The sequence below is a fragment of the Roseibium sp. SCP14 genome (assembly GCF_040329475.1).
Lineage (GTDB): Bacteria > Pseudomonadota > Alphaproteobacteria > Rhizobiales > Stappiaceae > Roseibium.
The window spans coordinates 169792-225754 of record NZ_JBDZYH010000004.1; the positions used below are offsets into that span (position 1 = coordinate 169792).

The 55963-nt window shown below is 56.1% G+C and carries 54 protein-coding genes and 1 pseudogene (2 of these 55 running past the window's edge); 28 read left to right on the plus strand and 27 right to left on the minus strand.

The window, feature by feature from the left end; genetic code table 11:
* From ABLQ08_RS17780 to ABLQ08_RS17795, 4 genes are all read right to left on the minus strand, one after another.
* On the minus strand, nt 1–677 hold the 5' portion of the coding sequence (locus ABLQ08_RS17780) for a LacI family DNA-binding transcriptional regulator (protein WP_352944712.1). It extends 349 nt beyond the left edge of the window; only the first 677 of its 1026 coding nucleotides appear in the window; its start codon is at nt 675–677; its stop codon lies beyond the left edge, outside the window.
* A gap of 171 nt (nt 678–848) precedes the next feature.
* Nucleotides 849–2099, minus strand: a complete 1251-nt coding sequence (locus tag ABLQ08_RS17785; RefSeq protein ID WP_352944714.1) for an ABC transporter substrate-binding protein — start codon at nt 2097–2099, stop codon at nt 849–851.
* Between the two features lie 171 nt (nt 2100–2270).
* The gene (locus tag ABLQ08_RS17790) at nt 2271–4562 is read right to left on the minus strand and encodes a glycoside hydrolase family 2 protein (protein ID WP_352944716.1); all 2292 of its coding nucleotides are present in this window, start codon (nt 4560–4562) and stop codon (nt 2271–2273) included.
* 148 nt (nt 4563–4710) lie between these two features.
* Nucleotides 4711–6135: an aldehyde dehydrogenase family protein gene (locus tag ABLQ08_RS17795; RefSeq protein ID WP_352944718.1), complete on the minus strand. Its 1425-nt coding sequence runs from the start codon at nt 6133–6135 to the stop codon at nt 4711–4713.
* 353 nt (nt 6136–6488) lie between these two features.
* Here ABLQ08_RS17795 and ABLQ08_RS17800 point away from each other — a divergent pair, with 353 nt between their 5' ends.
* Nucleotides 6489–7313 (plus strand): sulfurtransferase, encoded by an 825-nt coding sequence (locus tag ABLQ08_RS17800; RefSeq protein WP_352944720.1) that lies wholly within the window; start codon nt 6489–6491, stop codon nt 7311–7313.
* Between the two features lie 36 nt (nt 7314–7349).
* Here the strand turns inward: ABLQ08_RS17800 and ABLQ08_RS17805 are convergent, their stop codons facing one another.
* Nucleotides 7350–7652, minus strand: a complete 303-nt coding sequence (locus tag ABLQ08_RS17805; protein ID WP_352944722.1) for a hypothetical protein — start codon at nt 7650–7652, stop codon at nt 7350–7352.
* Between the two features lie 632 nt (nt 7653–8284).
* Between ABLQ08_RS17805 and ABLQ08_RS17810 the strand changes: the two genes are divergently transcribed.
* Nucleotides 8285–9898 (plus strand): peptidoglycan-binding protein, encoded by a 1614-nt coding sequence (locus tag ABLQ08_RS17810; protein WP_352944724.1) that lies wholly within the window; start codon nt 8285–8287, stop codon nt 9896–9898.
* Nucleotides 9899–9936: 38 nt separating this feature from the next.
* Here ABLQ08_RS17810 and ABLQ08_RS17815 read toward each other — a convergent pair whose 3' ends face one another.
* The 5 genes from ABLQ08_RS17815 to ABLQ08_RS17835 all read right to left on the minus strand — a co-directional run bounded on the left by ABLQ08_RS17815 (nt 9937) and on the right by ABLQ08_RS17835 (nt 16810).
* The gene (locus ABLQ08_RS17815) at nt 9937–11625 is read right to left on the minus strand and encodes an aspartate:alanine exchanger family transporter (RefSeq protein WP_352944725.1); all 1689 of its coding nucleotides are present in this window, start codon (nt 11623–11625) and stop codon (nt 9937–9939) included.
* 269 nt (nt 11626–11894) lie between these two features.
* Nucleotides 11895–14270 carry a ferrous iron transport protein B gene (gene feoB, locus ABLQ08_RS17820; RefSeq protein WP_352944727.1) on the minus strand — a complete coding sequence of 792 codons (2376 nt, stop codon included), beginning with the start codon at nt 14268–14270 and terminating at the stop codon, nt 11895–11897.
* Nucleotides 14270–14593, minus strand: coding sequence for a ferrous iron transport protein A (locus ABLQ08_RS17825; protein ID WP_352944728.1), 324 nt, complete (start codon nt 14591–14593; stop codon nt 14270–14272). Before ABLQ08_RS17825 ends, feoB begins: the two co-directional genes overlap by 1 nt.
* A gap of 127 nt (nt 14594–14720) precedes the next feature.
* Complete coding sequence (locus tag ABLQ08_RS17830; protein ID WP_352944729.1) at nt 14721–15302, minus strand: UbiX family flavin prenyltransferase; 582 nt, start codon at nt 15300–15302, stop codon at nt 14721–14723.
* Nucleotides 15299–16810, minus strand: coding sequence for a UbiD family decarboxylase (locus ABLQ08_RS17835; RefSeq protein WP_352944731.1), 1512 nt, complete (start codon nt 16808–16810; stop codon nt 15299–15301). The genes ABLQ08_RS17830 and ABLQ08_RS17835 overlap by 4 nt, the downstream gene beginning before the upstream one ends.
* Nucleotides 16811–16970: 160 nt before the next feature.
* Here ABLQ08_RS17835 and ubiT point away from each other — a divergent pair, with 160 nt between their 5' ends.
* The 4 genes from ubiT to ABLQ08_RS17855 are packed head-to-tail and all read left to right on the plus strand — an operon-like array spanning nt 16971 to nt 19812.
* The gene (gene ubiT / locus ABLQ08_RS17840) at nt 16971–17528 is read left to right on the plus strand and encodes a ubiquinone anaerobic biosynthesis accessory factor UbiT (protein WP_352944733.1); all 558 of its coding nucleotides are present in this window, start codon (nt 16971–16973) and stop codon (nt 17526–17528) included.
* 23 nt (nt 17529–17551) lie between these two features.
* Entirely contained in the window at nt 17552–18538 is a 987-nt protein-coding gene (gene ubiU, locus ABLQ08_RS17845) for a ubiquinone anaerobic biosynthesis protein UbiU (RefSeq protein ID WP_352944735.1), read from the plus strand.
* 3 nt (nt 18539–18541) lie between these two features.
* Nucleotides 18542–19453, plus strand: coding sequence for a ubiquinone anaerobic biosynthesis protein UbiV (gene ubiV, locus ABLQ08_RS17850; RefSeq protein WP_352944737.1), 912 nt, complete (start codon nt 18542–18544; stop codon nt 19451–19453).
* Entirely contained in the window at nt 19426–19812 is a 387-nt protein-coding gene (locus tag ABLQ08_RS17855; RefSeq protein ID WP_352944739.1) for a hypothetical protein, read from the plus strand. The genes ubiV and ABLQ08_RS17855 overlap by 28 nt, the downstream gene beginning before the upstream one ends.
* Nucleotides 19813–19894: 82 nt before the next feature.
* On the opposite strand, the gene ABLQ08_RS17860 is transcribed toward ABLQ08_RS17855, so the two are convergent.
* The 4 genes from ABLQ08_RS17860 to ABLQ08_RS17875 form a co-directional block, all read right to left on the minus strand.
* A complete protein-coding gene (locus tag ABLQ08_RS17860; RefSeq protein WP_352944741.1) occupies nt 19895–20953 on the minus strand; it encodes an MBL fold metallo-hydrolase in 1059 nt (352 codons plus the stop codon).
* Nucleotides 20954–21342: 389 nt separating this feature from the next.
* A complete protein-coding gene (locus ABLQ08_RS17865; protein WP_352944743.1) occupies nt 21343–22860 on the minus strand; it encodes a malonate--CoA ligase in 1518 nt (505 codons plus the stop codon).
* Complete coding sequence (locus tag ABLQ08_RS17870) at nt 22841–24118, minus strand: malonyl-CoA decarboxylase (protein WP_352944745.1); 1278 nt, start codon at nt 24116–24118, stop codon at nt 22841–22843. Before ABLQ08_RS17870 ends, ABLQ08_RS17865 begins: the two co-directional genes overlap by 20 nt.
* Before the next feature lie 108 nt (nt 24119–24226).
* On the minus strand, nt 24227–24613 hold the full coding sequence (locus ABLQ08_RS17875; RefSeq protein WP_352944747.1) for a YciI family protein: 387 nt from the start codon (nt 24611–24613) through the stop codon (nt 24227–24229).
* Between the two features lie 103 nt (nt 24614–24716).
* On the opposite strand from ABLQ08_RS17875, the gene ABLQ08_RS17880 reads away from it, so the two are divergent.
* The 7 genes from ABLQ08_RS17880 to ABLQ08_RS17910 are packed head-to-tail and all read left to right on the plus strand — an operon-like array spanning nt 24717 to nt 30645.
* Complete coding sequence (locus ABLQ08_RS17880; protein WP_352944749.1) at nt 24717–25598, plus strand: fumarylacetoacetate hydrolase family protein; 882 nt, start codon at nt 24717–24719, stop codon at nt 25596–25598.
* Entirely contained in the window at nt 25595–26275 is a 681-nt protein-coding gene (locus tag ABLQ08_RS17885; protein WP_352944751.1) for a malonic semialdehyde reductase, read from the plus strand. The genes ABLQ08_RS17880 and ABLQ08_RS17885 overlap by 4 nt, the downstream gene beginning before the upstream one ends.
* A gap of 6 nt (nt 26276–26281) precedes the next feature.
* Complete coding sequence (locus tag ABLQ08_RS17890; RefSeq protein WP_352944752.1) at nt 26282–26740, plus strand: OsmC family protein; 459 nt, start codon at nt 26282–26284, stop codon at nt 26738–26740.
* Between the two features lie 31 nt (nt 26741–26771).
* Nucleotides 26772–27857 carry a C4-dicarboxylate TRAP transporter substrate-binding protein gene (locus ABLQ08_RS17895; RefSeq protein ID WP_352944753.1) on the plus strand — a complete coding sequence of 362 codons (1086 nt, stop codon included), beginning with the start codon at nt 26772–26774 and terminating at the stop codon, nt 27855–27857.
* Between the two features lie 29 nt (nt 27858–27886).
* The gene (locus ABLQ08_RS17900) at nt 27887–28447 is read left to right on the plus strand and encodes a TRAP transporter small permease subunit (protein WP_352944755.1); all 561 of its coding nucleotides are present in this window, start codon (nt 27887–27889) and stop codon (nt 28445–28447) included.
* Nucleotides 28444–29751 (plus strand): TRAP transporter large permease, encoded by a 1308-nt coding sequence (locus ABLQ08_RS17905; RefSeq protein ID WP_352944757.1) that lies wholly within the window; start codon nt 28444–28446, stop codon nt 29749–29751. The genes ABLQ08_RS17900 and ABLQ08_RS17905 overlap by 4 nt, the downstream gene beginning before the upstream one ends.
* An 18-nt stretch (nt 29752–29769) precedes the next feature.
* Nucleotides 29770–30645 (plus strand): dioxygenase, encoded by an 876-nt coding sequence (locus ABLQ08_RS17910; protein WP_352944759.1) that lies wholly within the window; start codon nt 29770–29772, stop codon nt 30643–30645.
* Between the two features lie 61 nt (nt 30646–30706).
* On the opposite strand, the gene ABLQ08_RS17915 is transcribed toward ABLQ08_RS17910, so the two are convergent.
* Both ABLQ08_RS17915 and ABLQ08_RS17920 read right to left on the minus strand, forming a co-directional pair.
* Entirely contained in the window at nt 30707–31387 is a 681-nt protein-coding gene (locus ABLQ08_RS17915) for a GntR family transcriptional regulator (protein ID WP_352944761.1), read from the minus strand.
* A gap of 150 nt (nt 31388–31537) precedes the next feature.
* Complete coding sequence (locus ABLQ08_RS17920; protein ID WP_352944763.1) at nt 31538–32212, minus strand: NnrU family protein; 675 nt, start codon at nt 32210–32212, stop codon at nt 31538–31540.
* Nucleotides 32213–32418: 206 nt separating this feature from the next.
* Between ABLQ08_RS17920 and ABLQ08_RS17925 the strand changes: the two genes are divergently transcribed.
* The 3 genes from ABLQ08_RS17925 (at nt 32419) to ABLQ08_RS17935 (ending at nt 35561) form a co-directional block, all read left to right on the plus strand.
* Entirely contained in the window at nt 32419–33639 is a 1221-nt protein-coding gene (locus ABLQ08_RS17925) for an NnrS family protein (RefSeq protein WP_352944764.1), read from the plus strand.
* 266 nt (nt 33640–33905) lie between these two features.
* Nucleotides 33906–34289, plus strand: a complete 384-nt coding sequence (locus tag ABLQ08_RS17930) for a c-type cytochrome (RefSeq protein WP_352944766.1) — start codon at nt 33906–33908, stop codon at nt 34287–34289.
* Nucleotides 34290–34445: 156 nt separating this feature from the next.
* Nucleotides 34446–35561 (plus strand): mannitol dehydrogenase family protein, encoded by a 1116-nt coding sequence (locus ABLQ08_RS17935; protein WP_352944768.1) that lies wholly within the window; start codon nt 34446–34448, stop codon nt 35559–35561.
* A 132-nt stretch (nt 35562–35693) separates the two neighbouring features.
* Here the strand turns inward: ABLQ08_RS17935 and ABLQ08_RS17940 are convergent, their stop codons facing one another.
* A complete protein-coding gene (locus tag ABLQ08_RS17940; protein ID WP_352944770.1) occupies nt 35694–36596 on the minus strand; it encodes a GntR family transcriptional regulator in 903 nt (300 codons plus the stop codon).
* Between the two features lie 141 nt (nt 36597–36737).
* Here ABLQ08_RS17940 and ABLQ08_RS17945 point away from each other — a divergent pair, with 141 nt between their 5' ends.
* The 4 genes from ABLQ08_RS17945 to ABLQ08_RS17960 all read left to right on the plus strand — a co-directional run bounded on the left by ABLQ08_RS17945 (nt 36738) and on the right by ABLQ08_RS17960 (nt 40648).
* The gene (locus tag ABLQ08_RS17945) at nt 36738–37760 is read left to right on the plus strand and encodes an ABC transporter permease (RefSeq protein WP_352944772.1); all 1023 of its coding nucleotides are present in this window, start codon (nt 36738–36740) and stop codon (nt 37758–37760) included.
* Nucleotides 37761–37806: 46 nt separating this feature from the next.
* Complete coding sequence (locus ABLQ08_RS17950; RefSeq protein WP_352944773.1) at nt 37807–38748, plus strand: ABC transporter substrate-binding protein; 942 nt, start codon at nt 37807–37809, stop codon at nt 38746–38748.
* 75 nt (nt 38749–38823) lie between these two features.
* Entirely contained in the window at nt 38824–39621 is a 798-nt protein-coding gene (locus ABLQ08_RS17955; protein WP_352944775.1) for an ATP-binding cassette domain-containing protein, read from the plus strand.
* A 31-nt stretch (nt 39622–39652) separates the two neighbouring features.
* On the plus strand, nt 39653–40648 hold the full coding sequence (locus ABLQ08_RS17960) for a zinc-binding alcohol dehydrogenase family protein (RefSeq protein ID WP_417714933.1): 996 nt from the start codon (nt 39653–39655) through the stop codon (nt 40646–40648).
* A gap of 55 nt (nt 40649–40703) precedes the next feature.
* Here ABLQ08_RS17960 and ABLQ08_RS17965 read toward each other — a convergent pair whose 3' ends face one another.
* From ABLQ08_RS17965 to ABLQ08_RS17980, 4 genes are read right to left on the minus strand one after another with little or no spacing between them, the layout of a single operon-like run.
* Nucleotides 40704–41876 carry a pyridoxal phosphate-dependent aminotransferase gene (locus ABLQ08_RS17965; protein WP_352944779.1) on the minus strand — a complete coding sequence of 391 codons (1173 nt, stop codon included), beginning with the start codon at nt 41874–41876 and terminating at the stop codon, nt 40704–40706.
* Nucleotides 41877–41885: 9 nt separating this feature from the next.
* Entirely contained in the window at nt 41886–42620 is a 735-nt protein-coding gene (locus ABLQ08_RS17970) for an SDR family NAD(P)-dependent oxidoreductase (protein WP_352944781.1), read from the minus strand.
* A gap of 5 nt (nt 42621–42625) precedes the next feature.
* Nucleotides 42626–43156, minus strand: a complete 531-nt coding sequence (locus tag ABLQ08_RS17975; RefSeq protein ID WP_352944783.1) for a 2,4'-dihydroxyacetophenone dioxygenase family protein — start codon at nt 43154–43156, stop codon at nt 42626–42628.
* 32 nt (nt 43157–43188) lie between these two features.
* Nucleotides 43189–43890, minus strand: a complete 702-nt coding sequence (locus tag ABLQ08_RS17980) for an SDR family NAD(P)-dependent oxidoreductase (RefSeq protein ID WP_352944784.1) — start codon at nt 43888–43890, stop codon at nt 43189–43191.
* A 110-nt stretch (nt 43891–44000) separates the two neighbouring features.
* On the opposite strand from ABLQ08_RS17980, the gene ABLQ08_RS17985 reads away from it, so the two are divergent.
* From ABLQ08_RS17985 to ABLQ08_RS17995, 3 genes are all read left to right on the plus strand, one after another.
* On the plus strand, nt 44001–44765 hold the full coding sequence (locus ABLQ08_RS17985; protein ID WP_352944786.1) for an IclR family transcriptional regulator: 765 nt from the start codon (nt 44001–44003) through the stop codon (nt 44763–44765).
* A gap of 143 nt (nt 44766–44908) precedes the next feature.
* A complete protein-coding gene (locus ABLQ08_RS17990) occupies nt 44909–45739 on the plus strand; it encodes a rhodanese-related sulfurtransferase (protein WP_352944788.1) in 831 nt (276 codons plus the stop codon).
* A 91-nt stretch (nt 45740–45830) separates the two neighbouring features.
* Nucleotides 45831–46418, plus strand: a complete 588-nt coding sequence (locus tag ABLQ08_RS17995; protein ID WP_352944790.1) for a hypothetical protein — start codon at nt 45831–45833, stop codon at nt 46416–46418.
* A gap of 168 nt (nt 46419–46586) precedes the next feature.
* On the opposite strand, the gene ABLQ08_RS18000 is transcribed toward ABLQ08_RS17995, so the two are convergent.
* Entirely contained in the window at nt 46587–47585 is a 999-nt protein-coding gene (locus tag ABLQ08_RS18000; protein WP_352944792.1) for an AEC family transporter, read from the minus strand.
* 567 nt (nt 47586–48152) lie between these two features.
* On the opposite strand from ABLQ08_RS18000, the pseudogene ABLQ08_RS18005 reads away from it, so the two are divergent.
* Nucleotides 48153–48489: pseudogene (locus ABLQ08_RS18005) on the plus strand (transposase); the annotation flags it as partial.
* A 175-nt stretch (nt 48490–48664) separates the two neighbouring features.
* Complete coding sequence (locus ABLQ08_RS18010; RefSeq protein WP_352944793.1) at nt 48665–49180, plus strand: hypothetical protein; 516 nt, start codon at nt 48665–48667, stop codon at nt 49178–49180.
* Between the two features lie 79 nt (nt 49181–49259).
* Here the strand turns inward: ABLQ08_RS18010 and ABLQ08_RS18015 are convergent, their stop codons facing one another.
* Nucleotides 49260–50159, minus strand: a complete 900-nt coding sequence (locus ABLQ08_RS18015; protein ID WP_352944795.1) for a LysR family transcriptional regulator — start codon at nt 50157–50159, stop codon at nt 49260–49262.
* A 106-nt stretch (nt 50160–50265) separates the two neighbouring features.
* Here ABLQ08_RS18015 and ABLQ08_RS18020 point away from each other — a divergent pair, with 106 nt between their 5' ends.
* Nucleotides 50266–50685 (plus strand): DoxX family protein, encoded by a 420-nt coding sequence (locus tag ABLQ08_RS18020; RefSeq protein WP_352944797.1) that lies wholly within the window; start codon nt 50266–50268, stop codon nt 50683–50685.
* Between the two features lie 53 nt (nt 50686–50738).
* Nucleotides 50739–51707, plus strand: a complete 969-nt coding sequence (locus ABLQ08_RS18025) for a glutathione S-transferase family protein (RefSeq protein WP_352944799.1) — start codon at nt 50739–50741, stop codon at nt 51705–51707.
* Between the two features lie 21 nt (nt 51708–51728).
* Here the strand turns inward: ABLQ08_RS18025 and ABLQ08_RS18030 are convergent, their stop codons facing one another.
* On the minus strand, nt 51729–52619 hold the full coding sequence (locus ABLQ08_RS18030; RefSeq protein ID WP_352944801.1) for an SMP-30/gluconolactonase/LRE family protein: 891 nt from the start codon (nt 52617–52619) through the stop codon (nt 51729–51731).
* Between the two features lie 160 nt (nt 52620–52779).
* A complete protein-coding gene (locus ABLQ08_RS18035) occupies nt 52780–53250 on the minus strand; it encodes an Lrp/AsnC family transcriptional regulator (RefSeq protein ID WP_352944803.1) in 471 nt (156 codons plus the stop codon).
* Nucleotides 53251–53432: 182 nt separating this feature from the next.
* Between ABLQ08_RS18035 and ald the strand changes: the two genes are divergently transcribed.
* On the plus strand, nt 53433–54572 hold the full coding sequence (ald, locus tag ABLQ08_RS18040; protein ID WP_352944805.1) for an alanine dehydrogenase: 1140 nt from the start codon (nt 53433–53435) through the stop codon (nt 54570–54572).
* A gap of 103 nt (nt 54573–54675) precedes the next feature.
* Here the strand turns inward: ald and ABLQ08_RS18045 are convergent, their stop codons facing one another.
* On the minus strand, nt 54676–55623 hold the full coding sequence (locus ABLQ08_RS18045; protein WP_352944807.1) for a hypothetical protein: 948 nt from the start codon (nt 55621–55623) through the stop codon (nt 54676–54678).
* A gap of 28 nt (nt 55624–55651) precedes the next feature.
* Nucleotides 55652–55963, minus strand: partial view of an ABC transporter permease gene (locus tag ABLQ08_RS18050; protein ID WP_352944809.1) — the 3' portion only. Its footprint extends 1383 nt past the window's final position; only the last 312 of its 1695 coding nucleotides appear in the window; its start codon lies beyond the right edge, outside the window — the gene reads right to left on this strand; the stop codon is at nt 55652–55654.

Genomic DNA, 55963 nt, shown 5'->3' on the forward strand with positions numbered 1-55963 from the left:
CCTTCCTGGCGCACCAGTTCCTTGTCGAAAAGGTCATGGGCGGTCAGCCACTCCTTGAAAGCGCTGAGGCGTTCACCGGTCTCAATCGCTTCCGGATCGTTAGCATCGTAGCGTCCACCAATAAAGCCGAATTGTTCGTATCCCGCATTTGCCAGACCGGTCAGAAGCTTCCGCATGGAGTTTGAAAGATCATGACAGACGACATCGAGGTCGTATTTTTCATATTCCGCACCGACGAAGACGAGATTGGGGGCCTGATTCAAAATCTTCTGCAGTGAGGTTTCGTCATGATGCCCAACCACCACGACGCCAGTCCGTGCGTTGGGTTTCAGATCTCTGTCCTCGTTGGAATAATGAACATGGGCGGTCAGCCCAACGGCCCGGCAGGCTCTTTCTATTCCGAGGCGCAAGCCGACATAATAAGGATCGGCCAGTTCCTGTTCATCGGTCAGGCCCTGTAAAATGACAATTTCATCAAGGTGGGGGTAGGCGGCCTCCGCTTTTCCGGCTGTCCTGTGTTTAACGCCGCGGATCTCGTAGTTCAGTTCAGCCGCTGTTTCGGTAACCTGGGTTCGGACCTTCTTTGATACGGACAGTGTCGGATCTGCGTTCAGTACCCTGGAAACCGTTGTCGGTGAAACGCCAACCTTTTCCGCAATGTCCTTGATCGTCGCCACGTATCTTGTCCGATTCCTGTTCTGCTTCTTCTGAACTCTATCCGATGCTTGATGGCGCATCCGGGTTTGTCAGTCAAATGTCGACAGCCGATCCGTGCACACTGTCATGCCGATTTCTGCTATGAGGTGGAGAAGAGGCGCGCACGCGCGCCCCTTGCGATGGTCGCTGCATCAATAGACCCGCTTACGAGTGCGCTCCAGGCGCTTCAGGATGGCATCGAGGTTGTCGGGCTTTGCCATGAACTCCTGAAATCCTTCCATGCCAACCTTTGCCATCTGGGCCGGGGCGTCACGGTCGAAGAACTGGGCCAGCGCGTAGGCGTTGCTCAACATTTCGAAGCCCTGGCGCATGAACTTGTCATCGGGCACCTCGCTTCTGGAGTTCACCGCAAGCTGGCCAAGCTGCTTGCTGATGATCGACTGGTTTTCGACATCCGCCACATATTTCAGGAAAGCGCGCGCGTTTTCCTTGTTCGCTGCATTTGCCGGAATGTGAAATGTGTTGGCGGGGGCGTCTTCGGCGAGTGGTATGCCGTCGACGATGGCCGGAAACTGGTAAAAGCCGAGCTGCTCATCCGTCAATCCCGCGTCCCGCAAGGGCGGGACGATGAAGTTGCCAAGCAGGTATCCGGCAGCTTCTCCCTGAACCAGGAAGGGCAGCGCCTCCTGCCAGCTGTAGGATGTGTGATTGTCAATAAAGGCTCCCATGTCGATCAACTCGCGCCAACGCGCAAAAACGTCGCGGATCCGGGGATCTTCCCAGCTGACCTTTCCGGCCGTGACGTCCATGTGAAACTCGTAGCCATTCTGACGCAGGTTCAGGTAGTCGAACCAGCCGGCCGCGGTCCACAGGAACTTGGTGCCGATGGAAAAGCACTTCCGGCCGGAATCGAGGATCTTCTGGCAATTGTCCTTGAACTCCTGCCAGTTGCTCGGCGGTTCCAGGCCCAGTTCGGAGTAGATGTCTTCCCGGTAGTAAACGCCCCACTGATAATAGGTGTAGGGGATACCCCACTGTTTGCCGTCAATTGTCATGGACTTTTTCGTTGAGGCAAGGTCTTCGGCCAGCGCTCCGGTCCAGATATCCGACACATCCTCAAAAAGACCGGTTTCGACATATGGCAGCATGCGGTTGCCCGCGAACCAGGTCGTCACGTCAGGCGGATTGGCGCTCAGGAAGTTCCGGATCTGCGTCTTGTAGGCTTCGCTGTCGATGATGGTGGTCGAGATGTTCAGATCCGGGTGCATCTTCTGGAAACGATCAATCATACCTTCCATGGCAGCCCGTGGCGCAGGATTGGACGTATCCAGAAAGATTTTCAAATCTCCGGAAAGCTTGTCTGCGGCGAGGGTGACCAAGCTGCTGGCAAACAAAAGGCCGGCGGCTGAAATGGTGGTGCTCAGTCTTCGCATTATGTTCATTCTCTTTCCTCCCTTGAATGAACAGGTTGAAACCCGATCGCATCCGCGTAAGCGGCCTTGGCGACCATTTCGTCGGACAGCACAATCCGTTCCCGGCAGAGCGCAGCCCGCGGGGGCAGGGAAAGTCATTGACCCTTCCCTGGTGCCTGAAGTCAGAATTGCCGGGCGTTGCTAGGCGAGTGCCCGGATGTGGTGAGCGCCCTGGCGCTCCGGCGGCCGTTCACCGCTCATCGCCTCAAGGACAATTCGCTGCGTATCAAAACGGCCCGAGGATACGATCACCCGAACATCTCCGCTTTCCCCGGTTGCCCGGAGCCAGAAGCCGGTTGTGCCACCTGAAAGGGGTGAATGTGGTGGGCCGAGGCACTCGGCGGGGCCCTCTACCGCGATGGAGATCTGGTCTGAAAGAAACGGCAGAACCTGACCTGCCTGATCCAGTGCGCGGACAATGATGCGCACTTCCTCGCGTTCTCCTGCGTCAAGCATCGTATTGTCCGGAGCAATCTCGAGCCTGAAGGCGACGGGATCGGCGACGAATTCAACGGTTTCGACCACGGCTCCTGCGACGTATCCGTTGATCGTCACCCCTTGCCACTTCAATCCCCATTTCCCCAGGGCTTCTTCGGGGACATCTGCTTTGCTGAAGATCACCGGCGGGTGTGGCAGATGCGGGAAACGCTCGCGGTCACCGCCTTTACGCAATCTTGTGCCATCGAAAAACTGCAGTTCAACCTCTTCGCAATTGGTCAGGATCATCAGCGGCAGCACACCGCCAATATCCCTCTCGCCACGCGACCAGTAGGTCACCGGTTTCATGATGGTGCGGATGTCTGGAGACATCTGGCTGGCATAGGCATAGGCGCCGAATTTGGGTTCGCGGAACATTGTCAGCACACCGTGATGGCACACCCTGTCGCCGGAGCCGAAATCCTTGTGGGTGTTGTAGTCGAACATGCACCAGCCGATGCAGCCGGCAATGTTCGGATTGGCGAAGGCGGCATCAATGACTTCCAGATGGCGGGTGACATGTTCAATCTGCCGAAGTTCGTTGTCGCCCGCCTTGGTGGGGAACATGTGGCCATTGAACTCGGTCACCAGATATGGAACGTCCTTCTCCAGTCCGGTCACTGCTCTGGGTGCAGTCAAGGGTGTGCGTTCGGGCAGGAGATCGCTGCATAGAGAGAAGTCGTTCATCGTGTAGATGTCTTCGAGCAACTCACTGCCGGCATGCTTGCGGATGCCGCAGGTCTGGCGCGTCGGGTCAAGCTCGCGCGCAACAGAGTTGGTCACAGTGTAAAAGTCGTGATCGTCCTCCGACTCGTTGATCCTCACACCCCAGGAAACAATCGACGGGTGGTTCCAGTCGCGTTCGATCATTCGGGCGACATTGCGAACGGCTTCTTCTTTCCAGACCTTGCCGCCGATGTGCTGCCAGCCGGGAGTTTCTTCCAGCACAAGAAGGCCGATGCGGTCACAGTGGTCCAGGAACCATTTCGATTGCGGATAGTGCGAGGTCCGTACCAGATTGCAGCCAAGCTCATACTTCAGGATTTCCGCGTCCTTCTCCTGAGACGCGCGGCCCTGCGCATATCCGGTATATGGGAAGGACTGATGCCGGTTGAGGCCCATGATCTTGAGTGGTCTGCCGTTTAGCCTGAAGCCGTCCGGTGTGAACTGAGCGTCGCGGAAGCCGAAGCGCTCCTCATAGGTGTCAGTGCCATGTTCCGTTTGCAGGGTGACTTTGAGTGTGTGGAGGGTGGGGGCTTCGATGTCCCACAGCGTAATGTTCTCCAGATCGGTAAAACTGATCAGGAAACTGTTTTCAGTTTGGAGAAATTGGCTGTCTTCGGCGATGGCATGGCCATCCGGGTCAATCAGAGTAACCCTGACCTTGCCTTCAAAGCGCAAACCTTGCGGATTTTCCACGCTGCCTTTGACGGTCACCGTTTTCCGTTCCGCAAGCACGTCCGGCGTTTCGATCTTGACCGATTTCACAAACACGGGTGCGAATGACATCAGCCAGACATCCCGGTAAATCCCGGCATAAGTCAGGTAGTCGATCCTGCCGCCAAAGGGTGGGATATCTGGATTTTCCGAACCGTCGATGGAAACGGTCAGCCGGTTGGTCCCACGCGTCAAATGCTCGCTGAGCCGGACGCTGAACGGCGTATAACCATCGCCATGATGGACCAATTCGGTTCCGTTGAGTGAAACGCGGCTGTCTGCCATCACGCCTTCAAAGTGCAGGTAGACTTCCCTGTCGGCGAAGTCTTCCTGCCAGGGGATTTGGCGCTCGTATTCAAAGGCGCGCTGGTAGGTTGTTTCGTCAAAATAGTTGAAGGGAAGCTCAACCGCGGAGTGCGGGATCGAGACCTCCATCTCATCGCTTTCGGTGTTGTCTTTTGCCGTAGCAAGTGGGTCGTGAAAGAGCCACCCCTCGTTCAAACCTGTAATGCGCCGCATAACTCACTCAAGTGCCGTTGATACCTGTTGAGTGCCGACATTAGTAACGTTACTAATCAGAGTCAAATTATTTACTAAACTTTACTAAAAGAGAAAACCCGGCCAACCGGCCGGGCTTCTTGTTCAATGCGTTGAAAGGAGTGCTTAGTCAGGCGACGAGTTTTGCATCGAGGAACTCTTCAATTCCCATCACGCCGCCTTCCTTGCCGATACCCGACATCTTGACACCCCCGAACGGGCTGCCCGCTGACAGGTAGTTCCCGTTCTTGAACACCATGCCCGCCTGCATACGTCGGACCACGCGGGCAAGTTTCTCCGGGTCATCGGTGTGAACATAGGCCGCCAGGCCGAAGTCGCTGTCATTGGCTATGGCGATTGCATCTTCTTCCGTGTCGAAGGGAATGAGCACTGCGACTGGGCCAAAAACCTCTTCCCGGGCAATGGTCATGTTGTTGTCGACGTCGGCAAAGACGGTTGGTCGCACATAGTGGCCTCGTTCAATGCCTTCCGGCTTGCCAAGGCCTCCAGCCAGGAGCTCGGCGCCGTCGTCGAGGGTAGACTGAATGAGCCTCTGGATGTGATCGAATTGACTTTTGTTGGCAACCGGGCCGATGTGATCTCCAGCCGCGCGCGGATCACCAACAGCAGTCCCGTTGGTCACTTCGGTGGCGGCCAGCTTCGCGGTCTCATAGGCAGAGCGTTCGACAAGCAGGCGTGTCGGCCCGTTGCAGTTCTGGCCGCTGTTGCAATAAAGCCCCCTTAACGTCTGTTTGATCCGCGTCTCGACATCACAGTCTGCAAAAAGGATGCAGGGTGATTTTCCGCCCAATTCCAGAGAGATAGGTTTTATGCGCTCAGCGCTTGCGGCGTAGATGAGACGGCCGGCCCTGGTTGATCCGGTGAAGGAGACACAGTCGACATGCGGGTGGGAAACAAGAGCTGCACCAACATCGCTGCCAAGGCCGTTGACAAGGTTGAAGACACCTTTCGGGCATCCGGCTTCATCCAGGATTTCGGCAAAGATCATGGCGTTGAACGGTGTCACTTCGCTTGGCTTCAGAACCATCGTGCTGCCTGCGGCCAGAGCCGCGAATACCTTCAGTCCAATCTGGTTGAGCGGCCAGTTCCAGGGCGTGATCAAACCAGCGACGCCTTTGCTTTGGCGGTGGATCTCGTCACCGTTTGTCAGCCGTTCAATCCATCGGATTTCTTCCATGGCCTTCAGGAAGGCATCGATCTGCTCAGCGCCGCTTCCCGCCTGAACCGCGCAAGAAAGATCCGTCGGACATCCAAGTTCGAGGGTTATGGCATCGGCTAGATCCTTGCGGCGGCGAACATAAACATTCCGGACCTTTTCCAGAAGGCGCTTGCGCTCGCTGATGTCAGAAGACGACCACGTTGGAAGGGCCGCGCGTGCGGCCTTTACAGCCAACTCGACATCTTCTGCTCCGCCCAGAGCGATTGACCCGAGCGTTTCTTCCGTTGCCGGATTTTCTACTGCAAGCCGCTTCGATCCCGAGGGCATTACCCAGTTCCCGTCGATATAGAAGCTTTCCGGATGTTTGACGATCATGCGTTTCTTTCCCTTCTGAAGGTGAACAGAAGGCGATAGGAAAAGCTTGCATCTTTTTCAACACTGAAATTTACTAAAAGTCAGTTGCCTTTTTGGCAACAATCGACGCTGAGTGGAGGCACTTTCAGGTTTATCAGGATTGCAGGCCGACGCGTTCACTTGTCTGGCTGTGCAGCAGGCGTCGCAGACATTCGAGGCACAAGTTGATGTGAGAGCTGCCTATGAAGGGTGGGTACGGAAGTGCAATCATGTGCGTTTCGTACGTAAGCAGGCTGTACCCTGACATCGGCGGGTGTGGCATAGTTTCGGGGACTGTTGCTTTTTGATTGAAAATTTTGCGCGGAGCCGAGCCCATGACTTCCCTTGTCAATTGCGATTGGGTTGCGAAACACTCATCCGATCCGAATGTCAGGTTGATTGAAATCGACTGGGACGGCCTTCAGGACTATGAAGCCGGCCATATTCCAGGCGCGCTGGGCTGGAACTGGAAGGCGGCTCTATGGGATCCGCTGGAGCGAAACTTTCCGAGTGACGAAGACTTCGCAGCACGTCTTGGGGCAGCAGGCATATCAGCAGATACAACGGTGGTGTTTTACGGTGCCCCTGTGCAATTCGGGACCTATGCCTGGTGGGTCTTCAAGCTGTTCGGGCATGCGGATGTCAGGCTACTCGATGGAGGCAAGGTGAGGTGGCGGCTGGAAGGTCGTCCGATCACGCAGGACATTCCAAAGGTTGATGTTAGCAGCTACACCCTCGGGCAACGCGCTGGACATATCAGGGCCGGGCGGGACGACGTCATGAAAGCGATCGGCGAAACGGGTACGGTCATCCTCGATCACAGATCTCTCGAGGAGTATTCCGGCGAAAGAGTGGGACTTCCTGGAAAGCCCGATGTTGGAGCAGAACGTTATGGGCGTATTCCCGGCGCCAGGCATGTGCCTTTCGATAGTCTTCTGAACGGTGATACGACGTTCAGATCGCCGAACGAGATTCGGGAGATTGCCGGAAGGTTTGTCACCTCTCCACAGCAGCCGGTGATTTCATATTGCAGGCTTGCTCACCGGGCGACCCTGGCGAGCTTTGCCATGACCGAGCTGCTCGATTTTGAAAATGTCCGCGTCTATGACGGGTCCTGGACGGAGTGGGGCAGCATGGTCGGGATGCCTATCGAGCGCTAACCGGGCACTCCGCCTGAACGCGGAATAGGTCAGGAGCTAGCCGAGCGCCGCCACAATCTCTTCCCAAACCGCTACTGGATCACGGTTGTCAAAGAGTTTGCCGGCGCGGGCGAACCAATAGGCCGCGTTCTCCTGGTCTCCCTCAATCAGATGGCAGAGGCCGTGAACCCAGTCGTGCGATGCCTCGCCTTCTGCGTTTTGGCAGATGGCGTGCGCCTTGTCCCATTCCGGACCAAGTTGCCAATCGCCTTTCTTGAGCCACCACAGGGCTTTCATTGGAGGTGTGAAGTCTGCAGGTGGGGTTGCGGACGAACAGTCCATATGAGTCTGTTCAGACATGTGATCCATTTCCTCTGAATTGCAAAAAATCGAATTTGGGTTTCATCGCTGATTTGATGCGCAAGATCCAATCTGGTCTTTTGCCGGATGTGGCTCCTCTCTCAGAAATCCCAAGAGTGCATCGACAAGGCACCCAAAGATCTCGGAACAATAAGTGAAGACCGCTTAACTGGCAGAACGGAACTCTACGCAACCGAACGTAGGTTCGAATTGCCGCAGGGTCCAGATTTTTTCAGGTACGGGCGGCAGCTCAGCGCGAGTGGCTAAGTGAGCTGATCATGAGCACACGTCACCCTCTCAACATTGGAAACACCTCTTCAGCTACAGGACCTGATTGGTGAGTGTCATGATGTTGACGCATGAAAACGCAGCAGGATTATTCGCTCCGGCCGGTTAGCCTGAAAACTTCTGTGCTTGGCACTTGCCTGATTTCCCCGCTAGCATCCGATCGCACCAACCGCGCGTATAGTGTGCATGAGTCAATCCGAAGTTTTCAGAAGCGAGGATCTGGTATGAATGCAGGGGACGGGACAAATGCGGCGATAGGGCTGCACCAGCGAACTGATCATGCAGAAGGCTCGGAATTTCGTACGTTTCTAAAGAGCAACATCAAAACAGGGTGCAGCCGGTCCATGTACGCTCTTTTGGCTTTCGGTTTTCTCACCGTCGGCTCTTTGCTTCAGTCCGCAGAAGGGAATGCATATTCTTCGTTGGAAGAGGTTCGTCGTATACTCAACGATCCGGAACGGCTCCCTTTGATCGTTGAAAAGCGCCGAAACGCGATATCGGAGTACTACGGATCGGACGAAGCCGAACTCCTGTGGCTGGATCAGGCGCGCGGCGAGGAGCTCACGCAGCTGATGGAAGCAGCCGGGCAGGAAGGTTTGCGACCGGAAGACTATCCGCATGAAGTGCTTGTTGAGGCATCCAGCTCCCGGTCAGGTCAGCTAACGCCGTCTGAAACCGCATGGGTCGAGCTCCTTTATACCGGGCATTTTCTGGACTTCGCCAATGATCTGCGAGCGGGCAGGGTGTCTCCGCGTGTGCTCTATCCCGATGCTTATATGCCCTATAACTCGATCGACGGGCATGATGCCCTGCAGCGTCTTGCGGCATCCGATGACCTTGATGGTTTCGTTGAAAGCTGGCAGCCGCAAGACGATACCTATAGGCGGCTCAAGGGGCACTTGCAGCATCTGCAGAGCATCAGGGAAAACGGAGGCTTTACCTACCTGGAGCCTGGCGAGAACCTGATCGCAGGACAATCGGATCCCCGGATTCCGGCGCTGCGGCAACGTCTTCATGAAGGCGGGCTACTGGCCGAGGCCACGCCAAACGAAATCTTCGACAAGCGCCTCGCCTTCGCGGTCGCACAGGCACAGCATCGGTATGGATTGCCCCCGTCCGCAGAAGTCGATGCGGCCCTGATCAAGGCTTTGAACATTCCGGTCGACAGACGGATTGAGCAGGTTGCCAATGCGATGGAGCGTATTCGCTGGATTCCCAACGAATATGCCCGGCTGCAGCTATTCATCAACAAGGGCGAAAACCGGTTTGTCTTTCTGGAAGATGGGCGGGTAATCCGAGAAGGGGCTGCCTACGCCAATTGTCCTGACCGGAATTATGCAACGACGGCAACAACCATCGAAGCGGTTACTTTTCATCCAACCTGGCGGGTCTCCTGGGAGTTCTTCGGCAAGGAGTTGCTGCCTCGCCTTCAGAAAGACCCCAGGGAAGTCGAGGAGGCAGGGTACTATCTCAGGCGCAGCGGCGCCGAAGTGCCGCTGGACGCCTTGCCTTGGAACCAGGCGACCCTCAGGGATTTGCAAAAAGCTCCCAATCGGGAGCAATACGCGCTCTTTCTCCCGTCTTCCGATGAGAATCCGCTTGGCGATTATGCCTATCGCCTGAGGCAGGAGCAGCGCCTGTCACTATTCGATCTGGCCGAAGCGCCGGAAGGAAATACCTATTGCAATCCGTATCTTCCGAAGACGGCTTTCGGCATCGTCGATGGGTTGGATATTCTGGAGCACATCATTGAGCCGAGGGTCTTTCCCGAAGAAGGATTGTCCAACCGGATCTCGCGTCGTGACACGATCACGTTTCCGGCCCGGGGCGGATTGATGGCTGTTGTTTCGCACCAGTCGGTCTGGGTCCAGCGGCAAGGTATTATCCGCTTTGGCAACGACCCCTACCTGGAAGATGCGAGACTGACAGCCGCCTTGTCGGGGCGGCCGAAGCCCTGAGGACGGCGAGGGGGCGGACATTGCGGCGTGCATCTTGACTACATGATCATGATCAGCGTCCCGGCCAACGTCAGCAGGACGTTGGCCAGGGCATAGGTGCCCGCATAACCGAGCGCCGGGACGGTGCTTTTGGCCGCCTGCTGGACAATGCCGAGCGCCGGGGTACTGGTCATGGCGCCGGTCAACGCACCAAGCAACAGGGCCGGGTTCATTTTCAACGCAAGACGGCCGAATACGTAACCGGCCAGCAGCGGCAGGCAGGTGACGACAATTCCGCACAGGAACAGGACCGGTCCGACAGAGCCGACCGCTTCGACGATGCCGCCACCGGCGTTGAGCCCGACGCCGACCATGAACAAAAGCAGGCCGAGCTCCATCAGGATAAAACGGGCAGCAGCAGGCATTCGGCCGAAGGTCGGGCGATTGGCACGCAGGAAGCCGACGCAGATACCGGAAATCAGCAATCCACCGGCCGTCCCCATGCCGACATCGACATTGCCGATCTTGACGGTGATCTGGCCTATGACCAGGCCGAAGACGATGCCGGCGGCAAAGGTCAGAAGATCGGTTTCAACCGCCTTGCGGTCTTCGGCTCCCACCGCTGCCACCATGCGATCCAGCGCGTTTCTTTCACCGGCGACCACCATGACGTCACCACGCTGTACCACCGTGCCGGGGCTCAGCGGCATCGCGATCTGGGAGCGGGTCATCTCCGTCAGGTAACAGCCGAATTTGGTGTAGAGGCCGACTTCGCTGAGAGACTTGCCAACCACTTCCGGATTGGTCACCACGACCTCGGCTACATCAACCACCGCATCCGTCAGATCCCTGTCCAGGACTTCCCCGCTCAGGCCGTAAAGTTCTCTTGCCTTTGCGTGCTCTTCCGGCGTTGCAAAGACGGCGATCTTGTCGCCCAGCTCAATGATTGTTTCGAATTGGGGCGTGATGATCTCGTTGCCGCGTTTGATGCGGTAGATCGATTTCAGACTGACATCGGGGCCTGCCGTTGCATTCAAGACTTCTGCAATGGTCTTGCCTTGATGGGCTTCGTTATTGACCAGATAGGCACGCAGGATCGGCCGGGCCACGTGTCTTTCATTGGCCTTGGTGCTGAAACCACGCTCTCTCGCGAAGGTTTCAGCGGCTGCCACCAGGTCGATCCGAAGCAGGTTCGGCAGCATTTTCACAACCAGCAGCAGGCCCACGGTACCGAAAATATAGGTGATGGCATAGGCGACACTGATGCTTTCGATCAGGCTGTCTGCAGACGAACCCAGAGGCGGTGTGACGAGGCCGGATGAGACGGCATTTTGAGCACCGACGAGCGTCGGCGTGCTGGTCAGACTGCCGGCCATCAGCCCGGCAGCAAATGTGTTGGGCAGTTCGACCAGTCCGGCCAGTGCCAGAACCAGCAGGAAAGAACCGGCCGCCATGAAAACAGTCAGGACAAGGTATCGCGGCCCATCCTGGCGAAGAACGTTCAGGATCTGCGGTCCGGCCTGCCAGCCGACCGAGTAGATGAACAGTGTGAAGCCGATCGATTGGACGATCGGGTCAATCTTGTAGCCGTAATGCCCGAACAGAAGTGCGCATAGAAGAACGCCGCCGGTTACGCCGATCTCAAAACGTGCGATCCTGATATTGCCGAGCAAGTACCCGATCGCAATTATCGTGAAAATCACCAGAACGGAGTCCTGGTGGAAAATCTGCGCAAAATCGATTGTCATCGCAGCTGAAAACTCATTGGTAGTATTATCAGTGGCCGGGTGATCGCATTCGGACCTGCTCCGGCTCAAGCGCACTGGATGGGCTGTGAATGCGCCGATTTGGTGGCCAAATACTATTCTTTTTCAAATAGAAAAGGAGATTGGCTCGAGCGTTTGATCGTCAATCGAGAATTGTTCAACGAGCACGAAGCGATTGATGCCCTTTCGCTGGTTGCTCGAGCATTGTCGCCCGGGACAGCGTGTGGAATGTCCTCGCCAAGCAGGTGCCGTTAGACCGGTGTCGCTGTGGGGGAATGTATGATCGGAGACCTGCCCAACTTTCTGGCGCCGATGAAAGCGATTGCGATCAGTCCGCACATTCCGGCAATCCAGTATAGCGAAGAGAGCGGATGGGTTGCGAAAGTTCCGGCCTGATAGGCAATCACCGAGCCTGAATAGGCGATCAGGGAGGTCCAGGCAGCGGCAAAGACTGCCCAGTTTGCTCCAATCTCCCTCGCAATCGCTGAAAGAGCGGCAACGCAAGGGATATACAGGAGCACAGCCAGCATGTAGGCGAACGCTGCGGCTTGCCCGCCGAAGTGCTTCGACATCTTGGCAAAGACCGAGGAGGGGACATCCTGTTCTTCGGCGGCAGCTTCGAAGCTGGAAATATCTCCGACATCCAGACCGAGTGGGTCAAGGAGCGCATCAGCCAGACTGAGGAACGAGCCAGCAAGTGCGGAAAGTGCGTCCGCTGCCGTATGAAGCGGTTGGGGAGCTTCCTGCGAACCTTCACTGTCGGAGGCATAAAGGGCCTGGAGGGTCCCAACCACAGTTTCCTTGGCAAATATTCCGGTGACGAGCCCAACCGCAGCCGGCCAATTGTCTTCGCGCACACCCATTGGCGCGAGCACAGGCGTGACGTGCCGGGCGGTCATCGCCAGAACGGATGTTCCGCTGTCTTCATTGCCGATTGAGCCATCCGGACCAATCGAATTGAGAAAAGACAGCGCTGCAACAACGATGACAATGACCTTGCCTGCTTCTGAAATGAACTGACGGACTCGGACCCAGCACAAACGCAGCAGTCTGCCGGTCTGCGGCATCTGGTAGATTGGCAGCTCGATTGCCAGCGGTCGCGGCTTGTTGAGGGTCAATCGCGGCGCAAGCATCCAACCGGTAAAGAGCGCCGCTGCGATGCCGATGAGATAAAGGGCAAAAACCACATTCTGGCCGCCAACGGGAAAGAAGGCGGCAGCAAAAAGGGCATAGACGGGCAGGCGGGCTCCACAAGACATGAAGGGAGCCATCATTGCAGTCAGCACCCGTTCGGCACGTGTGTCCAGCGCCCGGGTTGCGAGGACTGCGGGAATGGTGCAGCCAAATCCGAGGACCAAGGGCAAAAACGCACGCCCTGACAGTCCCAGGCGACGCATAAGACGGTCTGCGACGACTGCGGCACGGGTCATATACCCGCTTTCCTCGAGAAATATCTGGCAAAGGAACAGAAAGCCGACGACCGGAACAAAGGTCCCGACGGTCTGGATACCGGTACCGATCGAAGTGATGATGACATCCACGAAGCTTTCTGACAGTCCTGCATGATAAAGACCCAGTGCAGGCAGTTCGACGAATGCGGCTTGTCCCAAGCCGTCAAAGAGATCGATAAAGACGCCTGCGACATTGATGGTCAGGAAAAACAGGAGATACATCACGCCCAGAAAGATGGGCGGGCCGAAGAGCGGCGAAAGAACCAGGTGGTCTACCCGGTCTGAAACAAACCGGCGTCCGACCGGTGGAGGCATATCGATCAACCTGACAAGTCGGGCAGCGTTCCGGATAGGTGCTTCGGAAAGAAACTGGTCGAGCGCTTGACCGTCGACCTTTGCAGCATCTGAAATAATCTTGTCCCTGACACCCAGCAACTCGGGGCTTGCGCGTCTTTCTGTCAGCCAGTCACGTTCAAGCAGACGTCTTGCAGCAGCACACCTGTTGGCGTTTGGAAACGCTTGGTGTTCTGCAAGGGCTTCGCTCATTCTTGCAAGCGCGTCTGAGACCGCAGCAGGAAAATCACTCGATGATGGTTCTTTTGAAGCTTTTGCTGACTGCAACAAGGTTGCGAGCTCGCGATGAAGCCGATCCATCCCGGTCGATGTCCGGCCGGATACCGGTACAACGGGAATGTCCAGCTCCCCGGAAAGCGTGGCTGCGGCTGCCTCTACCGCTCCGGAGGGCCAACAGTCAGCCTTGGTCAGAGCTGCAATGAACGGCAGGCCGCTGTCTTTGGCTTGCAGGAGCATCGACAATCCGCGATGAGGTGCGGAGAGGTCAACGGTGACTATGAGCGCATCGTGAGGATGGTTGATCAGGGCGTCGCGGGCAACGCGCTCGTCGATCCGCTCGGCCCGGGGCGCCGACAGGCTGGAGATTCCGGGAAGGTCGACAACCTCGACAGTCAGTCCCTTGAAACTTGCAACGCCGCTTTTCCGGTCCACGGTAACTCCCGGCCAATTGCCGATTGTCTGCCGTGCTCCGGTGAGCATGTTGAAAAGAGTGGATTTGCCGGAGTTCGCCGGGCCGAGAAGAAAGACGCGGTATTCGGCCGGGGCACAGGGCAGCAAATCCCGTCTGACGCAGCCGGGAGCTGCACAGCTTGAACAGCCCATCAGGTGTTATCCCGTTCGTTGTTGCATCCACATCCGCAACCGCACTGAAGAAGCTTTACTCCTCTCGCCAAGTCTTCACCGATTGCGGCGCGGATTTCCCCACAGGCCACTATCCGGGGACGCGTTCCACTGCTGCGCAAGACATCGATTACCGCATCCGGCGCAAGCCCGGCAGTCAACACTTCAAGCCGCGCTGTACGGGTCTTGCCGAGAGAGGTTACGTGATAACGGCTGCCGGCCTTCGCCGTGGCAAGATTGACGGGCTCAGCAGCCTGATCGGTCGTTTGTGCGGAGGCCGAAGATTGAAAGAGACTGTCGAACACGGTGGCGTACCTTCTTTCGTGGAAGGCTTACCATCGGGCGCGCTTGTCAAATTTGACTATTGTCAAAAGGTCAGCACCGATACCCCATGATCCGAGGCGATATTTCGGTTGCGGGTGCGATCCAAATCTAGAGCTCTGCTCCCTGCCATCGACGAAGAACGTCTCCGGGATCGATGCCAGCCGACGACAATGCCCGGGCGGCGATCTGATGCGTCATGTCTTCCAGGCTCTCGAGCCCGGAATAAAATGGGGGAACGGGCGGCGAGACGATTGCGCCCATGCGGGTAACCTTGAGCATCGCCTCCAGATGGCCTTCATGCAATGGTGCCTCGCGGGCGAGCAGCACAAGGGGGCGGCGTTCTTTCAGGGTGACATCCGCCGCGCGTACCAGCAGACCTTCTCCTGTTCCATAGGCAATGGCGGCAAGACTGCGCATGGAACAAGGGGCAACCAGCATCGCATCCACCTTGAACGATCCGCTGGCAATCGGGGCGGCAATATCAGACGGTGGCAGGTCACGGGTGGCGAGCGCTCTGATTTCGTCTCTGGCCTTTGGCCCGAGTTCGTGTCGGATGGTCTGCTCCGCTCCAGCCGTAACCGTGACATAACTCTCGACTTCAAGCTTTGTCAGTATGCGGAGGGTTTCAACCGCAAGCGCTGCCCCCGATGCCCCCGATATGCCGACAATCACGCGTCTGACAGACGTCATTGGGTCGTGGCCTCCAGTGGATTGTTGCTGGTCAGGAGAGCAAACAGTTTCTCCGCACGCGCTTCGACGTCGGACGGCATCGTCAGTTTTTCGGCAAAGACACGCGAGGTTTCGGTGCCGAACTTGACGGTCGCGTCAATGCCCAGTTTGCCGCCGAGACCTTCGAGCGGACTGGCAAAGTCCAATTGGTCGACCGGAGTTCGCTCGAGGACCAGCAGGTCCCGTTCGGGATCGGATCGCGTGGCGATAGCCCACATCACGTCGTCCCAGTTGCGGATGTCGATATCCCTGTCGACCACGATGACATATTTGGTCATGGAGAATTGCGGCAAAAGGGACCAGAATCCCATCATCGCCCGACGGGCCTGACCCGGATAGGACTTGTCGATCTGCAGAACCGCAAAGCGGTAAGAGCAAGTTGCCGGCGGCAAATACACATCTACAATTTCGGGAATCGCCTGACGCAGGATCGGGCGGAAAATGTCGGTCATCGCCTCGCCGATCACCGATGGTTCGTCAGGGGCACGGCCGGTGAACGTAGAGAGATAGACGGGATCCCTGCGCATGCTCATGGCGCTCAGGCGGAAGACCGGATAGGGAGCGGCGTCATTGTAGTAGCCGGTATGATCGCCGAACGGACCTTCAAGGGCCGTTTCACCAGGCTGAATTACACCCTCCAGCACGATCTCCGAACTTGTCGGCACATGCATTGCAATAGTCCGGCAGGGTGACAACCGCGACGAAGCTTCATTGAAAATACCGGCCAAGGCGAGCTCACTCATGCCGCCAGGCGCCGGAATGACGGCGGACAGAAGTGTCGCCGGATCACAGCCGATCACGACTGCCACCGGCATGGCTTCGCCACTCTGCTGCCATTGACGATAGTGCTGAGCACCGCCGCGAAACGGGAGCCATCGGATGATTGCTTTGTCCGGTCCCAAAACCTGAATGCGGTAAATGCCCAGATTGTATGTTCTCGGATCGTCCGCGCCAGGCGCCCTGGTGATGACAATGCCCCAGGTGATGAGCGGTCCGGCATCTTCTGGCCAGCAGGTCTGGATGGGTAGTTGCGAAAGATCGGGATCTACGCTTTCCAGACACTTGTTCGATCCGACTTTCTTCGGCCGTGTGTTCAGCCCTGCCTTCGCAACGGGAAAGAGTTTGTAGGCTTCGCGCAGCGATGCAGGCGGTTGAGGAGAACGAAGGAAAGCCAGAAAATCACCGAGCTCTGGTAAACTCTCCGGATTGAGCCCAAGACCGTTGGCGACCCTTTTGCGAGTCCCGAACAGATTGACCAGAAGCGATGCCGCAAAACGGGAACTCTTGTTGGATCTGGGTGCGGTCAATTGAAGCGCCGGGCCGCCTTGTGAGATCACTTTCCGATGCAATGCAGTCGCTTCCAGATGAACGTCCACGGGGGCATTCAGCCGCTGGTGTTCGTTTTCGACTGTCAGGAAAGCCAGAAATTCTCGCAAGTTTCGGAAAGGAGGAAGGTCACGGCCGCTCATGGCACTTTCGGGGCACTTTCAGATCAGGCAGGGCTGGCAAGGGCTAATTTGCCTTTGTAATGCGCCGATATCGGTGAAAGTTTCGAGACACACCTTGATAATTGTCAAGTCTCGCAAGGAGACACCTGAATTACGGTCTGGCTCCGAAAGTGAGATTCATATGCCCAGACCTACTTCTGCCCTTAGTCTCCCGCCTGTTGTTTCGACGTTGATTGCGCCTCTGCCGCGAACTCCGATGGAGATGCTGCTTTCGAAATTGACCAAGCAACTGGTCGCGCGACGTCCGGAACTGCTGCGGCGCCTGGGTGAAGTGGTCAAAGTTCCGATTGCTATCGTGCCCGATGACATGCCGCATGCATTTCTGCTCTCGCTGGATGACACCAGATCGAGCGTCACGATCTGCGACAAGAACAAGATTTCAGAGGCCGAGGCTGTGGTGCGGGCGCCTTTTCTCGTTCTGTTGGGACTGCTTGACGGAACTTATGACGGCGACGCTCTGTTTTTCACGAGGGACTTGAGGATCGAGGGCAAGACGGAATATGTGCTGGCTCTTCGAAACACGCTTGAAGATGCCGAGCTGAGCCCGGGCGAGTTCTTCGGGCTGACCGGTCAGTCCGCAGATTGGGTGAACAAGGTCAGCGGCCAGATACTCGACAAGGCAAGATGGCTGGCGGCGCGGTCTGCCGGAGCTTCCGGTTCTCTGGAGCCTAAACACTGATGTCAGTTGAGGAAAGAAATCGGATGGAACTCGTTTGTCCGGCGGGAACTCCGGCAGCTTTGCGGGCCGCTGCCGACGCAGGGGCGGACGCCATCTATTGTGGATTTGCCAATGAAACCAATGCACGCAACTTTCCCGGTCTGAATTTTTCTCCGGAGGAGTTGATGGAAGGGGTGGCCTATGCGCATCAGCGCGGGGCCAAGGTTCTGGTCGCGATCAACACATTTGCCAGGGCGGGCAGTGTCGATATCTGGCAAAAGGCGGTCGACGACGCTGCGGCGAGCGGGGCCGATGCCGTGATTGCTGCCGATATCGCCGTATTGGAACATGCAGCGACCCGGCACCCGGATGTGCGGCTTCACCTGTCGGTTCAGGCTGCGGCCAACTCTCCCGAGGCCATTCGTTTTTACGCGGAAACATTCGGTGTAAAGCGGGTTGTGTTGCCGCGGGTGTTTTCCGTTCCGGAGATCGCCGCGCTGAACAAGGAAATCGACGTCGAAACCGAAGTGTTTGTCTTCGGCGGACTTTGCGTGATGACCGAAGGACGGTGTTCGCTTTCCTCCTATGCGACGGGAAAATCTCCCAATCTGACGGGGGTCTGTTCACCGCCCGATCACGTGGATTACAAGGAAGACAAGACGGGGCGTCTTCAGGCCAGGCTCGGTGGCTTCACGATCGACAGTTTCGAGGCAGGTCAGCCGGCCGGGTATCCGACCCTTTGCAAGGGGCAGTTTTCAGCGCTGGGCAAGAGCGGATACCTGTTTGAGGATCCTGTCAGTCTCAATGCCTTCGAATTGCTCGAAGAGCTGTCGAAAGCGGGTGTGACGGCGCTCAAGATCGAAGGGCGGCAGCGGGGCAAGGCCTATATCGCAGGCGTCGTCAGTGCGTTCCGTCAGGCCGTTGACGGACTAAGCAGCGGCATGGATGCCAGCGCTGCAATCGCAACACTCAAATCTTTCTCCGAAGGCGGTCAGCAAACGGCCGGTTCCTACAAGAAGACCTGGCGGTAAAGAATGGCGAATTCGTCTCAAATCGAACTTGCACTTGGCCCGTGCCTGTTCAACTGGTCCGCGGAACAATTGCTCGATTTCTACAAGCGGATTGCCGATGAAGCGGAGATCGAGCGGGTTTACCTGGGCGAGGTCGTGTGCGGCAAACGCATGCCCTTTACCGACAAGGTGTGGCCGGAGGCAATCGAGTTTCTGACAGATGCTGGCAAGGATGTCATTCTGTCGACGCTCGCGCAGCCGGTCAACAAGCGGGAGCGGGATATCCTGAGCCAGCAGGCCGCGTATGACATGGCGATCGAAATCAACGACATGTCCATGGTTCCGGCGCGGGGCGGGCAGGACTTCGCTGTGGGCCCCTTTCTGAATGTCTATAACGAATCCAGCCTGGCGTTTCTTGCCGGACGTGGCGCGGTTACCTGGTGTCCGCCGGTTGAGCTGCCGCTGTCGGCGATCAGCAAGATGTCCGCCCTGGTGCCGGATGTCGAGGTTGAGCTGTTTGCGTTCGGGCGGTTACCGCTGGCGCTGTCATCGCGTTGCTATCACGCAAGGGCACATGGCCTGCGAAAGGACTCCTGCCAGTTTATTTGCGATCAGGACCCTGACGGCATGGATGTGGCGACACTGGATGGCCAACGCTTTCTGGCCGCAAACGGCATTCAGACCATGTCCGACGCCTGCCACTTTTCCGGATTGACCAGCGGGCATCTGAGTGCGCTCGGGATCAAACGGTTGCGCCTGTCACCTCACACGCTGGACATGGTTGATGTGAGCCGGGTGTTCCGTCGGTATCTCGATAACGAGATCGGTCTGGAGGAATTCGAAGCGCGGCTGGGCGAAATGAATTTGCCCGGACCGCTCTGCAACGCTTACTTGTCGGGTGAAGCGGGATGGAAGAAAACAGCGATACCGGCCTAGAAGCTGAAGGTGGTCTGTTAAGCCGGGCGGACCGGGATCTTATCGAACAGATCCACCGTGAACTTGCGAGACTGGACATGCCTTGCGACTGCAAGGAAGAACTGGACCGGACGATCGTCGCCATAGAAGCGTGGCAGATGCTCAAGCGGCGCAAGGAGCTGATCAAGATTGTCCAGGAGGACTATCAGCATCTTGTTTCCGGTGTAACCTTCCTGACCGACCTGGAGAACATCGGACAACGGAAACTTTCTGATCAGGATATGCGCGATCATGCGGAAAGCTTGAAGTTTCTGGCTGATCTGGCAGACCGCTGCGCGAGACGGTTGAACGAGCTGGCGACCATCACCGTATCTGACTGACGATTTCAGAGCCCATCATGACGAAGGCTGGCTCCGCCAAGGCGAAAGCCAGCCTGTCTGCTCATGCGTGTGTCAGGCCTTGTTAGTTTTCCTGGGTAAGCGTTACCGACGCCAGATCCGACCCGACGGTGATTTCCCCTTCAAAACCGCTGTCGATGACTGATGAGCGATAGTCGTCCTCGGTCAATGCACCGTTCGGCAGTTTGTATGGGCCCTGGCGCGGTGCGCCTACGGGAGGAATGAGGTGCGTCAACATCAGGTGGCTGACACCGGCCCGCTTCGCCAAACCGCCAAGATCGGTCGCGTTGCTTTGCCGGTAGTAGATCGGCGGCGGGAAGCCCGTTCCACCGTCAGGCCCCATCACCGGATGGATGGTGGAATGAACGACAATATCCGCGCCCTTTGCCAACTTCTCCACTTGATCGGAGGTTGAGGTCTCACGCGGCGGTTTACGCGTGTCATTGCCGGCATCGCCGCCGATGACCACGCTGCCGGCGGGTGTATCCACGCGATAGGAGGCGTGACCGGCAATGTGGGTTGAACGGATCGCGCTGACCTTGACGTCTCCCTTCGACCAGACTTCCTGGGCCTCATCCGTCGGCTTGAAGTCCTTCACTTCGATCAGATCTGCGGGGCCACCGGGAAGGCGTTTCTTGTTCTCCGCCAGACGCTGCGAGATTTCACCCGATTGAATCAGCGGATCTCCGATGTGTTTGGCAAAACGATCGCAACTTAAGGAAAACCCGAGAGGCGACTTTGTTTCTTCACTGCAGACCAGATCTACCTTTGGTCCGCCGGAGTTGAAATGCCAGCGCAGCTGCATCATGTCGCCGAGGCCTTCGGTGTGATCGGAGTGAAGATGCGTCAGGAAAATAGCGTCCAGCCGCCCCACGGGAACACCTGCCTGACTGAGGCGCTGTGTTGTGCCACGCCCGGTATCGAACTGCAGCCGGACATCATTGCATTTGCTTTCAACCGTTCCGTACTGCACGAGCGTACCGGCACCCGCCTGTCCCTGAAAGACAGGTGGCCCGCCCTGGGTGCCGGTCAATGTGACTTTCAGACAGTTTTCCGCCATAGCGCTACCGCCTGCGAACACGCCTGCTCCGAAAAGAATTGCAGAAACCAGATTTCGCGACATTTTCTCCCTCCATCGATTTATGTTTTTTTCTTTTAATAATATCGATTTTTATACATTGCGCAATAATACATCGATTGGAAGTCAGGCGAAAAGGCTGGCTGAATGACGCAAGGTTGTGAAAGACCTGACCGGCGTTGAAGTTGAGTTCGATGAATGGCAGCTATCAGTTTGAGAACGAGCAGGGGTGTGGCAGGACAGTCAAATTGTCTTGTCGAACCGACGGCTCGCGTCGATGAATGACGGGCGTGCACAATTGTGCCGCTCATCATTCAGGTCGGTCGCCCTGGATGTCTGTTGATCAGAGTACATTTGATCACGAAGCGTGTTGCGGCGGGACAGATCGGTTGGCGCTGGTCAACCTGCATCCAGTCCAGGCCGTCTCAACGCCTTCAAGCCGAGGCAAACATATCCTTGTAAGCCTCTCTCAGAACGTTCTTCTGCACCTTGCCCATGGTGTTGCGCGGCAGTTCATTGACCAGCACCAGTCTGCGCGGCTGCTTGAAGCGGGCGAGGGACTGGCCGACGGATTTTTCAATGCCTGCCAGGTCGATGGCATCCTTCCTGTCGGCGACAAGGATACCGAGAACCGTTTCACCGAAATCCGGATGCGGCACTCCAACAACCGCGCTTTCCAGGACACCGGGCTGCTCGTCGAGCAGCAGTTCAATTTCCTTCGGGTAAATGTTGTATCCGCCGGAGATGATCAGATCCTTGTTGCGGCCAACGATCTGCACATAGCCGTCTTCATCGATCCGGCCAAGGTCGCCGGTGATGAAAAATCCATTGTCACGCAGTTCCGCGGCGGTTTTTTCCGGCATCTGCCAATATCCTTTGAAGACGTTTGGGCCACGGACTTCAATCTGCCCGATTTCGCCTTGCTCAAGTTCCTTGCCGGTTTCCGGGTCGGTGATTATCAGATCGACGCCCGGCAACGGGACCCCGACTGTTCCGGCCTTGCGCGCGCCGTCATAGGGATTGGACGTGTTCATGTTGGTTTCGGTCATGCCATAGCGCTCGAGGATGCGATGACCGGTACGTGCTTCGAACTCCCTGTGCGTTTCCGCCAGAAGCGGAGCACTGCCTGATACGAACAGGCGCATATGCCGAGCGCGCGCTCCTGTGAACCTGTCATCACCGAGCAGGCGGGTGTAGAACGTGGGAACACCCATCATGGACGTCGCCTGAGGCAGATGCTTCAGGACCAGGTTCAGATCAAACTTGGGCAGGAAGATCATCGAGCTTCCGGCCATGAGCGTCACGTTGGTCGCAACGAAGAGGCCGTGGGTGTGAAAGATCGGCAAGGCATGCAGCAGGCAGTCGCTTTCGCTGAAGCGCCACTCTTCGACCAATGCCCTTGCATTGGACACAAGGTTTTCCTGCGTCAGCATGGCGCCTTTTGAACGCCCGGTTGTTCCGGACGTGTAGAGGAAGGCCGCAAGGTCGCCGCCGACCCTGGAAACAGTGTCGAAGGAAGTTGCCTTGTCCTCTGACTGAGCCCCAAAGCTGCCGGTCCCGTCAGCATTCATTGTCTCCAGCCTTGCTCCCAGAACACTGCAGATCGGTCTCAGGCCTTCCAGCATCCGATCGTCGCAGATGACCAGTGCCGCGCCGCTGTTTTCAACGAAGTAGCTCAATTCCTCGACGGTGTAGGCGGTGTTGAGTGGAAGAAAAACGATGCCTGCCTGGGCGCACGCAGCATAAAGCGCCAGTGCCTCGGGAGACTTTTCCACTTGGACGGCAACCCGGTCGCCGGTCGTTAGACCGAAGGATATCAGGGCATGAGCAAACTGGGTGGCTTGCTCCAAAAACGCCTGATAAGTGATTTCCTTTCCGTCCGGCAGATACAGAAAAGGTCTTGAACTGCCCGCGTGCCGTCCGAAAAGAGTGTCATAAAGCAGGTTGCTCATTCACCTGTCTCCCGAGGTCTTGTTTTTGTGCAGCAGCATCCAGGGACCGGATCTCCGAAGAGGCTGCTATTTCCATTGTTGTGGCGAACCGCTCGTGGTTCTGCGAGACCTTGTTGAGGTCGTAGAGATAATTGACCATCGCGCCGGCAGACTGGGCTTGCCCCTTGTCGGAAAGATCCGCCTCGGCGTGGACAGCGTGGATCTGGGCACCGTTACCAAGGTGGAACCGGGCGACCGGATCAAGCGGTTGCCCGTCCTTGCGTTTGGCGGACATGAGATAATGGGCCGCAAGCGTCCTGATCTGTTTGGCATCGGTGTCTTCGTATGGAATATTTTCCGAGTTCAGCCATTTTGTCAGACCCGGGATGGGCGAGAGTGTCACAAAGGTCTTCAATCCGGGAAGTTCGGTCGACAGGTCTGCCGCGACCTGCTTGATGAGCGAGTTGCCGAATGAAATCCCCGCAAGTCCGGACTGGCAGTTGGAGATCGAATAAAAGACAGCCGTTTTGGCTTTCTCTGCCGTGATCGGTTCGCGGTCTTCGGCCAGAAGGTCCTGAACGGATCCCGGAATGCCGGCGGTCAGCGCAACTTCCACGAAGATCAAGGGTTCGTCGGGCATCGCCGGATGGAAAAATGCGAAACAGCGGCGGTCGTCGGGAACGAGCCTGCGGCGAAGATCGTCCCAATTGGCGATTTCATGCACCGCTTCATAGGCGATGATCTTTTCAAGAATGTGTGCAGGGCTTTCCCAGTTGATCGGACGCAGGACAAGAAAACCCCTGTTGAACCAGGAAACGAAGAGGTGACGGAAATCCTGGTCCAGCGCCTGCAGTTCGTGGTCGGAACCGCCCAGTCGCAGCAGGTCGGATCGCATGCGGACCAGCGTTTGTGTTGCCCCGGGTATCTGGTTCAGACGCCGGATCAGCTCCTGCCGGTCCGGCTCGACGGCTGCCATGAAAGCGCGGTAAGTTTGCTTGCTTGGGTCGGTCTCATAGGCGTCCAGCGTCGCGCGTACAGTTTCCGGGTCGATGTTCATGTCACCGGCAAGGTGGTGGAAAAAGGCAAGCTTGCCGTCGTCGTCCATGTCCTGGAAACGCTTCAGAATGTGCTTGGCGATGGATCTTCCGGAGATTTCACCGGTGGCGCTGACAAGCGCGGTGATCAGTTCCTCCATGGACCGGGAATCGTGCCGGTCCGGCGCCAGAGTGAGGTAGCGGCGCTCAAAGATGGTCGAAAGCAAATCGCCTAGAATCGTCATGTGTGTCTCCAGGGCGTCAGATAGGATCAGACAGTCGTCCCCGTGAAGATATTAAGTCGCGCCTTTCCCCCCAATTCCCCAAAAGAGTGAATGAGGGCAGGGCGCGCTTCAGGAGAGATCCACTTTTCCTGTCGACAGTCCTATGTTGAGTGTGAAGCTGCCTTCATTGATCATCCAGCGTCTGATCGTGAAACTCCTGACGCCTTTCTTGTGCATCGGATCTTCCGCAGCAAGCGCCCGGGCGTCTTCAAGAGAGGCCGCACGGTAAACAATCATGCCTTCACCGTTCATGTCCTCACCCGAGAAATCGGAAACAGGACCGGCAAAGACAAGCTTTCCTTCCTGTTCGAGCCGCGCCTGATAGGCGAGGTGGTCCGGCAAGGTGCCCGGCAGATCCACATCCGGTCCGGCGGGAACCGAGTTCACCACGTAGAGTTCCAGAGCAAGCGCGCCGCGCTCCTTGGCGATGCGTTTGTAATCAGTCCATTTCGGCATGTCTCTTCTCCTATTTTTCAGTATTCTAAAAAAATCGATATTATTTGACAATTGGAAAAATAGTCGTCAAAGTAACAAAAAACAGAGAAACACCGAGGCTAAAATGCGATTCATAGTGGGAACGGGTGTGTCAGGGCAGGGTGTCTATCTCGTCGATGGCGAGTGGGCCTGGAGCCTGACGGCGATCAACGGCGCAGTCGGGATGGATCTAACGGCCTTGATAAATAGAGCCGTGGATCTTGAGGATGTGCTTGCCAAAAAGGATCAGGTCGATGCGGAGCCGGTTTCTTCGATCACACCGGGCCTGCCGGTCGAGCGGCCGGGCAAGATCGTCTGCCTGGGATTGAATTACGTCGATCACATCAAGGAGGGAGGCTATGACGTCCCCACCTATCCGGCACTCTTCATGCGGTGCTCGACATCGATGATCCCGGCTGGCGCGCCAATGGTAAGGCCTTCCTGTTCAGAGCAGCTCGATTATGAAGCCGAACTGATGGTGATCATCGGAAAAGGAGGCAAGCATATCAGCGAGAGCGACGCGCTGGATCATGTCTTCGGTTACACGCTCTTCAATGATGGCTCCGTGAGAGAATATCAGCGCAAGACCCACCAATGGACACCGGGCAAGAATTTCGATGCGACGGGACCCATCGGTCCGATTGTCGTGACGCCGGACGAGTTGCCGGAAGGCGCGGAGGGGCTGAAGATCGAATCCCGTGTCGGCTCCGAAATCCTGCAAAGCGCAACGACTTCAGACATGCTCTGGAGTGTCGCTCGCACCATTTCAACCATTTCCGAATTCACGACACTGGAACCTGGCGACCTGCTGGCTATGGGAACGCCTCCGGGGGTCGGGCATGCAAAGACGCCGCAGCGCTGGCTTCGCCCGGGTGAAACGGTTGAGGTGGAGATCGAGGGAATCGGCATTTGCGCCAGTCCGATTGTCGCTGAAGAGGATATTGTTGCGACGGAGGCTGCTGAATGAGCATGCGTGCGCCCAAGGTGCCGACCGGTGAGGCGCTGGAAAAACTCCGGTCCGAAGCCCATGCGGCCATCCGAGAGCTCCGTCAGAAGATCGGCAGGCTTGAGGATGACAGCATCGATCTGATCCTGCGCGGCGCGCGCTCACACTATGCGTGGCAGGACAAGCCCGTGCCGCATGAGCTTCTGAAGAAGATCTACGAAATCACAGCGGCCGGTCCGACGAGCATGAATTCCTGTCCGGCCAGATTTTTCTTCATCGAAACGCCAGAAGCCAAGCAGCGGTTGGCCAAGGCGCTCAAGGACAAGAATGTCGACAAGATGATGTCCGCTCCGGCAACGGTGATCGTCGCGCATGACGTCGAATTCTGGAAAGAGCTTCCCTTTCTCTTTCCTCATGAGGATCGGCGGCCCTTTTTTGAAGGAAAGCCTGAGCATTCCGAGGTGACGGCATTCCGCAACGGGACACTGCAAGGGGCTTATTTCATGATCGCCGCCCGCGCACTCGGTCTCGATGTCGGGGCGATGTCAGGCTTTTCGAACAAGATCGTCGATGAAGAGTTTTTCTCCGGGACGACGCTGAAATCCAATTTTCTCTGCAATCTGGGCTATGCCGACGAAACGGCGCTTTTTCAAAAGCTTCCGCGCTTGCCGTTCGACACGGCCTGCCAGTTTTTGTGAGGTCACATGCCGGCCCTGAGAGAAAAAACAGTCGTCAAGCTTCGTGCCAAGGGCCAAGGAATTTCGCATTCCAGAACGGATATCGGCATCAGGGATCTGAACTTTGCGATTGACGAACCGGAGGCGCGAGGCGGGACCAATCTGGGACCGGCTCCGACAGAAGCAGCTCTGGCGGCTCTTGCGGGCTGCACCAATGTGATCGGGCACAAATGTGCCGGCAGGATGGGTGTCGATATCGGGCGCCTGTCCATCGAGATTTCCTGCGAATTCGATCGCAGGGGCGTGACTCTGGAAGAAGAGGTCGACGTTCCCTTTGTCGAACTTCGTCAGGTGGTGACCTGTGACGGAACCCTTACCGGGGAAGAACTTCAATCCGTCGCAACTGAAGTTGCCAAATTCTGTCCCCTTTCAAAACTGTTCGAGCAGTCGGGGACCGCAATGGAGACGATCTGGCAGAAAGCCTGACCGGTCTCGCTTTCTTTGGGAGGAGAATGCCATGATTGGAAAAATGACAAGGCGAAGTGCGCTGGCAATGGCGCTCTTGAGTGCGACTGCGATGCCGGGCTTTGCGACCGAAACCATCAAGGCCGTTGTGATCGACGGGTATCCGTCCAGGGCACTTTGGGTCAAGGAATTCACCAACTTCTTCATACCGGAAGTCGACAAGCGCCTGGCTGAAACCGGCAACTACAAGATGGACTGGCAGGAAAGCTATGGCGGATCCATCGTCAAGCCCAAGGGCGTTCTGGAAGGCGTCAAGCTGGGACTTGGAGACATCGGTATCGTCACGACGATCTTCCATTCCTCCAAGCTTCCAAGCCAGGCGATTGCAGCGGTTACACCCTTTATCGCTCCCGATTCCCGGGCGGTCGCCAAGGCTGTTGACGAGATCGCCAAGGAATTCCCGACCATGCAGAAGGAATTCGAGGCTCAGAACCAGGTCTACCTGGCGACCGGTGTGGTTCTCGACACCTACCAGGTTTTCTCCAAGGAGCCGATCGCATCGATCTCCGATGTCGAAGGCAGCAAGGTTGCCGGAGCCGGCATGAACCTGCGCTATCTGGAAGGGATTGAAGGTGCTGCTGGCGTTCGCGGTGGTTTGACGGATTTCTACAACATGCTGCAGACCGGGCTGGTGGACAATGCAATGTTGTGGCCGGAAGCTGCCAAGACCTTCAAGATCGCGGAAGTCGCGCCTTACATGCTCAAGGCCGATCTCGGGGCAGTGAACTCGAAGACGATCACGGTCAACAAGGACTACTGGGACAAGCTGCCGGATGAAGTGAAGCAGGTCTTGCAGGATGTTGCCGTGGAATATCGCGATCATGTTGCCGGACTTGCAATGGACCGCGCCGACACCAGCCGGGCCGCTTTCGTCGAGTCCGGCGGAACGGTTGTCGAGATGGATCCTGCAGAGCGGGCGCAATGGGCGGAAGCCATGCCGAATATCGCGGTCGAATGGGCTGCGGATCTGGATGCCAAGGGCGAACCGGGCAGTGACATGCTCAAGGCGTATATGGCCAAGCTGCAGGAAGCCGGCTTTACTCCGGTCCGTGACTGGTCAGCTGAACTGACACAGTAATCGCAGCGAGAATAAGCGGGAGCGCCGGGATGCTGCGTCCACTTGAAAATGGCGTTCGCGCCTTATCACAACTTGCCAACTGGGTTGCTATTGCCGCCAACGCAGTTGGCACCCTTATCGTGCTCGGTCTGGTTCTGATCGTGAACTATGACGTTGTTGCACGCGGGTTCTTCAACGCGCCTTTCCGGGGTGCAGTGGAAGTTGTCCAGTTCTCCATGGTTCTGATTGTTTTCCTGCAGTTGCCGGATGTCGTGAGGACCAACAGGTTGACCCGGTCAGACGGGTTCTTGACCATTCTGCAGACAACAAAGCCGAGGCTGGCCGAAACGCTTCGGCGTGCGATCAACTTTGCTTCGGCAGTCTTCATGGCACTTGTCGCCTATGCCATCTGGCCGGAATTTGTCGAAATGTATGAAACCAGGGACTTTTTTGGCGTGCCGGGAGTGTTCACAGCGCCCTGGTGGCCGGTGAAACTGGCCATCTACCTGAGTGCAACGCTTTGCACGGTCCTGTTTGCAATGAAAGTGCTCAGTCCGGACAAGAAAGTCGATCCGGTCCGCCTGAATGAACAGCCAGAGGATAAGTCGTGACACCTATCGAAATTGGTATGCTGTCTGTCGTCGCGATCGTTGTTCTGGTCTATCTCGGCGTTTACATCCCGATAGCGCTCGGCCTGGTCTCTTTCGTCTCGATTATCCTGATGCGGGACAATTTCGATCTGGCGATCAACCTCCTGAAAATCGCGATCGGCGACAGCGTGATGGAATACACGTTCGCGACCGTGCCGCTCTTTACCTTTATGGGGCTGATCGTTTCTAAAGCCGGGCTCGGTGCAGACATCTACACCGTGATGAATTCCGGGTTCCGCAAGGTCAAGGGCGGGATCGGCATGGCCACCGTCGGTGCCAATGCGGTGTTTGCGGCCGTCACCGGTTCCTCGATCGCCTCGGCATCGGTCTTCTCAAAGGTTTCCGTGCCGCAGATGCTCGCCTTTGACTACAATCCGCGCTTCGCCGTTGGCGTGGTGGCCGGGTCGTCCGTTCTCGGCATGATCATTCCGCCTTCCGCAATGCTGATCATCTATTCCTTTGTTGCCGAGCAGAGCGTCGGCGACATGTTCCTGGCCGGTGTCGTTCCTGGCATTCTGCTTGCGATTGCCTATGTGGTTGCCATCTTCCTCATGGGGCGGTTGACACCTGACTATGTCGGAGGGCGTGCCGCCAAGGACACGGAGTGGATGTCTGCTCTGGAGATCGCGGACAAGACCGTTCCGACCCTTTTGCTGATAACAGCGGTGCTTGGCGGGATCTACACCGGTTGGCTGACACCGGTTGAAGCAGGGGCAGCCGGCTCCTTGCTCGGATTGCTGATCGCAGCCGTCAGGAAAAAGCTGACGCTCAAGTCCCTGTGGAATGCGCTTCTGGAGACCGGGCACATCACCGCCTCGATCCTGTTCCTGATTACGGCAGCGTCCATCTACAGCAGGATGCTGGGTCTGGCGGGCCTGCCGAATGAGCTTGGGGACCTGTTGACCGAAACCCAGATGAGCTTTTTCTGGATCATGGTCATCTATGTGCTGATGATGATCTTCCTGGGAACGCTGTTGGACACCGCATCGATCATCCTGATCGTCGTGCCCCTGTTTCTGCCGCTTGTGGAGCCGATGGGTCTTTCGCTCATATGGTTCGGGATTGTCACCGTCGTCGGGGCAGAAATCGGTCTTCTGACACCCCCGCTCGGCATATCCTGTTTCGTCATCAAGGCCACGTTGAACGATCCGCGGATCTCGCTGAAGGACGTTTTTGTCGGAGCATTCCCGTTTGCTCTGGTGATGCTGATCGTCCTTATCGCCCTTATCCGCTGGCCATCGCTCAGCCTGGCAATTCTGAATTAGGTCTTGGAGAGGAATTTTATGCGTCACGTCACCAAGGACAACATAACGGACGTCTTCATGGGCTATTTCGGGTCGGACACAGACCCGAGGTTGAGGAAGATCTTGCAGAGCCTGGTCTCGCATCTGCATGCCTTTGCCCGCGAAACCAACCTGACCCACGATGAATGGCGCAAGGGGATCGAGTTCCTGGAATGGGCGGGCAGGATATCGGATGATGAACGGCATGAGTTCGTGCTTCTGTCCGATGTTCTCGGGCTCTCTTCCCTGGTCGACATGTTGCATTCCAGCCCGAACGGTACTTCTTCAAGTGTTCTCGGTCCCTTTCACATCACCGGTGCGCCGCCGTTGCCGATCGGCGGAGACTTGAGAAAGGATTTCAAGGAACAGGTGCTGCTGGCCGAAGGAACGATCCGGGACACGGGCGGCAACCCGATAGAAGGTGCCGAACTGGATATCTGGCAGACCGCGCCAAACGGCCTGTATTCAAGTCAGGATCCGAATCAGGACACTTATTCCTTCCACGGCATGCAGACGACCGGGAAGGACGGGCGCTATGCCTTCACCACGGTAAAACCGGTGAGCTACACGGTTCCCGGAGATGGTCCTGTCGGCGACATATTGCGTGCAAGCGGACGGCACCCGTGGCGACCGTCGCATCTGCATTACATCGTCAAGGCGCCGGGGTTCCGTCCCCTGGTGACAGAGATCTTTCCCGATGATGATCCCTATCTCGACGAGGACACGGTTTTCGGCGTTCGCGAAGATCTGGTCATGACTTATGTGGAGCAGCCGGCCGGATCGTTCCCGGGAGAAGGGTTTGAGCTATCCGGGCAGGTCGAGGGACCGTACCTGCTCGCTTCGTTCGATCTGGTTCTGGTGCCTGAGGGCACCTGAAAAGGGCGGGGGGCCGAATCCCGAAGTCCGGCCCCCCTGCCTTATTTTTTCGCAAGATTTCCTATTCTGCCGCTACCGAGGTGAAGTGCTTTTCAAGAAAAGCACCGGTCGTCCGGTAGTGGTCGAGCAGCAGGTGGCAGGCCTTGTCCGCATCCCGGTCAACCGCCGCATTCATGATGTCCGTGTGTTCCTTGCTGATATCGCGCTTGGAGTAATTCAGCGCCTTTCCCGCAAGGTAGCGGTAGCGGATGTTGAGGTCGTAAAGCTGATTGCAGAACTTCAGAAGAACCGGGGACTGGCAGGCACTCAAGAGGTTCAGATGGAAGGCCTTGTGAAGCTCCTCAAAGCGCTCCACGTTGGTCCGCGGTTCGCGCATCATTCGATGATGAGCGAGCACCAGCCGGTCTTCCCAGGCATGATCCGCGTTGGCCAGACTTTCACGCAAAGCCATCTCTTCAAGCTGGCAGCGGAGCTTCAGAATTTCTGTGAAGTTGTGCGGACTGATTTCGGCTGTGCGAAATCCTCTTTGATCCAGGCGTTCCACAAGCAGGTCGGAAACCAGGAGGGTGAGGGCTTCGCGAATGGGAGATCCGCCCATATCCAGAATGGTACGAAGCTTTTCGATCTTGAGCTTTTCACCCGGTGGCAATTCGCCAATCAGGATCATACGCCGGATCGCAAGATATGCGCGTTGTGTCGCCGAGGGCTCCTGCGCCGGATCAGTTTGAGTTTGAATTGACATATCCAATAATATCGATTTTCTGCCCTGTTATCCAGTTTTAACTAGAAATTTGATGGTCAGGTCAAGTGTTTTTCAGCGTGAGATCGATGATAGGCCAGATATGTCGATCAACACTTTGTCAGGAGCACCCTTTCAGGTCAGATAATCCAGTCAGGCAAAGGGATTCACGCCCGCAAAATAGGGGTGGGAATGGGCCAGTGCCATATAAACGATGAGGGCGACCGCGAACCGGACAAGCGCGTTCAGCGTCGGCAAAACTCTTGGCGGTGGAGCGTTTCGTGTCGCTTTCAGAAGTCTGTCCCAGTCATTTCCCATTTCTCTTTGGCGTCGTTTGTCGATGATTTTCATGCCGAGCAGCGAAAACAGTGAGAACGCTCCAAAGAGAATGACGTGCGCGAGATTGCCATTGGGGATCAAATGTGCGGTGGACCAAAGTAACAACGCCACAAGAACGGGATGCCTCATCCAGCGAACCAGGCCGGGATGATCGGGATCGAACCGGTCATTGTGCAGACCGCCAAACGAAAACGGGTTCGGCACTCCAACGCCAAAGGCCACGATCACGCAAACCGGTATCATTGCGAGGATCGGCATCCAGTTCTGCCACGGTTCCCATGACCAGAGCTCGACGTAAGGAGCCGATTGAGCCGCTTCGATCATCCACCACAGGATCAGAACGGAGAGCGCCGAATAGGCCACCGAGAAACCGCGTTGCCCCAATAGGCGGACCAGTACCGGACGGACAGGCGGGCGGATCAGTATCATGTGGGAGGCGAAAAAGACTGCGAATGATGCCGCAAAATTTATCCAACCGTTTTCAAGCATAGAAGTTCCAAGTTCCTCGTCGGACAGTCGACTGAAATCTCCCGGAAAGGGAGGGTATATATGAGATTTACACTCAGGATTTATTAATGACTTGACGATGGTCAAGTCTTTTTGGCGCCGGTACTGCGACCATCGCCAGACTTTACCTTGTTGAATAGCAAGTCCTGAGTTCAATCCACCCCGGAATTCCCCTTAAGGGCAGACATATGGCCGCAACTACCCATCCGCAAACGACAAAGATGGCAAATCGATTTCCCACGGTTCTGTCCGCCGGATTTCGCTTCTACTTTCTTGCTGCCGGCATTTTTTCCGTCATTGCGATGCTGGCCTGGAACATCTGGCTTGGTGTTCATGCTGCCGGAGGTGCGTTCGTTTCCCTCCCAATGAGTATGGCACCTCATCTGTGGCACGCCCATGAAATGGTCTTCGGCTACACAGTCGCGGTCATGGCCGGGTTCTTTATTACGGCCGTGCCGAACTGGACGGGGTCCAGGGAATCCGGTGCCCTGTTTGTGACCTGCAGCGGAGCGGTCTGGCTGTTGGGACGATTTGCGGTCTGGTTCTCCGGATTGCTCGACCCGGTCCTGGTTGCGCTTGTGGATCTGGCGTTTGTTCCGATCCTTGCGACCAGCATAATCGGAAGGCTGGCCAAGAAGTCTCAGGTCCGAAATGCGGTGTTCCTTTTTCTCCTGAGCGCGCTCTTTACCGGCAATCTTCTGATGCACCTTGAATGGATCGGATGGACGGAAGGGTCTGCTGAAACCGGTGTTCGACTGGGGCTCTTCGTCAGCGCTGCAATGATCGTGATTATCGGGGGACGTGTCGTTCCCGCCTTTACCCGAAATGCTCTTAACCGGGTTGGCTATGCCGGGACGATGCCTGTATCGAGAACCTGGCTCGACAGGGCTGGCATTTTGCTTGCGGTCCTGTCCGCAGTGGCCAGTGCACTGCCGGTTCCCGCAACGGTCTTCGGGCTCCTTTGTCTCGGAGCGGGCGCCGCCAATCTCGGCCGGGTGTCCGGTTGGAGAGGCTGGGTTACACTGGACAGTCCGATCCTCTGGATCCTTCATGCCGCCTTCCTGCTGCTGTCGGTCGGTTACCTCGTTTATGGGTTCAGCCTGACTTTCGGTGCGTTCAGCGAAACCGCTGCCCTTCATCTTCTTGCTGCAGGTGCCGTTGGCGGGATGACGCTTGCCATGATGACAAGGGCCTCCCTTGGTCACAGCGGGCGTCCGTTGAAAGTTTCGACGCCGATCATGCTGGCCTATCTCGCAGTCATTGCGGCTGCGCTGCTGCGAACCTTCGGAACGCAGTTCTGGGACTATTTCCCGGTCATGCTGACCTCAGGCGCGCTCTGGATCACCGCGTTCGGGCTGTTCACCTGGGTGTATTTCCCGATTTTGACCAAACCCAGGACCCGGACCTGATTGCTCAATGCTTGAGCAGCCACGTCTTGAACGCGGCTAACCTGCTTATGCCATTGGGAAATGGAGATCAGAACAGAAAGAGGGTTTCGGTCAGGCGGTTCCACACACCTTGCGATGGCGGAATTAACCGATGACCGCTTGATGAAAATCAAAGAGAAAACGGGCCAAAACCCGTTTCTTGTGGCGATGAATCTCAGAAGCGTCATTCGACCGAGCTGTTCCGAAAAAGCCGGTTTCGAATTCGGCGTACACGGAAAGGATTGGATATGAAATACGCAATCTCATGCCTGGTGGCAGCGGTCGGACTTGCGCTGGCGTCTCCGGCGCTTGCCGAAGGGGATGCAGCTGCCGGTGAAAAGGTGTTCAAGAAATGCAAGGCCTGCCACGCTGTTGGCGATGGCGCAAAGAACAAGGTCGGACCTGCTCTGAACGGCATCATCGATGCCCCGGCCGGTCAGGTCGAGGGCTTCAAATACTCCAAGAGCATGGTTGAACTTGCCGGTGGCGGTCTAGTGTGGGACGAGGAAACCCTGACCGCCTTCCTGACCAAGCCGAAAAAGGTTGTTCCGAAAACCAAGATGTCCTTCGCCGGTCTTCGCAAGGAAGCCGACATCGACAATGTCATTGCATATCTGCAGTCTTTTCAGTGATTGAAAAGCACGAGATCTGATTTCGGGAAATCAGTGCCGGGCGCAATTCGAAAGGATTGCGCCCGTTTTCGTTTGGCCGGAAATTGCCTGGTCAGGAAACTCGGTTGACCAGTTATGTCTTAAATAATAAAAAACAAAATATCTAAAGGAGACACCATGCCGACAACGCCGATTGTCCAGTTCGGGACCAGCCGCTTTCTGCAAGCCCATGCAGATCTCTTCATATCTGAAGCGCTGCGGGAGGGGCGGGCGTTGGGTCGGATTACCGTCGTCCAAAGCAGTGGCGACGCTTCCCGCGCGAGTCGGTTGCAAGCACTGGCGGATCCGGAGGGATACAGTGTCCAAATCAAAGGGGTGGACCAAGGAGAGTTGGTCGACACGGTCAGAACAGTTCAGAGCGTTGCCCGAGGACTGTCTCTTCCTTTCGACCTTGCAGAAATTGCTGCTATCATCAAGGGGAAGGCCAGGATCATCATATCCAACACCGCCGATGCCGGTTTCCGACCGCAGGACGCCGACAAGACAGCGGAATTCTCCGCACAAATGTCCTATCCGGCCAAGCTCACCTGGTTTCTGTTTCAACGTTTCAGAGCAGGTGGAGAACCTATTCAGGTAATGCCTGCGGAACTCATTCCACAAAATGGCACGGTCCTGCGGGGTCTTGTTCTGTCCATTGCACAGATTTACCCGGAAGAATTCCGCGCCTGGCTTCAGTCGGAAGTCCTGTGGGTCAATTCGCTGGTGGACCGGATCGTGTCCGAGCCGCTGGAACCGGCCGGTGCGGTTGCCGAACCTTATGCGCTTTGGGCGATTGAGAACCAGCCCGGCCTCATCGTGCCGTGTGAGCACCCCGACGTGCGTGTTGTGGATGATCTTGAGCAGGTCGAAACGCTTAAGCTCTACATCCTCAACCTCGGACACACCTACATGGTGTCTCGCTGGCTGGCTGCTGGTTCGTTGTCTCGGCAGTTTGTCAGGGAAGCCATCGAAGATGACGTGGAACTGGCGGACCTGAAGGACTTGTATGCACGTGAAGTCGTTCCCGCTTTTGCTGCCCAGGGCAGAGCCGAGGAAGCGGAAGCCTATGTGAAGACGACCATCGACCGGTTTCAGAATCCCTTTCTTGACCACAAACTTTCGGACATTGCGCAGAACCATGCGGAAAAAGTCGACAGGCGTATCGGCAGCTTTCTGAAGTGGGCCAAGGCGAGCGATCCAGACATGCAAATGCCGCGACTTGAGGCGGTTGTGGGTTCCACGATTTCAGGCTGACTGACCTGAGCCAGGCCCGGTTCGTGAGGAATATTCTGACGGACCGGTTCCTGCTGCGCGACCGTTTACATGGGAACAATCTTATCCAAGAACCACAGCCAGTTTGGCGGGATTTATGCTTTTTGGATATAGCTAGACCAATTGATGTCCCTTGAGGGAGTTCAGCAACGTCTCCTTAGACCGGCGCAAGTGTTTGAGGGCAGCTGCCTCGGATTTCTCGACGTCCCTTTCCAACATGGCGTTGATCCAGTCGAGATGTTCCTCGATTGCCGCTGCGTTGCGCTCCAGCTCGTCCCGCTTGTCCCACATGTAGTGATAGTGAAAAATCAGCGAGATGAGCTTCTGGGCTTCAACAACAAACCTGTTTTTGACGACGCTGTTGACGGTCGCGTGGAACTTTCCATCCAGCATTGAGAAGTCGTGATATCGGCTTGCCAGGTCTGTTCTGAGTTCTTCGTGTTCCCGCTTCAGATCCTGGAGCTTGTTCCAGATTTCATGATCGTCCGGCAAGGCAAGAAGATGCCTGACGGCATTCATTTCCAACACAAGGCGGAAATCTGAAAGCTCGATCGCGAAACCTGCTGTGAAGCCTGACAGGATCCATCCGCCCTTGGGACGGCGTTCAACGAGGCCGAAGCGGCTGAGGCCGGAAAGAAACTCTTGCAGACTGTGCGCCGATACACTGAATTGACGTGAAAGCTGTGCAACGTTGAGTGAAGTTCCGGCAGGAATGTCGAAGCGCAGAATCCAATCAAGAAACTGTTGTTCCAACTCTTCGGTGGAAGGAGGGCTCTCAGCCGGCGTCAGACGATGTCTAGGTTCCGGTTTCCGAACTAGGGTCTTTCGGCGGCCTTCCCACTCAACGAGATTTTCTGAGTCCAGTTTCTGCAAAGCACCGCGGACTATGGTTCTGCTTACCTCCATCCTGTTTGCCAGAACAGTTTCGGCGGGCAATTGGTCTCCAACTTCCATGTTGCCGCAGATATCCAGCAAAGTGTTGTAAGCGCTTCGGAATCGATCGTCAGTTCGTGCCATTCAAGAATCCTAACACATCCGTTTGGCAGGACAATTCTTATTGTTTTTGTATTTTTAAATAAAAAACAATTGACGGAAATCCAGCATGAGAGTCATATTGTATTTAATAATTAAATTCAAAACCTCGGCCTGGGAGGTGATATGGCTGATTTTGACAGGGCAGTGGCTCCGGCATCCTGGACATTCAGGCTTTCAGCCGGATCGTTTCACAAACTTTCCGCGCTGCTGACGCTTGCTGTCCTCGTATTTGCCTTTTCCTTTGGCAACGATGCGTTCTTCACGGTCAACAACGGTCTGACGGTTCTACTGCAGACTTCCGTTATCGGTCTGCTCGGCATCGGCATGACGCTCGTCATCATCACCGGTGGTATTGACTTGAGTGTCGGCTCCGTACTTGCGCTGTCTGGAGTTGTGACGGGATTGAGCGTCAAAGCAGGACTTCCCATTGCACCGGCAATGGCAGCCGGAATTCTGGCTGGAGCAGCCTGTGGCCTGGTCAATGGGTTTGTCATCACCAAGATGCGCATCACACCGTTTGTCGCCACTTTGGGCATGATGCTGATTGCGCGCGGTCTGGCTCTTCAGTTGACCGGTGCGGCGCCAATTTCGCGCCTGGGAGAAGCCTTTGGATGGCTCGGTAACGGCTCCTTGTTCCGAATTGTCGAGCAAACTGGCGGCATCTTTCCGAAGGTCGTTTTTCCTGGAATTCCCTATCCGGTGATCCTGCTGGCGATCATGGCGTTGCTGGCAGCTTACTTGCTGAACCGCCGTCAGGCAGGGCGTCACATCTATGCGACCGGCTCCAATGAGGAGGCTGCCCGTCTTTCCGGGGTGCTTGTGGATCGAACCAAGATCTTTGCCTACACGCTTTCCGGTGCTCTGGCAGGACTTGCGGGCAATGTTCTGATGTCCCGTTTGGTGACAGTGCAGCCGAACGAAGGCGTCATGTATGAGCTCGACGCCATTGCGGCCGCCGTCATTGGAGGCGCTTCACTGATGGGTGGTGTCGGCAACATCTCGGGCACGATGATCGGCGCGTTCATTATCGGCGTGCTCCGGAACGGCCTCAACATGGCAGGCGTTTCCGCTTTCATCCAGCAAATCGTGATCGGCGTCATCGTCATCCTGGCGGTCTATGTCGATCAGATCCGAAACCGGCGCTGACAAGCCGGATCTCTTAGCAACGCATCTTCAATCGGAGGAGAACACAATGAAGAAGCTGATTACGACTGCAGTCATGGTGAGTGCACTTGCGCTATCGGCGGCGGCCGTGCAGGCAGGGGAAATCGCAGTCATCGTCAAGACGACGAACTCGAATTTCTGGCAGAACGTGAATAAGGGAGCGAGTGCCGCAATCGAAGGTCAGGAAGGGCATACAATGACCTTCAACGGCCCGGCCTCAGAATCTGCGATCGCGGACCAGGTCAGTCTGGTTGAAAACGCAGTGAACCGCGGTGTTTCCGGAATTGTGCTGGCACCTTCCGATCCCGAAGCTCTTGTACCTGCGGTCAAGAAGGCCTTCGAAGCGCAGATCCCGGTTGTGATCATCGACTCTGGGTTGGCCGACAACGGCAAGCAATATTACCAGTCCTTCCTTTCAACGGATAACTGCGCTGCCGGTCAGCTTGTCGCGGACAAGATGATGTCCGAGGTCGGCACCAAGGGTAAAGTGGCAGTCATGTCCTATGTGGCCGGTGTCGGGTCCGAGGTTGGGCGGGTTGGCTGCTTCGTTGAGCGTATCAATGCAAAATCCGACATCGAGATCGTTGGGCCGTTCTACTCACAGTCGCAAATGGCAACGGCTCTGAATCAGACCACGGACATTCTGGCCGCAAATGACGACCTGGTGGGTATCTTTGGCGCAAACGAACCGACCGCAATCGGCATGGGACGTGCCATTGTTCAGTCAGGCAAGGCAGGCAGCCTCACGGCTCTCGGTTTCGACGGCAACACCGATCTTCAAGACTTTGTGCGGGACGGAACGCTCGCCGGAACTGCGGTTCAGGGCTCCTTCCAGATGGGAGAACTCGGCGTGAAGGCCATCATGAAGCTTTTGAATGGTGAAGAAGTTCCGAACTTCATCGACACGGGTGTGGTTCTAGCAACCAAAGACAATATCGATCACCCCGCAGTTCAGAACGTCCTTTACTAACCCGTTGCAACTTGGCCGGAAGCCTCCCTACCTCGGGCTTCCGGTTCTTTTTTTGATCCTTCGTAGGACCCGAACATGACCCCGCAAACCCAGTCTGCTCCTCCACTTGTGCAGATGACAGACATAGAAAAGCACTTCGGCGGAATTCGTGCCGTCAACGGCGTCTCGCTGGACCTTCATCCAGGCGAAGTGGTTGGCGTTCTGGGACACAATGGCGCCGGCAAGTCCTGCCTGATGCGCATTCTGTCGGGAGCGATGATACCCAGCGAAGGCACGATCAAGGTCAATGGCAAAGCCGCAACCATTCATAATCCGCATGATGCGCGGGATCTTGGTATTGAGACCATTTACCAGACGCTCGCGCTTGCCGATCACCTCAATGCGCCGTCCAACCTGTTTCTCGGCCGGGAACTGAAAACCCGTTTCGGCAACCTGGACGACACCAGGATGATGGCCGAAACCGTCCGTGTCTTGAAAAAACTCAATCCGAATTTCAAGAACCTGAACGATCCGGTTGCAAGCCTTTCAGGCGGACAGCGGCAGGTTATCGCGATCGCCAGGGCAATCTACTTCGATGTGAAAATCCTGATTATGGACGAGCCGACGGCGGCCCTCGGACCGTCGGAAACGGCTATGGTCGGCGAGTTGATCAAGAGACTGCGGTCTGAAGGGATTGGCATTTTTCTGGTAAGTCATGACATGCATGATGTTTTTGAACTCTGCGACCGGGTCGTGGTGATGAATAAGGGCAAGAATGTGGGATCACACAGGATCGAGGATGTGACCAAGGACGACGTTCTCAGCCTGATCATCAAGGGTGAGTTGCCGCACGACTGGGTGCCGCGCAGTCAGGAAAACTCCAATGAACATTGAACAGTCGAAGCGCACGTCATCCACTGCGGTCATGCCATGCGGTGTCGTGGTCGAGCCGGGTGTCTTCAGACTGGAGACGCGTGAGTTGCCGGTCCGGGCACCGGACGGTTGGGTTCTGGTCGATATCGAGGCAGTCGGTATCTGCGGGACCGACTATCACATATTTGATGGCAAACACCCGTTCCTGGAGTATCCGAGAGTTATCGGGCACGAGCTCAGTGGAAGAGTTGCGATGAGCGCTCAGGATTGGACTGCTGGAGAGCTTGTGGTCATCAATCCGTATTTTTCCTGTGGTGAATGCCGGGCGTGCAGAAAAGGCAAACCGAACTGCTGCAGCAATATCGAAGTTCTGGGTGTGCATCGTGATGGTGGACTGTGTTCAAGAATCGCGGTTCCGGCTCAAAACCTCTACCGGGCAACGGGTTTGAGCGAAATCCAGGCTGCAATGGTCGAGTTTCTGGCGATTGGAGCTCATGCGGTGCGCAGGGCCGGCCCTGTGAGGGGCGAACGGGTTCTCGTGACCGGCGCCGGTCCAATCGGCCTGGGCGTTGCTCTTTTCGCAAGGCTTGAAGAAGCGGAAGTGCATCTTCTCGACCTGAGCGAGGCCAGACTTGCCCAGGCGAAAGAAAAGTTCGGTTTTGAGGATGTCCATCTAGCCGGATCCGACTTGCTTTCCGGTCCGCTTTCCGACGGCTTCGATGTGGTCTTTGACGCGACGGGGAATGTTCGAGCAATCGAAGCGGGGTTTCCGTTGCTTGCTCATGGCAGCCGATATGTTCTGGTCAGCGTGGTCAAGGAACAGATCAGCTTTGAAGACCCCGAGTTCCATAAGCGGGAGACCCAGATCATCGGCAGTCGCAATGCAACGCGGCAGGACTTCGAGACCGTGATGAAGGCCATCAAGGATGGATCGGTCGACACGGATGCGCTTTGCTCAAGAAAAATTCCTTTTGCAGATTTTCAGAACACGTTTGGCGATTTGGCGAGTGACCGGGAAACCCTGATTAAGGCGGTGGTGACCCTTTAAGGATCTTTGGATCAGTCGGAAAGCGAATGCGGCTGCTTCGCTTTCCGACATTTGCCTAGCCGTGCGTCTGTTTCAGCCATGGCTGAAGCCGTTCCAACGCCTCGCCGAGCTGCTCCGGTGTTTGGGCGAAGCAGAGCCGGAACCAGCCGGGTTCTTTCATCAGAAACGCTTCTCCCGGAGCCAGTCCTACTTTGGCGTTTGCGATCAGATCGCGTGCAAGAGACACGGAATCCTCAACGCCGTTCAGTCTGAAAAAGGCATAAAAAGCGCTGTTGGGCACGGGAAAGGTCACTTTCGGGTGGCTGGCAAGAGTTTCTTTCACCAGATCGAGGGCCAGGCGATATTTTGCGATGGTCTCGGCGATAAAGGGTTCTCCCTCGGCCAGTGCCGTTACCGCAGCCCGTTGAGCGAACGGCGGAGCGCAAGCGACTGAAAACTCGGCGATCTTTTCGATGACCGGTGTCAACGAAGGAGGAAGCGTCAGCCAACCGAGACGCCAGCCGGTCATCGCCCAGGACTTTGAAAAGGAGTTGACCACGATCAGGCGGTCTTCTGGCTCGGAAACGTCAAGGAAGGAGGAGGCGACAGTGCGTTCGAACACGATGCGTGCGTAGACTTCATCGGAAATCAGCCAGGTGCCCCTTTGGCGCAGAACGTGCAAGATGTGGCGCATGTCATCGTGCTCGAGCATGAAACCCGTCGGGTTCGACGGTGAGTTCAATAGCACCGCCTTGGCAGGCTTTGCTGCCTCCAGAAATGCATCGACATCAAGGTGCCAGCGTCCATCACGGATTTCCATCGAATGGGTGATCAGGCGTGCACCCTGCAACCTTGGAATGGCCAGAAGATTTGGAAAGGCAGGCGTGATGGTGGCAACCATATCCCCTTCTTCCAGCACCGATTGGAAGGCCAGATTGAGAGCATTGCCACCGGACACGGTGACGGCAATCCGGTCCGATCCGATTTGCCGGCCATAGAGGTTGGTCATGTAGTCGGAAAGAGCGTGCCTCAGGAAGGGGCGACCCAATCCTTCGGCATAGAATGTTTCTCCATCTGCAAGCGCCCGGGTGGCGGCGTCGCAAATGAATTTCGGTGTTGGTTCGTTGGGTTCGCCAAACCAGAGGGGGATCAGTCCTTGGGTTCCCATTGCAGTATTAGCCAGTTCGCGGGTGATGGAGGGAGCGGCATCCATCGCGCGGCTTGTCAATCCGTCAATAGCCTGTGTCATTTATCGTTCTCAGTAGGTGGCACGTCCGCCGGAAAGGTCGAAAACCGCACCGGAGTTGAATGAGCAGTCTTCTGAAGACAGCCACATCACCATGCGGGCTGCTTCTTCGATGGACCCAAGTCGTTTCATGGGAGACTTGTCGATCATGACCTGCACGAATTCAGGGGTCATCTGATCCAGGATGGCGGTCTGGATCGCAGCCGGAGCAACACAATTTACCCGGATATCGGTTTGTGCCAGTTCCTTTGCCAATGACTTGGTGAAACCGATGACGCCTGCCTTGGCGGCGGAATAGGCCGACGCATTGGGCGTGCCTTCCTTGCCCGCCAGCGAAGCCATGTTGATGATCCTGCCGGTGCCTTTTTGCAGCATGACCGGCACGATTGCATGGGCGAGATAAAAGGTACCCGTCAGATTCACCTCGATGACTTTTGCCCAGGTATCGGGATCGCAATCGGTCACGGGCAGCGTGGGGCCGGCAAATCCCGCATTGTGGGACAGGAAGTCTACGCCGCCGAACGCATCAAGGGTTGTTGCCAGTCCCTGTTCGATCTGGTCCGGCTGACTGATATCCACTTTGCAGTATTCAGCCCCTCCCGGCGGAGAGGCTGGTGCGTTCATGTCCCAGATCATTACCCGGGCGCCGGCAGCCGCATAGTGACGCGCAATCTCCGCACCGATCCCGGCCGCGCCGCCCGTGACAATGGCGGTACGACCCGAGAAATCGTAGCTCACATTTGTCATGATGCTTACCGGATGAAGGTCTTCACATAGTCCGCACCAAGGCCGACCTTCTCAAAATGTGCCCGGCACATATCGATCTTTGTAAAAACATCCTCATAACCCAGGTGATTTCCGTCAGGATCGACGTAATACATGACGCCGTTTACCTGGAAATAGGTGATCATCTCTTCGACATCGTCAGGCACGACAAGCGTGTGGGTTTCCCCCGGAGGTTCAAAAACATAGCCTCCTTCGCGTGCTTCCCATTCATGCTCAAGATAGTGCCAGCGACCTTTCAGCACGAACCCGTGCACGGCGTTCGGATGCCGGTGGCGTGACAGCACTCCGGATTTGGTGACCTTCAACAGGTTCATCCAATAGCCCTGGCTGACATTGAGGCACAGAGGGCGAAAGAATACGTGCTCGGCCTGCTGTACCCACATGCGCGGATCGTCTTCGGACAGCGCGTTCGGGATCACGATCTCGGGCAACGCGTCGGGCGGCATCGGATGTTTGTACGGAACGCGAGGATTTTGATCTTCACTGACAAGAGGCATTGGCTTTCCGCTTGGTTGATTGTTTAGAGTGTTCAGACCGCGGCATAGCCGCCGTCAACGTTGAGAATAGTGCCCGTCACGAAACCGGCGGCGTCAGAGGCCAGAAACAGCGCCGGGCCGACAAGATCTTCAGGCTGGCCCCAACGGGCCATCGGAGTGCGTGACAGGATCGCCTCGCTGCGTTCCGGATCTTCCTGAAGATTGCGGGTCAAAGGGGTCGCGATCCAGCCGGGAGCAAGTGCATTCACTCGGATACCGTCCGGCGCGTAGGCAATCGCCAGAGACTTTGTCAGCTGCGCGATGCCGCCTTTGGACGAGGCGTAGGCGGGAACGAGGCCGCCGCCAAAATAGGTGAGCATCGACGCGATGTTGATGATTGAGCCACCAGTTGCCGCCAGCTGGGTGCGTGCTGCGGAACAGACGCGCATGGTTCCCGTCAGATTGATGTCGACGACCTGGGCAAAGACCTCAGGGTTGAGTTCCTCGCCGCGCCGAATGACACCGGCGGCATTCACAACCACATGGAGCGATGCACATTCCGACAGGATGTCTTCGATGGTCTGGGCCACCGTCACGTCAAGATGCCTGTATGCCAGACCGGGTTGGCTCTCGGGCAGAGGTCCGAGCCCTGCGGCTATCACGTTGTATCCTGCACGCGAAAAGCCCTGGGCAATGGATTGACCCAGCCCGCTCGTGCCTCCGGTCACCAGAACGTCTTGCTTCGGTTTGGTCATTGCGTCTCTTGTGATTTGTCCATATAATGGACATTCGTTCTATATGTGGACAGTATTGCGGCGACGGTTACGGTTGTCAATCAATGGAAAGGGCGGCTGACGGAATTGACATGACGAAACACGTTCAAGGAACTCAAAGCCTCTCGCGAAGCATCGGGCTCTTGGAGCACATCGGTGCGCGCTCCGAACCACCGCGTCTTCAGGACCTTCTTGCCGAGTGCGAGTTCACGCGTCCGACGCTCTATCGGTTGCTTGCCGGCCTGGAAGCCGAAGGGCTGATCGTTCAGACGCCGGACCGCCGTTATCTCCCCGGCTTGAGATTGGTTTCCCTTGCCCGCAGGGCACTGGCGCGCTCCGATATCCGTGATCTCGCACGCAAGCCACTGGAAAAACTGCGCGACCGGACGGGAGAAACGGTTCATCTGGCGATCTCCAGCAGTGCAGGACTGGTTTATATCGACAAGATAGAAAGCCACGAAACCGTGCGCATGAGTTCGACGATCGGAACGCCGGTGCCGTTTCACTCCAGTGGCGTTGGCAAGGCCTATCTGGCGGCGTTACCTGAAGCCGAATGTGCAAGTCTTCTCAGGTCTTTGAAGTTTGAAGCGATCACCCCCTTCACGACCACGGACCCAGATGTTCTGGCCAGCCAGATCGCAAGTTGTCAGGCACAGGGGTTCATATTCGATGATCAGGAAAACGAGACCGGAATCGCGTGTTTTGGGGCTGCTATCCTGGATGAAAACAACCGTCCGGCAGCAGCCGTCAGTGTTTCCGTTCCTCTTTTTCGGTTGCGTGACGATCGCAACAGCTACTCGAAACCATTGCTGAACTGCGTCAAAGACATATCCGCGCACCTTGGAAATGCCGGTTGAGAGAACAAGTCAAAGGCAATTGAGGAAACTGCCAGCCTTCCAGAAAGCGGACAGTAACTGTATAGAGGGCGCAAACGGTCGAAGACCGACCTAGAATGCACGCTAGCGAAATCGGCGTTTTCCGAAGAAGCAGACCAAATCCGATGAATGACTTTCTTGTTGCCGCCCTTTATATGTTCACGCCGCTGAACGACTTTGAAGCGATGCGCGATCCACTGAAATCCTATTGCAAGGAGCGGGACGTTCGGGGAAGCATTCTCCTGGCGTCAGAGGGCATCAACGGCACGATTTGCGGACCTGAAGCCGGTGTTAGAGAAGTCCTTGCTCATTTGCGGTCCGACCCGCGAATGAAAGATCTGACTCACAAGGAAGCCTGGACGCATCGTCATATCTTCAAGCGGATGAAAGTGCGCCTGAAACAGGAGATCGTGCGCCTGGCGGTAGATAACATCGACCCGAACGAGGTTGTTGGCGAATACGTCAAGCCGGAAGACTGGAATGCGCTCATTTCTGATCCTGATGTGGTCGTGATCGACACGCGCAACGATTATGAATTCGCCTTTGGTACTTTCGAGCATGCTCTCAACCCTGAAACCCAGTCATTCCGTGAGTTTCCCGATTGGGTTGAAGGGCGCGAGGACCTGCAGAAGAAGCCGAAGGTGGCCATGTTCTGCACGGGGGGAATTCGCTGTGAGAAAGCAACCGCGTGGATGCTCAAGAATGGCTTTGAAGAAGTTTTTCACCTTGAAGGCGGCATATTGAACTATCTGGAGAAGGTTCCGGAAAAAGACAGTCTCTGGAAAGGCGAATGCTTCGTTTTCGATGACCGGGTTTCGGTTGACCATCAACTGCAACCGCGCTGGGGAGAGTGGGTCCCCGAAGAGGCGAGGCACATCATCAACGCCGATACGGACTACGAAAAGGGACCGATGCAGGCGCCTGAAGGTGGCGAAAAGCAGGATCCTGTTTCTTAACGAGCGTTAACTTTTTCGCTTTAACTCATTGAAAAACTTCCCTAAGGTCAGGTTGTGGGTGATTTTTCCACACCAGACTGGGGGAAGTATTATGCGTCGCAGTTTCTGGAATGCGCCTCTGGCGCTGATTTTAAGTCCATTTCTTGCCACATCCGCATTCGCCGGAGGCAAGGCTATTTCATGCTATCAACAGGCGACTGTTCCGGCCGTGTACAAGACGGTGCAACAGCAGGTTCTTGTGCAACCGGCCACATCCCGCGTCGTCAAGAAGCCGGCGGTCTACGGCTATCAGAAACGAAAGGTTCTGGTTCAGCCCGAGAGCGTTTCTTACCGGACAACGCCTGCGGTTTACCAGACACGGCAAAGCCGGGTTCAGGTGCAGCCTGCCAGCATCGGCTGGGAATACCGGATGATCAAAGGGGTGAAGACCCTCTGCAAGGTCAAGCATCCGGCGGTCTACAAGTCAGTGAGCCGGCAAGTCCTGGTTCAACCGGCTTCAAGGGTCGCCGTTCGGCAACCGGCTGTTTACAGCATGGTAAAGGAAAAGGTGATCGTGCAACCTGCAAGCAGCTACGTGGTGAAAAACCCGGCTGTCTACAAGACGATCAGCCGCAAGGTTCTTGTTCAGCCGGCGCACACGGTCTGGCAACCGGTAAAGATACGCGGCTGTAGACACTAGGTTGGGAACCCAAACAGAACATTGGATTCAAACAGCAAACCAGACTCGATATGAGTCTGATTTGGGAGGAGGTTTCAATGGCTGATTTGTTTTTGCTATCCGATGAGGCATGATGCGCGCTTGCCCTCGTCTCAATCGCAATTGCAGGGTGTTGAACGAGCCGCCAACCTAGATAATCAAATATCCCACCACGGGGATCGCTACGAGACTGAGGACAAATGTACCAATGAGCAACGTGGAGGCGACGGCCCCGTCACAGCCGTAGCGAGCCGCAATAACGGCAGCCAAAGCGCCCGAGGGCATTGCTGCTTCAATAATGAGAAGGCTTCGCTCAATCTCCGGCAGTCCGAGCGCCATCGCAATAGTGCCTGCAACGACAGGCTCCAAAACGAGCTTGAGCACGCCTACCAATACAATCAGCTTCGCCATTTGGCGGATGGCAATTGGGCGAAGCATCAAGCCGATCGTGAATGCAACCAAGAGCTTCAACGAGTCGCTTATAATTTCCAGAACGATGTTGAAGAGAACCACGGCCTTGTGACTTTCAGGAAAACCTGTGAGAGAAACCAGGATCCCGAGGATGAAGGCCAGGAAAATTGGCGACCTCACGAAGGTAAGGAACACGGACCTGATGTCCGCTCCCTCGTCGTTATCACTGCCGAAGTAACTGGCAATGGCAACACCGACGGTGAACAGCGGCAACACAACACCCAATTCACCCATTACGACAACCATGCTCATGATCTGGGCATTGTTGCCATACACATATTGAACCAGAGAGTATCCGAGTGTTGAACTGCTACCGACACCTGAGACCAGCACAAAGGAACCAAGTACTGGCTTTTCCAGTCGCATCCTGCGGCCGATGACCCATGCAGCCGCTGTTACGATGGCGATAGAGAGGAAGAAAACGAGCGCGACCAGCAGTTTCTCGCGGGTCAAGGGGTCGCGGCTGAGGTTTGTGAAAATCAAAGCTGGCAGCACGAAGTCGGTCACAAGCCTGGGAAATACCGCTTGTTCGCTCTTCAGAATAACACTGCGTTCGCGCAACCAGACGGCAGCTCCAATCAACGCCAACATCACGATAAAGGAATCGAGCAAGGTCTGAAAAGGCACTGAATCCTCCTCTGATCCTTGCCCGCAGACATTTAAACCGACGCACTTCAACTTGAGCTGCGCTCAAGCATCTGCCCTGATCAAATCTAACCGCGTGGTGCGCCAAGGTCCACCTGAACTGAAAGCGGCGTGATCCGAACCCCGGAGGCAAGATCGCAATTTACCGTTGCAGCGAAACAAGACGTTCCCAGTTTTGTCACAGGATCTTTGAAGGCTGACGAGACTGCGAGGTAACTTGTGACGGCCACCTACCGCATGAAAGCTGACCCGATAATACGCGCCTCGGTTATCTGCGGTGCGTGACTGGCCGACGGATGTAATCTTTGGCCGAAAGCCCAGCTTGGTTGCGCGCTGCTGTCGTCGGCTATTGCGTTTCGGGAAATCGTTGAAACAATCAGCATCACCTAACGTGTTGAAATCTTTGATTTCAGGCAGCGTCAGTTGTTTCAGGTTTTACCGAAAACGCTTTAGGTCCGACCAGCGTCGGCAACAGGAGGAATCGGCCGACCCCTGAGCGCCAGTTTTCAGGGCCAGACCTTAGGTTGGGAACCCAAACAGAACATTGGATTCAAACAGCAAACCAGACTCGATATGAGTCTGATTTGTGGGGAGGTTTCAATGGCTGACTTGTTCTGGCCATCCGATGAGGCATGGTGCGCGCTTGAACTTCACTTGCCCCGTGGCAAGCTTGGCAAACCGCGGGTGGATGACAGAACGATCATCTCCGGTATTCTTGAAGGTTGGTTGCCGTTGGCGTGATGTTCCAGAGGCTTACGGTCCCCCCAACGACGATCTGCAATCGTTATCACCGCTGGACACAATGAGCGATTTGGCAATAGATCGTCGAAAAGATAGCGGCGAGTGGCCGGTTCCTGATGAATTGTCCATCGATTCCAGCCATGTGAAGGTGCATCGCTCCGCCGAAAGCTCAAAAATTGGAGACGGATCGCAACTCGATTTGATCGGCTCGCCACAAACTACTTCGCCGCGCTTGCCTCGTCTCAATCGTAATTGCATGGTGTTGAATGAGATCCCGACCTAGGCGATGGACAGCGCAATCCGGGCCGCGCGCTAACGCTACCACGCAGGTGTCGGTTCAAGGTTTCGTGGGCCAATGAGAGAGGGTGGACATGAACAGAATTCTTGCTGCCGGTGTCGGTGTGGCGTTATGTGCTGCGCCGGTCTCTGCTGAAGAGCCATTTTCCTGGACCGGCAGCTATGACGGTTTTGTTGTCTGTGACCACGTGAAGAACGGTGTACCCTCAACGTTTGGCCGGGCGCTGGAACTTCACTTCGTGCAGGAAGGTGATGTCCTTCACATCGCAACGGGTATCGATGATCCAACCATTGGTACCGGCACATCCCTGTATCATGGGCTGGTTATGTCCAGTCCGGACGGTGACTTCACGAGCGGTTTCATCGAGTCCTGCAAATCGCGTTTTCCTTACAAGGAATTGATCCGCATCTTCCCTGCCGGAACGCAGACAGGGAAATTCGGCTTTTCCGCCAGTACCGTTTTTGTTAGCGACAGTTTGCCGGGATCGGAAGGCGCGTTGGTGGTCGAAAGCTGTAGGTGGTCAGCCACCCGAATTTCGACTGAAGAGCCGAAAATTCAACGATGTGATACGCCGCCTTCGGCCAGATAGGTGAGGCAGTGTTCAATTTCCCGTGGTTTTCCTCCGTGAGGAACTAACGGCAGAAGTCGATGCATGATGTGCCTTTGTGTCACCATCCATCACTTACCCTCGCCATCTCAACTGCCAGGAAGTCGACGAACGCTCTGACCTTCGGTGTCAGATTGCGTTTTGAATTGAACACGGCATGGACACCAATCTCGAAGGCGTTGAACTCGGTCAGCACAGGCACCAGTGCACCTGAGCTTATTTCCTCATGAACCGTGTAGCCCGGACAAAGAGCAAGACCCGCATCAGCCAGAACGAATTCCCTCACGGCTCTTGCGCTGTTGACCGAAAGCGCACCGTTGATGAGAACTGAGAATTTTTGCCCGTTCTCATGAAACGGCCAGGATGTGCCGCTCTTGAAATTGGTGTCGACAATGCACTGGTGACTTGTCAGATCTCTGGGATGCTCCGGGATGCTGCTACGTGCAAGGTAATCCGGTGTTGCACAGATATGAACTGCGGTAGGAGCCAGCTTTCGCGCGATCAGGGAAGAGCTCGGCAAATCCGCAATGCGAACGGCAACGTCAAACCCCTCTTCGACAAGGTCCACGTGACGATCGGTCAAGCTCAGATCAACGGAGACCTCCGGATATCGCCGTCTGAATTCAGGCATGCATGGCGCCAGGTACATTTCTCCGAATGTCGTCGGGGCGGTGACGGAAAGCCGTCCGCGCGGCGTGGCCACCTGGTTTTGCATAAGGCCTTCCAACTCTTCCAGATCGTCAAGAAGCTGCACGCACCTGTCATGATAGATCCTGCCCGATTCCGTCAAACTCACACTTCGCGTCGTGCGATGAAGCAACCGGGTTCCCAGGTGGTTTTCCAGAGCCTGGACTTTCTTGCTTGCAAGGGTCTTGGACGTGTCCAGCCGTTCGCCCGCCTTTGTGAAAGATCCGGTTTCGACAACCGCCGCGAAGGCCTTCATGCAATCAACGAGATTCATACTGTCCCCAAAATGGATACAAACTGTAGAATTTTGATTAATTTATATAGTTTTTGTCGTCAATTATCTCTGCAGGACAACTCGAACTTGATCCAGGGAGAATGACATGATCGATTCAAAGACTGCCCCTTACGCAGCCCTTCTTCTGCGTGTGTCCCTTGGAGCGCTTTTCCTGGCGCATGCGAGCCTGAAGCTGTTCGTTTTCACACCGGCGGGCACAGTCGGGTTTTTCCAGTCGCTTGGGCTGCCGGGGACGCTTGCCTATGTCACAATTGCACTGGAAGTGATCGGGGCCCTGTTGTTGATCTCGGGGCTGTTTGTCCGCCTTGTCAGTCTTGCTCTCATTCCCATCCTTCTGGGCGCCATCGCCTTCGTTCACGGTCAAAACGGCTGGCTGTTTTCCAATGAGAATGGCGGCTGGGAATTTCCCGCATTCTGGGCAATGGCTCTGTTGGTGCAGGCATTGCTGGGAAGCAGGACAGGTGGGCTCCTTCCGAGGTTCAACAAGCATGGTCTGGGGCGCTAGTGCGCCGGTACCGTTGACTTCGAGACACATTATCAGATTACGAGGGCAATGAGATGCTGCAGAACGGCAAGTGGAGTGGCGAATGGCACCCCTATCAGAAAAGCGATAATACCGGCCGCTTTGTAAGGCAGGTCTCCAGCTTCCGAAACTGGATCACCCCTGATGGCAGCTCAGGGCCGGAAGGACAGGAGGCCTTGAAGGCGGAAGCCGGGCGTTTCCACCTTTACGTCAACTACATCTGCCCGTGGGCGGGGCGAACGCTGATTGCCCACAAACTCAAGAAACTCGATGAGATCGTTTCCGTATCCGTCCTGGAGCCGATCATGAGCGGGGAGGGCTGGCGGTTTGGAGATTTCCCCGGCTGCACAGGCGCAGATCCGGAAATAGGTGCATCCTACATGCATCAGATCTACACGGCAGCTGACCCTGTCTTCACAGGACGCGCATCCGTTCCGGTACTTTGGGACTGCGACCGGCAAACCATCGTCAACAACGAGTCTGCCGATATTCTCCGGATCTTCGACACGGCCTTTGAAGCGATAACCGGAGAAGCTCCAAGCCTCAGACCAAGTTCAAAGGATGCGGAAATCCAGGGACTGAATCAGTCGCTTTACGATCGGCTCAACAATGGTGTCTACCGGGCGGGTTTTGCCCAGAGCCAGAAAGCGTATGACGAAGCGGTTGAAGATGTGTTCGCCATGCTCGACGAATTGGAAGACAGGCTTTCTGATGGCAGATCTTTTCTGACCGGCGACAGCATCGTTGAAAGCGACATTCGCCTGTTTGTCACGCTTGTGCGTTTCGATCCGGCCTACGAGGGCCTCTTCAAATGCAATCTGAAAACGATCCGCGAATACCCGATGCTGAGTTCGTATCTGAAACGGTTGTTCCAGATGCCCGCCTTCGCGGATGTGACCCGGATCGATCACATCAAGGCCGGATACTATTCGGTCAAGGCACTCAACCCTTCGGGGATCGTGCCTGCCGGACCCGACCTGTCCTATCTTCAGGAAGCAGACTAGAGAGTCAGATCGCTCGAAGTGTCAGCGGTCTGAAGTCCTGAAACGGTTGCTCTTCAAACCTGTCTGACCGTGACCTTTCACAAGGAACAGGCCGCCGGACAGCGTATCCGGTTCAATGGCTGTCGGATCGGTCGGCTGCTTGATGCTGGTCACGATCAGGTGGTCGAGATCCGGACCGCAGAAGCACGGCATGGTGGGTTTGTCGACCGGCATCTTGATCGCATGCAGCAGGTTGCCGTCCGGCGCGAAGCAGTTCAGCAAGCCTGCGGAAACACCAGCGCTCCAGTAATTCCCGTTGGCGTCCACAGTGGCGCCGTCGGGACGGCCTGTCTCATTGGTCTGCTGGGCAAACAGCATTTTTGAACCAAGGGCACCTGTGGAGGGATCAAATGCGTAGCCTTCGATCCAGCCCGGGGAGGAGTCGGAGTGATACATGAAGGTACCGTCCGCAGACCAGGCAAGACCGTTGGAACATTGCAGTTCGTCACGAATTTCCTCAACACGGCCTTTTGCATCCACCCGGTAGAGACCCGCAACGGGTTCGCGAGGGGAATTGGTGTCCATGGTGCCGACCCAGAAAGCACCGTCCGGTCCGACTTTGCCGTCGTTCAGGCGCGTGCTTGGAACATCAGTTTGGACGTCCGCCAGAACCTCACTGATTTCACTTTTAGGATCGAACAGCAGGATCTTGTCCCAGACGCCGACGATCAACCGGTCGTCGTCAGTCAGGCCGAAGGAGCCGACTTCATTGTCGAAGTGAAAGGTCTTGATGTCCCGGGTTTCCCAATCCATTGACTGGATGGAACGGCCCTGGATGTCCGTCCAAAGCAGGCGGTTGTGTCTGTCATCCCAGGTCGGGCATTCCGCGAGTTGGTAGGTTGTGTCGAGAAAACGGGTTATCGTGTGGGACACCGTGGCGGGTTCCTTGAAAGGCCAATTAAGCGAATGGAAGCGGACTATAGCGGTCGGGGCATTCGCCGTCGAGAGTGCACATTGCCGACGATAAAACTTTGGCTTTCAATCGCTCGCGCCGAAAGGAAGCCAGGCACCCGACTTCGAATTTCACCGGGTTTCAATGATCTCCATCCAGTGGAATGGCCGTTCTTTTCACGATCGGCCGGATCGCAAAAGAGGACTTCATGCGCAGGACACCCGGCAGCTGCGCAAGGTGGTCTCTGTGAATGCGCTCGAAATCGACGGGATCTTCTGCCGTCAATCGCAGGATATAGTCGGCATCTCCAGCCATGAGAAAGCACTCCATGATTTCCTCGGAGCGAGCGACGGCCCGTTCAAAGTTTTCCAGGGTTTCCTTGGACTGGCCTGTGAGAGAGATTTCGACAAACACATCCATGCGTCTGCCGAGTTTGCGCTGATCCAGCAAGGCCACATAGTTTTCGATGATGCCGGCTTCTTCCAGCGCGCGCACACGGCGCAGGCATGCGGAGGCCGATAGCCCGACCACTTCGGCGAGATCCGCATTGGCAATCCGGCCGTCCTTTTGCAGGACGTCGAGGATTTTACGATCCAGTCGATCCAGTTTCATTTTTGCTGCACCGCATATATTGCAGGTTTGTAATGTTGTGTTCGCAGTATATTCGAAAAATTCCAGATTTCACGCAACAAGATTGTTTTGGGTGTGGTTTTGCAACGACGGAACGCAAGCACATTCGACAAAATGAGGCGTACAATTAAGTCAACCTAATCGCTTCTGGAGGAGTAGTCGTTATGCGCATTGGTGTGCCGAAGGAAATCAAGAACCACGAGTACCGGGTCGGACTGACACCGGACAGTGTTCACGAGATGATCGCCCACGGACATGAAGTGGTTGTCGAGACGAATGCAGGTGTTGGCATTGGTGCCAGCGATGCGGACTATGAAGCAGCCGGGGCAAAGATCCTGCCGACTGCAAAAGACGTCTTCGACGCAGCCCAGATGATCGTGAAAGTGAAGGAGCCACAGGCTGTCGAACGCGCGATGCTGCGTCCGGATCATATCCTGTTCACGTATCTTCACCTGGCTCCGGATGCAGAGCAGACCGCCGACCTGGTGAAGTCCGGCGCGACCTGCATTGCCTACGAAACTGTTGTTGATGACAAGGGCGGTCTTCCGCTTCTGGTACCGATGTCCCAGGTTGCCGGTCGTTTGTCCGTTATTGCCGGTGCCAAGGCTCTGGAAAAAGCACATGGCGGTTCCGGTACCCTGGTCGGCGGCGTTCCGGGTGTGGAACCTGCAAAGGTTGTCGTCATCGGCGGCGGCGTTGTCGGTTCGCACGCCATCACCATGGCAATCGGTCTTGGTGCCGATGTTACTGTTCTGGACCGCAACACGGCGGTTCTCGGCCAACTGTCCCAGGCATTCGGCCCGGCGCTGAAGACCGTTTACTCGACAAAGTCTGCTTTGGAAAAACATGTCCTTGAAGCAGACATGGTCGTTGGTGCCGTGCTTGTTGCCGGCGCTGCAGCTCCGAAACTCGTTTCCGCGGACCTCGTGAGCCGGATGAAGCCGGGTTCCGTACTGGTGGACGTTGCAATCGATCAGGGTGGCTGCTTTGAAACCTCCAAGGCAACAACGCACTCCGACCCGACTTACATTGTCGATGAGGTCGTACACTACTGCGTTGCCAACATGCCGGGCGCCGTGCCGAAGACATCCACCTATGCGCTAAACAACGCAACCTTGCCGTTCGCGCTGTCTCTTGCCAACAAAGGCGCCAAGAAGGCCCTTCTGGACGACGCAAACTTCCTGCCGGGCCTGAACGTGATCAGTGGGCAGGTAACCTGTGAAGCCGTTGCTGAAGCCCTTGGCTATGACTATGTCGATCCGGCGACTGCTCTGGAACAGGCAGACGCCAGCCAGGCGGCCTGACAAGGACCATATCTGCGGTGAGCAACGACACTCACTGCAGACTGAAGCATCAAAGCCAGCCTTCGGGCTGGCTTTTTTGTATCTTTGGCAGGTTCATGTTCGATCAGGAGTTTCTGACAACGATCACGGAGCGATCATCGGCGAATTCCTTCGAGGTAGACCCTTTGACACTCGGAAAGCTTTTGGTCTTGTGAAAATCGATTGCCTCGGAAGCGTCGAACGCCTTTTCCCAGGCCGACACTGAAACTCCTTCAGGGATATCGAAATAGCCGTCCGTAAAGAACTCCAGGGTTTCGACCTCTGCAATTGGTTTGCTCACGTCGATGACATCGTCCATCAAGATGGGATCGCAGTTCAGCGAGGAGTATCCCAAAGGATGGTCCGGCCGATTGGCGTACATGTATTGGCATCTTATGCCAGTGCGCAAAAAGGCCTCGGTCTGCTGCGGGGCTACGATGTCGGCGTATCTTTCTGAAACAAGGGAGCAAATCTGGGTCGCGTCGGTTTCGGTGAGAACGCTCTCGCTCACGCCACAATCCAAGCCCTGAAACGATATTCTACGCGTTTGAGCCTCGACTTCGTCGGCGGAATTTCCGCTGCTCTTCAGCAAGTTGAAAACCTCGATCCGTGCAGTCGTTGAAAGGTCGTCGACAGGCTTCAGACGCCTGTAGATCTGATCGCCGTTCATGCGAATACCGCTGTCACCAACAACAAGAAGCCGAACGGTTTCAGCGCCAAAAAATGCCACTGCCATGGTAGTTGATGCTCTGAACGAATTGCCGAGCAGTTTCTCTGTACGGCAAATTCTCTCTCTGATTGCCGAGAAAACCTCAGCGGCGGGAATGTCCGTCATGGTTCTGGTGGCTGCAAATTCACCCAAAACGGATGCGGCTGCGCGGGAGGCAGCTTGCCCTGGTGAAATCCCGGAGCCGGTTGCACCGCTTGAAGCTCCATCGAACACTCCGCAGATACCCGGCAAAATCAAGAGACTGTCGTCTCCGGCCTGACGACCGGTTCTGTCTCTGGAATAGGTGAGTGAGGATATCTGCATTGGTACGCCGGTACTGAGTTGAAGTTGACTAGACAAAAGACGATTCCCGATCGTCCGCGAGCAGGAAGACCGCATAGACACAAAGTCCGGAGCAAACGAGAAGGATCGTGGACAAAGCCGCGGCCAACCCGAATTCGCCGTCCAGCACGGAGATGTAGATCTTTACCGGCATGGTCACAGTCTTGGAGTTGTAGAGGATCAGGGTGGACGAGAGCTCGTTGATCGCGGTGATAAAACTCATCAAGGAGCCGACGATCAATCCCGGCAGGATGAGGGGCACAGTTACAGAGAGGAACGCCCGCAGGGGAGAGGCCCCCAGGTTGATGGCCGCTTCCTCCAG

What these genes read in the sequence shown, in the direction of transcription:
- ABLQ08_RS17785 (WP_352944714.1), bottom strand. Translation starts at nt 2,099, where the DNA reads ATGAACATAATGCGAAGACTGAGCACCACCATTTCAGCCGCCGGCCTT.
- ABLQ08_RS17790 (WP_352944716.1), bottom strand. Translation starts at nt 4,562, where the DNA reads ATGCGGCGCATTACAGGTTTGAACGAGGGGTGGCTCTTTCACGACCCA.
- ABLQ08_RS17795 (WP_352944718.1), bottom strand. Translation starts at nt 6,135, where the DNA reads ATGATCGTCAAACATCCGGAAAGCTTCTATATCGACGGGAACTGGGTA.
- ABLQ08_RS17800 (WP_352944720.1), top strand. Translation starts at nt 6,489, where the DNA reads ATGACTTCCCTTGTCAATTGCGATTGGGTTGCGAAACACTCATCCGAT.
- ABLQ08_RS17805 (WP_352944722.1), bottom strand. Translation starts at nt 7,652, where the DNA reads ATGTCTGAACAGACTCATATGGACTGTTCGTCCGCAACCCCACCTGCA.
- ABLQ08_RS17810 (WP_352944724.1), top strand. Translation starts at nt 8,285, where the DNA reads ATGTACGCTCTTTTGGCTTTCGGTTTTCTCACCGTCGGCTCTTTGCTT.
- ABLQ08_RS17815 (WP_352944725.1), bottom strand. Translation starts at nt 11,625, where the DNA reads ATGACAATCGATTTTGCGCAGATTTTCCACCAGGACTCCGTTCTGGTG.
- feoB (WP_352944727.1), bottom strand. Translation starts at nt 14,270, where the DNA reads ATGGGCTGTTCAAGCTGTGCAGCTCCCGGCTGCGTCAGACGGGATTTG.
- ABLQ08_RS17830 (WP_352944729.1), bottom strand. Translation starts at nt 15,302, where the DNA reads ATGACGTCTGTCAGACGCGTGATTGTCGGCATATCGGGGGCATCGGGG.
- ABLQ08_RS17835 (WP_352944731.1), bottom strand. Translation starts at nt 16,810, where the DNA reads ATGAGCGGCCGTGACCTTCCTCCTTTCCGAAACTTGCGAGAATTTCTG.
- ubiT (WP_352944733.1), top strand. Translation starts at nt 16,971, where the DNA reads ATGCCCAGACCTACTTCTGCCCTTAGTCTCCCGCCTGTTGTTTCGACG.
- ubiU (WP_352944735.1), top strand. Translation starts at nt 17,552, where the DNA reads ATGGAACTCGTTTGTCCGGCGGGAACTCCGGCAGCTTTGCGGGCCGCT.
- ubiV (WP_352944737.1), top strand. Translation starts at nt 18,542, where the DNA reads ATGGCGAATTCGTCTCAAATCGAACTTGCACTTGGCCCGTGCCTGTTC.
- ABLQ08_RS17855 (WP_352944739.1), top strand. Translation starts at nt 19,426, where the DNA reads ATGGAAGAAAACAGCGATACCGGCCTAGAAGCTGAAGGTGGTCTGTTA.
- ABLQ08_RS17860 (WP_352944741.1), bottom strand. Translation starts at nt 20,953, where the DNA reads ATGTCGCGAAATCTGGTTTCTGCAATTCTTTTCGGAGCAGGCGTGTTC.
- ABLQ08_RS17865 (WP_352944743.1), bottom strand. Translation starts at nt 22,860, where the DNA reads ATGAGCAACCTGCTTTATGACACTCTTTTCGGACGGCACGCGGGCAGT.
- ABLQ08_RS17870 (WP_352944745.1), bottom strand. Translation starts at nt 24,118, where the DNA reads ATGACGATTCTAGGCGATTTGCTTTCGACCATCTTTGAGCGCCGCTAC.
- ABLQ08_RS17875 (WP_352944747.1), bottom strand. Translation starts at nt 24,613, where the DNA reads ATGCCGAAATGGACTGATTACAAACGCATCGCCAAGGAGCGCGGCGCG.
- ABLQ08_RS17880 (WP_352944749.1), top strand. Translation starts at nt 24,717, where the DNA reads ATGCGATTCATAGTGGGAACGGGTGTGTCAGGGCAGGGTGTCTATCTC.
- ABLQ08_RS17885 (WP_352944751.1), top strand. Translation starts at nt 25,595, where the DNA reads ATGAGCATGCGTGCGCCCAAGGTGCCGACCGGTGAGGCGCTGGAAAAA.
- ABLQ08_RS17890 (WP_352944752.1), top strand. Translation starts at nt 26,282, where the DNA reads ATGCCGGCCCTGAGAGAAAAAACAGTCGTCAAGCTTCGTGCCAAGGGC.
- ABLQ08_RS17895 (WP_352944753.1), top strand. Translation starts at nt 26,772, where the DNA reads ATGATTGGAAAAATGACAAGGCGAAGTGCGCTGGCAATGGCGCTCTTG.
- ABLQ08_RS17900 (WP_352944755.1), top strand. Translation starts at nt 27,887, where the DNA reads ATGCTGCGTCCACTTGAAAATGGCGTTCGCGCCTTATCACAACTTGCC.
- ABLQ08_RS17910 (WP_352944759.1), top strand. Translation starts at nt 29,770, where the DNA reads ATGCGTCACGTCACCAAGGACAACATAACGGACGTCTTCATGGGCTAT.
- ABLQ08_RS17915 (WP_352944761.1), bottom strand. Translation starts at nt 31,387, where the DNA reads ATGTCAATTCAAACTCAAACTGATCCGGCGCAGGAGCCCTCGGCGACA.
- ABLQ08_RS17920 (WP_352944763.1), bottom strand. Translation starts at nt 32,212, where the DNA reads ATGCTTGAAAACGGTTGGATAAATTTTGCGGCATCATTCGCAGTCTTT.
- ABLQ08_RS17925 (WP_352944764.1), top strand. Translation starts at nt 32,419, where the DNA reads ATGGCCGCAACTACCCATCCGCAAACGACAAAGATGGCAAATCGATTT.
- ABLQ08_RS17930 (WP_352944766.1), top strand. Translation starts at nt 33,906, where the DNA reads ATGAAATACGCAATCTCATGCCTGGTGGCAGCGGTCGGACTTGCGCTG.
- ABLQ08_RS17935 (WP_352944768.1), top strand. Translation starts at nt 34,446, where the DNA reads ATGCCGACAACGCCGATTGTCCAGTTCGGGACCAGCCGCTTTCTGCAA.
- ABLQ08_RS17940 (WP_352944770.1), bottom strand. Translation starts at nt 36,596, where the DNA reads ATGGCACGAACTGACGATCGATTCCGAAGCGCTTACAACACTTTGCTG.
- ABLQ08_RS17945 (WP_352944772.1), top strand. Translation starts at nt 36,738, where the DNA reads ATGGCTGATTTTGACAGGGCAGTGGCTCCGGCATCCTGGACATTCAGG.
- ABLQ08_RS17950 (WP_352944773.1), top strand. Translation starts at nt 37,807, where the DNA reads ATGAAGAAGCTGATTACGACTGCAGTCATGGTGAGTGCACTTGCGCTA.
- ABLQ08_RS17955 (WP_352944775.1), top strand. Translation starts at nt 38,824, where the DNA reads ATGACCCCGCAAACCCAGTCTGCTCCTCCACTTGTGCAGATGACAGAC.
- ABLQ08_RS17960 (WP_417714933.1), top strand. Translation starts at nt 39,653, where the DNA reads ATGCCATGCGGTGTCGTGGTCGAGCCGGGTGTCTTCAGACTGGAGACG.
- ABLQ08_RS17965 (WP_352944779.1), bottom strand. Translation starts at nt 41,876, where the DNA reads ATGACACAGGCTATTGACGGATTGACAAGCCGCGCGATGGATGCCGCT.
- ABLQ08_RS17970 (WP_352944781.1), bottom strand. Translation starts at nt 42,620, where the DNA reads ATGACAAATGTGAGCTACGATTTCTCGGGTCGTACCGCCATTGTCACG.
- ABLQ08_RS17975 (WP_352944783.1), bottom strand. Translation starts at nt 43,156, where the DNA reads ATGCCTCTTGTCAGTGAAGATCAAAATCCTCGCGTTCCGTACAAACAT.
- ABLQ08_RS17980 (WP_352944784.1), bottom strand. Translation starts at nt 43,890, where the DNA reads ATGACCAAACCGAAGCAAGACGTTCTGGTGACCGGAGGCACGAGCGGG.
- ABLQ08_RS17985 (WP_352944786.1), top strand. Translation starts at nt 44,001, where the DNA reads ATGACGAAACACGTTCAAGGAACTCAAAGCCTCTCGCGAAGCATCGGG.
- ABLQ08_RS17990 (WP_352944788.1), top strand. Translation starts at nt 44,909, where the DNA reads ATGAATGACTTTCTTGTTGCCGCCCTTTATATGTTCACGCCGCTGAAC.
- ABLQ08_RS17995 (WP_352944790.1), top strand. Translation starts at nt 45,831, where the DNA reads ATGCGTCGCAGTTTCTGGAATGCGCCTCTGGCGCTGATTTTAAGTCCA.
- ABLQ08_RS18010 (WP_352944793.1), top strand. Translation starts at nt 48,665, where the DNA reads ATGAACAGAATTCTTGCTGCCGGTGTCGGTGTGGCGTTATGTGCTGCG.
- ABLQ08_RS18015 (WP_352944795.1), bottom strand. Translation starts at nt 50,159, where the DNA reads ATGAATCTCGTTGATTGCATGAAGGCCTTCGCGGCGGTTGTCGAAACC.
- ABLQ08_RS18020 (WP_352944797.1), top strand. Translation starts at nt 50,266, where the DNA reads ATGATCGATTCAAAGACTGCCCCTTACGCAGCCCTTCTTCTGCGTGTG.
- ABLQ08_RS18025 (WP_352944799.1), top strand. Translation starts at nt 50,739, where the DNA reads ATGCTGCAGAACGGCAAGTGGAGTGGCGAATGGCACCCCTATCAGAAA.
- ABLQ08_RS18035 (WP_352944803.1), bottom strand. Translation starts at nt 53,250, where the DNA reads ATGAAACTGGATCGACTGGATCGTAAAATCCTCGACGTCCTGCAAAAG.
- ald (WP_352944805.1), top strand. Translation starts at nt 53,433, where the DNA reads ATGCGCATTGGTGTGCCGAAGGAAATCAAGAACCACGAGTACCGGGTC.
- ABLQ08_RS18045 (WP_352944807.1), bottom strand. Translation starts at nt 55,623, where the DNA reads ATGCAGATATCCTCACTCACCTATTCCAGAGACAGAACCGGTCGTCAG.